Source organism: Rhizobium sp. GW821-FHT14E12 (assembly GCF_058803745.1).
The window spans coordinates 1-48,325 of record NZ_JBXAPH010000019.1; the positions used below are offsets into that span (position 1 = coordinate 1).

A 48,325-nucleotide genomic window follows, 5' to 3' on the forward strand; every position below is an offset into this window, starting at 1 on the left:
TTTAGAGAATCCTTTTTCCTCAACAATTCAATCCAATAGAAACCATATGCGATTCCCCTGCCCTCAAGGGGAGGGTGTTTGAAACCACGTAGCGGTCTCGCTATTTCAAGAGGTTAGAGATCTCCTTATGCCGAAGACGCCCTCCAAACTCGATCGCTTCAAAATCGCCAACAGCCGCCGCCTGCGCGCTGGTTCAACCGATGCCGAGGCGAAGCTTTGGAAGCATCTGTGGCGCGTCCCCATCGAAGGCACGCATTTTCGACGGCAGGTTCCGATTGGGCGCTATTTCGCCGATTTCGCCTGCCACCAGATAGGTTTGATTATCGAACTTGACGGCGGCCAGCACGCGGAAGATGCGGCAAGGCGCTATGATGCCGAGCGCACGGCATTTCTCGAAAGCCAAGGCTATTACGTCGTCCGGTTTTGGAATGCCGAGGTAACAGACGAGATTGAGGCTGTTCTGGATACGATATTTGCCATTGTGCAGCAGCGGCAAATTTTGCTAGCAGAGGCCGACCATTTTCACCACACTCCGGCACACCGTGCCGACCCTCTCTCTCAAGGGGAGGGTGAGGAACCTTGACATGCCCGATCTCCTTCTCGAACTCCGCTCCGAGGAAATTCCCGCCCGTATGCAGCGCAAGGCTGCCGGCGATCTGAAGAAGCTCGTCACCGACGCGCTGGTCGAGGCTGGTCTGTCCTATGAGGGCGCGCGCGAATATTGGACGCCGCGACGCCTGACGCTGGATATTCGTGGCGTGACGGCGCGCTCCGCCGATGTGCGGGAAGAGCGCAAGGGACCGCGCACCGACGCCAACGAAAAGGCGATCGAAGGCTTCTTGCGCGGTGCGGGTCTGTCTTCCATCGCCGAGGCTCAGGTTCAGAGCGACCCGAAGAAGGGCGATTTCTATGTTGCGATCATCTCCAAGCCCGGCCGTGGCGCCGAGGAGATCGTTGCCGACGTCATGCCTGGGATCATCCGCGATTTTCCCTGGCCGAAGTCGATGCGCTGGGGCAAGGCGTCGGCCAAGCCGGGCTCGCTGCGCTGGGTGCGCCCGCTGCAGTCGATCGTCTGCACCTTCGGCACCGAGCATGAAGAGACCGTCGTCATCCCCTTCGAGATCGACGGCATCGTCGCCTCAAACGTGACTTACGGCCATCGCTTCCATGCGCCCGACCCGATCACCGTCAAGCGTTTCGACGACTATGTCGCAAACCTGGAAAAGGCCAAGGTCGTTCTTGATGCCGAGCGCCGCAAGGACATCATCCTGCACGACGCCCGCGACATCGCTTTCGCCAATGGCCTGGAATTGGTCGAGGACGAGGGCCTGCTGGAAGAGGTTTCCGGCCTGGTCGAGTGGCCGCAGGTCCTGATGGGCTCTTTTGAGGAGGACTATCTGTCGATCCCCTCGGAAATCATCCGCCTGACCATCAAGACCAACCAGAAGTGTTTTGTCACCCGTTCGCAGGCCGGCGAAACGCTCTCCAACCGTTTTATCCTCGTCTCCAATATCCAGGCGACGGATGGCGGCAAGGAGATCATTCACGGTAATGGCAAGGTTGTGCGCGCCCGTCTTTCCGACGCGCTGCATTTCTGGAAGCGCGATCAGGGCGATCTGCCGGACCTCGAAACGCTGGAAGCGTCTGCCGTGAAATTCGGCCTCGACCTGAAGAAGCCGCTGGATCAGCGCATGGCCAAGCTCGACGCGCTGAACGTCACCTTCCATGCCAAGCTTGGCAGCCAGGGCGAGCGCGTTTCCCGCATCCGTACGTTGGCGGCTGAACTCGCTAAGATCACTGGCGCCGATCCCGCCAAGGTCGATCGCGCCGCAGTCCTCGCCAAGGCCGACCTGCGTACTGAAGCCGTTGGCGAATTCCCCGAGCTTCAGGGCCTCATGGGCCGCAAATATGCGGTGCTGCAGGGTGAAGACGCCTCCGTCGCTGCCGCAATCGAGGATCATTACAAGCCGCAAGGCCCGTCCGACCGTGTGCCGGACGATAAGGTGGCAATCACCGTGGCGCTGGCCGACAAGCTGGACACGTTGATCGGCTTCTGGACGATCGACGAGAAGCCCACCGGTTCGAAGGATCCCTATGCGCTGCGCCGCGCGGCTTTAGGTGTGGTCCGGATTCTGCTGGAACGTAAGGTGCGCCTGCCGCTGCTGGCTATAATGAAGGATGCGGATCTCCTTGCCTTCTTCCACGACCGCCTGAAAGTCTATCTGCGCGATCAGGGCGCCCGCTACGACCTCATCGACTCCGTGCTGACGCCGGACGCCGACGATCTCCTGATGGTTGCCCGCCGCGTCGAGGCGCTGACGGCTTTCATCACCTCGGAAGACGGCAAGAACCTGCTCGCCGGCACCAAGCGCGCCACGCAGCTTCTCGCCGCCGAGGAAAAGAAGGGCACCGTCGTCGCCGATGGCGTCTCCGAAAACCTGTTGAAGCTCGATGCGGAAAAGGATCTGTTCGCCGCCGTCACCAAGGCCTCGGCCGAAGCCGCCAAGGCAATCGCCGGCGAAGACTTCCGCTCCGCCATGGCCGCACTTTCCACGCTGCGCGCGCCGGTCGACCGCTTCTTCGGAGACGTCCTCGTCAACGACGAAGACGCCGCCATTCGCGCCAACCGTCTGGCGCTGCTGCGCCTGATCCGCGAGGCAACGGGAACGGTCGCGGACTTCTCGAAGATCGCGGGGTAGGAAAGGGAGGCGCGATGACCGGAAAAATCCTCGTCAGCGCCTGCCTCATGGGCCATGCCGTCCGCTATGACGGTCGCGCCAAACCGCTTCTCCATCCAGCCATCGACCGATGGCGCGAAGAGGGGCGACTCGTAACCATCTGTCCTGAGATGTCGGCCGGCATGGTCGTGCCCCGGCCTCCGGCCGAGATCGCCGATGGCGCTGTGGGCGAGGATGTGCTCGCTGGTACTGCGCGTGTAATGGAAATCTGCGGCGGCGATGTCACCGATGGATTTCGCCAGGCTGCCGAGAGCGCCCTGGCGCTCGCCAAGGAAACCGGCTGTCGCTATGCCCTGCTCATCGACGGCAGTCCGTCCTGTGGCTCCGGCTTCATCTACGACGGCACATTTTCAGGTGCTAAGCATCCGGGTGATGGCGTTACCGCAGCCTTGCTGAAACGGGCCGGCATCGAGGTCTATTCCGATCGCGAGATCGACCGGCTGGCCGCGCGGATCGCCGCCGCGGAGTGACCCTCTTCTATATTTGGACAAAGAAAAACCGCCGGATTGCGCCCGACGGTTTGCTATGTCTGTTGCGGCTTAGCCTAGGCGGCGCGGCGGGCCTGTGCGACCGGGTGGCTCTCATTGACGTGGAAGCCGCGGATCAGGCCGAGCAGGTCCTCGGTATCGGCGGCCAGCGTTTCGGCCGATGCCGTGGTCTCCTCCGCCATGGCGGCGTTCTGCTGCGTGGCGGCGTCGAGCTGGTTCATCGACGACGAGATCGAGCGCAGCGTCGTGTCCTGTTCGGAGGCGCTGTGGGCGATCTTCGAGACGATCTCGTTCGCTGCCTTGATCTGGTCGGAGATGCGCTTCAGCGCTTCGCCGGCCTCGCCGACAAGACGGACACCCTGATCGACCTGACCGGAGGAGCGGGCGATCTGGTCCTTGATCTCCTTGGCGGCTGCGGCGGACCGTTGGGCGAGCTCGCGTACTTCCTGGGCGACGACGGCAAAGCCCTTGCCGGATTCGCCGGCGCGAGCCGCTTCGACCCCGGCGTTCAGCGCCAGGAGGTTGGTCTGGAAGGCGATCTCATCGATGACGCCGATGATCTTGCTGATCTCGGTGGACGATTTTTCGATACCGCTCATTGCCTCGATCGCCTGGGCAACGACGGCATCGCTGCGTGACGCCTCGGTGCTGACGGCATGAACGCGCTTGCTGGCCTCATGCGCGCCTTCCGCCGTCTGGCGGACAGCGACGGTCAGCTCGTCGAGAGCCGCTGATGTTTCCTCGAGGCTGGCGGCCTGGCGCTCGGTGCGCTGCGACAGTTCGTTGGAGGCGCGGCGGATCTCTTCCTTGCTGACGCCGATGTCGTTGCCCTTGGCATTGACTCGGCCCATGGCGGCTTCAAGATGGGAGAGTGCCTCGTTGAAGTTGTTGCGCAGGCCGGCATAGCTGATGCCGATATCGCCGCAGCGCACGGTCAGATCGCCCCGCGCAAGTTGCTCCAGCGCCTTGCCGATAGTCGAGACGACGCGGGCCTGTTCCTCGGCCTCGTCTTGCTGCTGACGCAGGTTCTGTTGGCGCTCGGCGTTGATTTCCTCATCCTGCGCGACCTGGCGTTCGGTCAATGCATGACGCTCGCGGATCTTCTCCTGCAGCGCCAGCGTGGCCTTGGCCATCAAGCCGATCTCGTTGCGCATGCCGGCATGCGGTATCGTGATGTGCACGTCCTCGTCGGCAACCGCCTTGAGCGCGGCGTGAACCTCGGTGAGCGGCTTAGTGATGCCGCGGATCACGACGAAAGCAGCGCCGAGCACCACAAGGAAGAGTGCGAGGGTCGACCACACGGTCGTCCAGATCTTCGCCTCGACCTGCGCGCCGAGGTCGTCCATGTAGACGCCGGTAACGACAACGACCTTCCAGGGCTCGAAGGCGCGGGCATAGGCGGTCTTGGGGAACATGGCGTTGGCCGGCTGGCCGGGCTTGTTGGCGTAGAAGTCGGAGAGGCCGCCGCCCTGCTGGCCGAGTTTGACCAGTTCCTCGCGATAATAGTGGCCCTTCGGGTCGGGCTGTCCCTTCAGGCTCAGGCCGATTTTCGACTTGTCGTAGTGGAAGACCATGTTGACGTCGTAGTCATAGCCGAAGAGATAGCCGTCTGGCGTATATTTCATGCTGTTGACGACGGCATAGGCCTGGGCCTTGGCTTGTTCTTCGGTCAGCTTGCCGGCCTGCTCCTGAGCATAATAGAAATTCAGAACGGAAATGCCGGATTCGACCTGCGTGCGCAGCATTTCGTAACGCTCGCTATAGATCGCGTCGGCCGATGAACGGATTTGCAGATAGGTTGCCACGGCGAAAACGGCCATAAGCACGCCCAGAAGGGCGAAGAGCTGATGTGCGATCTTGAGATTCTTCATAGTGCCTCGCAACAGGGTAGGGTGAATACCGGCGCGGTTTCCTACCGCCTGTGCGATCGCCTGAGAAAATCTCAATACGCTTGCTGCTGCTCGAAAAGACATGCTGCTGTCCGGTTCAAGTAACCTCGCGTTTTATGTCTAATAAAGATTTAATCAAAACGGCGTGATCGGCAATTAAGCGGCTTTGAGTGTGGGATATGTTGCGCCGCAATAAATAATATTGAACCAATTTCAATATTATCTTGAGCTGCAAGCGAAGCTTCCACGCCTTGTCCATGAAAAACGAATGCGCCCCTGCTTCTCTTCAGGGGCGCATTGGTCCGCCTTGCGGCGGACCCCGTCGACCGAAACTTTGGCCGGGCGGGGCAGGGAACTGGATTGGGCAGCTATTTTACTGGCGAAGCTGGAAGCCGGAGAGGTCGAGCGGTGCGGGCTCCTGCGTCCGGGCGGGCTTGGGCAGAGCCGCGGTCATCGCGGTCATGTCGATGCCGTCGGGCGCTGTGTTTGCGGCCGCCAGAGCCTCGGGCGTCGGCTTGGAGATGAAGACCACCGGCGAACCGCCCATCCAGGCTTCGGTACGCACCACCTTCTTCTGGCCATCAATGTCGCGAATGACGATGGATTGCGTGCCCGGCGTTAGTTCCGGCACCACATAGTCCTTCTTGGCGATTTGTGGCTTGATGGCCGGGCAATCGGTGCAGACCTTATCGAGGATGCTGCCGCCGCCTGTCTGCGTCTTGCTGTCGATGGGTTGTATCGACGACGCCATGGCCGAACCGGCGGCCAGCACGCATGCCAAGGTCAGGAAGAAGGGACGCATAACAAACCACTCCGTCTTATCGTGACCGAGAGATTAGCGTCTCTTTGTTTCCATCCCGTCAGGAGATTAGGTAAAAGTTTAGTGGAGACGGGAATTCGGGACAGGCATTGCGTTTACGTTTTCAGGCTTTTTCCCGCGCGATGGCCTGCCAGCCGATGTCGCTGCGGCTGAAACCGTTTTCCCACTCCACCTTGCCGGCCAGGGCATAGGCGCGCTTCTGTGCCTCGCTGACGGTCTTGCCGGTCGCGGTGACGTTCAGCACCCGGCCGCCGGTCGCAACCAGGGCGCCGTCCTTCAGCGCCGTGCCGGCATGAAACACCTTGGCCCCGTCGCTGTCGGCGGGCAGCGCCGCGATCGGCGTGTTCTTGGCGTAGGAACCCGGATAACCCTTCGAGGCCATGACCACGGACAGCGCCACGTCGTCGCTCCATTCGGCACTGACCTGATCCAGCGTGCCGTTGGCGCAGGCGAGAAGCAGCGGCAGCAGGTCGCTCTTCAGCCGCATCATCAGCACCTGGCATTCCGGATCGCCGAAGCGGACATTGTATTCGATCAGTTCCGGCCCCTTGGCAGTGATCATCAGCCCGGCGAAGAAGACGCCGGAGAAAGGATAGCCGCTTTCCGCCATGCCGCGCATCGTCGGCTCGATGATTTCCTTCATGGTCCGCTCGACCATTTCCGCCGTCATCACAGGAGCAGGGGAATAAGCGCCCATGCCGCCGGTGTTCGGGCCGGTATCGCCGTCGCCGACGCGCTTGTGGTCCTGGGCGGTGGCGAGCGCAAGCGCGTGCTTGCCGTCGCTCAGGCAGAAGAAGCTCGCCTCTTCGCCATCGAGATAGGCCTCGATCACCACTTCCGCGCCGGCCTCGCCAAAAGCGCCCTCGAAGCAGTCATCGACGGCGGCAAGCGCTTCATCCACCGTCATGGCGACAGTGACGCCCTTGCCGGCGGCAAGCCCGTCGGCCTTGACGACGATCGGGGCGCCTTGCTCGCGGATATAGGCCTTTGCCTTCGGTGCATTGTTGAAGCGCTGGTAGGCGCCGGTCGGGATATCGTAGCGGGCGCAGATATCCTTGGTGAAACCCTTGGAGCCCTCGAGCTGGGCAGCGGCCGTGGAGGGTCCGAACACGGCGATGCCCTCGGCCCGCAGCCGATCGGCTATACCCGCGACCAGCGGCGCCTCCGGGCCGACGACGACAAAGTCGATGGCCTTTTCCTTGCAGAAGGAGACGACTGCGCCATGGTCCTCGATATCAAGGGCGGCGAGCGCCGCATATTCGGCAATGCCCGGATTGCCGGGCGCGGCATAGAGTTCCGTCATCAGCGGCGATTGCGCCAGTTTCCAGGCCAGCGCATGCTCGCGTCCGCCCGATCCGATCAACAGAACTTTCATGGCTTGCCCTCTTCATTAGGTTCTTCTGCGCGGTTAAGGGGGGAGAGCGCAAAGGTCAAGCGGCAAATCCTGTGGAGGCGCGGGCAGCAACATTGCCCTGCCTTTTTATGTCGCTAAAGCGGGATGCTGGTTTCGAGTCGCGATCCCCTCAGTTGCCTTGATTGGCGTGATCTCATCGGAAACCGCTTCGTACTTTCCGGGATCACGCCTATGGTCCCCCACCGAGTTCAGTTCAGAGAGACATATGGCCGCCGACATCCGTTCCCTTGCCGCAACCATCGCCAACGAGATCAATTCGCGCCCCGATCAGGCCAAGGCCGCGATCGAGCTTCTCGATGAAGGCGCGACGGTGCCGTTCATCGCCCGCTACCGCAAGGAAGTGACCGGTGGTCTCGATGATGGGCAGTTGCGCACGCTGGCGGAACGCCTTGTTTATCTGCGTGAGCTGGAAGCCCGCCGCGCCGCGATCGTCGAGTCGATCAACGGCCAGGGCAAGATGACCGACGAGCTGATGCGCAAGATCGCCGTGGTTGCCACCAAGGCCGAGCTGGAAGATCTTTACCTGCCCTATAAGCAGAAGCGCCGCACCCGCGCCGAAATCGCCAGGGAGCGTGGCCTCGGCCCGCTTGCCGATACCATTCTCGCCGACCGCTCCAAGGAGCCGGCCACCCTGGCAGAGGGTTTCCTCACCGCCGACGTGCCCGACGTGAAGACGGCGCTCGAAGGCGCGCGCGACATCATCGCCGAAGGTATTGCCGAAAATGCCGACCTGCTCGGCAAGCTGCGCACCTACATGAAAACCAATGCCGCCCTGAAAGCCAAGGTCGTCGACGGCAAGCAGGAAGCAGGCGCTAAATTCTCCGATTATTTCGACCATCAGGAACGCTGGGCAACCGCCCCCGGCCACCGCGCGCTCGCCATGCTGCGCGGCTGGAACGAGGAGGTGCTGACGCTGACCATCGAGATCGACGTCGATGCCGTCTCGCCCAACAAGCCTGTGGAGCGGATGATCGTCACGGCCTATGAGATCGGCTCAAGCCGCCCCGGCGACCGCTGGCTGACGGAGGTCGCGAGCTGGACCTGGCGGGTGAAGCTCTCCATGTCGCTGTCGCTCGATCTGATGCGTGAGCTGCGCGAGCGTGCCGAAGAGGAAGCGATCCACGTTTTCGCCCGCAATCTGAAGGATCTGCTGCTGGCCGCACCCGCCGGCTCGCGCGCGACCATGGGCCTCGATCCGGGCATTCGCACCGGCGTCAAGGTCGCTGTGGTCGATGGCACCGGCAAGGTGCTGGAAACCACGACGGTTTATCCGTTCCCGCCGAGGAACGACGTGCGCGGCACGCAGGCGACCTTGGCGGCGCTGGTCCGCAAGCACAATGTCGAGCTGATCTCCATCGGCAACGGCACCGGCAGCCGCGAGACGGAGAAGCTGGTGGCGGATATGCTCGCTGACCTGCCGGCGCCGAAGCCGACCAAGGTCATCGTTTCGGAAGCGGGCGCCTCCGTCTACTCGGCCTCCGAAACCGCGGCGCTGGAATTCCCCGGCCTTGACGTATCGCTGCGCGGCGCCGTTTCCATCGCTCGCCGTTTGCAGGATCCGCTGGCCGAACTGGTCAAGATCGAGCCGAAATCGATCGGCGTCGGCCAATACCAGCACGATGTCGACCAGCTGAAGCTGTCGCGCTCGCTGGATGCCGTCGTGGAAGACGCGGTGAACGCCGTCGGCGTCGATCTGAATACCGCGTCTGCGCCGCTGCTCGCCCGCGTCTCCGGCCTCGGGCCGTCGATTGCCGACGCGATTGTCAAGCACCGGGATGGTGAGGGACGCTTCGAGACGCGGCGTGATCTCCTCAAGGTCGCCCGTCTCGGCCAGCGCACCTTCGAGCAATGCGCCGGCTTCCTGCGCATCCCCAACGGTAAGGAGCCGCTTGACGCCTCCTCGGTGCATCCGGAAGCCTATGGCGTCGCCAAGAAGATCGTTGCCGCCTGCGGCCGCGATCTGCGCAGCGTGATGGGTGACGCGACTGCGTTGAAGGCGGTCGACCCGCGCCAGTTCATCGATGAGAAATTCGGCCTGCCGACGGTGCGCGACATCATCGCCGAGCTGGAGAAGCCTGGCCGAGACCCGCGCCCGAGCTTCAAGACCGCCACCTTCGCCGAGGGGATCAACGAGATCGGCGACCTCAAGCCCGGCATGCTGCTGGAGGGGACGGTGACCAACGTCGCCGCTTTCGGTGCTTTCGTCGATATCGGCGTCCATCAGGACGGCCTTGTGCATGTCTCGCAGCTTGCCGATCGCTTCGTGAAAGACCCGCACGAGATCGTCAAGGCGGGCGATGTCGTGAAAGTGAAGGTTGTGGACGTCGACGCCAAGCGGAAGCGAATCAGTCTGACGATGCGCAAGGATGGCGGCGCCGAGGCGGCCCCGGCTGCGCGTGAGTCGCGAGAGCAAAATGGCGCGCGCAACGTTGGCGGTAAGAACAATAGCCGTCCGAATACCCCTCAGCAGGGTAGTTTCGGTGCCGCCCTGGCGGACGCATTCAAACGAAAATAAGTACTTAGCACGAATTATTGCAAGAATATCACACTCCGGCGGCGTTGTTGCCGGAGTGCCACAGAGTGCGAAAAGCTGCGCTTGCCACAATGTTCTGAGGCGCTAAAGTTAGCGCTATTGTCATGTCATAACATTCGAGGCGTCCATGGCGTCGGCACTGTTCTCTCTTGTCAAAAAACTCGTCCGTAAAGGCTCCCTGAAACTTACGCTTGCTTCCGGCGAGACGCACATGATCGGCGATGGATCCGGCGAAACAGTCGCCGTCCGCATCGCCGACCAGCAGGCGGAGGACGCGGTTGCACGCGATCCGACGCTGAAGCTCGGCGAAATGTATATGGAAGGGCGCTTCATTCTCGAACAGGGGGATATCTATGATTTCCTTGCGCTGGTGAAGCAGAACACCACCAACGAAATCTTTGATATCCGCATGGCGACGCTGCTCATCGGCCGCATCGTCTGGCAGCAGCTCAAAAGCCGTTCGCCGATCAACCGCAACAAATACAATGTTGCGCATCACTACGATCTCTCGGCCAAGCTGTTCGATCTCTTCCTTGATGAGGATTGGCAATATTCCTGCGCCTATTTCGTGCCGCCGGGCATCAGTCTGGACGAGGCACAAGTGGCCAAGAAGCGCCATATCGCCGCCAAGCTGCTGGTGGAACCCGGCCAGCGTGTTCTGGAAATCGGCTCCGGCTGGGGCGGCATGGGCATGTATCTCGCCGAAGCCAATCCAGGCCTCGATTTCACCGGCATTACGCTGAGCGAAGAGCAGCTCAAGATCTCGCGCGAACGCGCCGCCAAGCGCGGCCTGTCCGATCGCGTCCGCTTCGAGCTGCAGGACTACCGCTATCTGAAGGACAGGAAGTTCGACCGCATCGTCTCGGTCGGCATGTTCGAGCATGTCGGCATTGGCGATTACCGCAAATACTTCAACAAGGTTTCGGAGCTGCTCGACGATAACGGCGTCATGCTGTTGCATTCCATCGCCCGTCCAAAGCCGAGCTTTGCGACCAACGCCTTCATCGAGAAGTATATCTTCCCGGGCGGCTATATTCCCTCGGTCGGAGAGACCTTGCCGCCGCTGGAAAAGGCCGGGCTTCTGGTCAAGGATGTCGAAATCCTGCCGATGCACTATGCCCATACGCTAAGGCACTGGCGCAACCGTTTCGTGGCGCGCAAGGCCGAGGCCGTGGCGCTCTACGATGAGAACTTCTTCCGTATGTGGGAGTTTTATCTGGCCGGCTCCGAAATGGGCTTCCGCTGGGATGAGCTCTTCATCATGCAGATCCAGATCACCAAGAACCAGTTCGCCGTTCCAGACAACCGCAACTATATCGGCGAGCGGGAGGCGAAGCTCAGGGAGTTCGAGGCGACCCGCGCGCCGCTTGAGAAGATCGTGTTCTGAAGGTTTGTCATCGTTTGGAAGACTGCCGGCCCTGTAAAATCATGGGGCCGGCGTTTTGTCTCTGCGTGGCCAAACATCGGGGTGCTATTTGACCACCTTGATCGCAATATCGGTCGTCAGTCCTGGCTGGCGAAAGGTCGCCCGGTCGGAGCCGACGAACCCTGGATCTGATCGGTAAAAAACGACGGCACCTTCTACCGATTTTTGGGCGCACGCTGGACTGGAACCCTCGGTTATTGCTTTTGGGCGACCTGAGTGCACTTCAAAACTGATGTTACCGTGATCTGGGTATCGGATAGTTTCGGGATAAGTGTAGCGTGTATGCTTGCAATCTTTTGTTGCGGAGAACATGATTACGAGTGATGTTTTTTTGCCCGAGACGGCCGTTATCGCACGTTGCTCTTGCCTGCCTCCGCCAAACGGTGCGCTGACGCAGCCTGGAAGCGTGGCAACTATAACGGCCAGCAAGATACCGCCGCGGATCAGATAGCTGCTTCGCATTTCACCCCTTTCAAAATCGCACCGAACCATGGCCCCATGATTCGGTGTTTGATTTTTGGCCTCGCCGCCGCCTCGCTATTGCGGAAATGGTGGGGCGATGGTCCGGTTATTTACCGACATGAACCACGAATGTTCCGTCTTGCACCGTGCCGTCCGTATTCAGCCCTGTGAGACGTACCGTGAATTGATCGGTCCCGACGAAGCCGGGATTCGGGGTGTAGAAGATGATATTGCCTTGAACGGTTCTGCCGTTGCACATGTAGGCTGTGCTGTCCTTGGGAAACTTCGAGGCAACCGGTCCATGCTCGATATCGATCTTGCCATGGGCAGGCTGCTTGACAATGCCGGTGTAGGGAAAGCTTGCAAAGGTACAATCCTGCTTTACCAGCGAAGCGCTCGTAATTCGTGTTTTCTTGCCGGGTGCAACCCGGCCTGAAAACTGGATTTGCTTGGCGCCGCCAATTGGCGCGGAGACGCAACCTGAAAGCGCCATGCCGACGCTGAGAAATGCGCTGAGATAAATCAAGGATCTGGGTTTCATTCCACTCTCTCGTTTAATTTTTATATTGGAAATTCATCGTCTATGGCTGAGCCCTGGGGGGACACTTTTGATTGAGTAGCGCATGCCGGAATTAAATCGCTGCGACAGATCGGCGCAAGCCGGTCGCCAACGCGGGTCCCATTGAAAATTTTGCCGTCAGCCTTCGATCCGATCACGTTTGGTTAAGGGAGCGGTAATGCGATCCGGATAATTTGAGACAACTCTCGGGGTGCGTGTATTGCCCCGCTGTATTGCGTATTAAGGAGTTGTGTGTGTGTTTGTAAAATCGCGTCTATTTTTCACCCTCGGCGTCTTCGCCGCTTCTGCGAGCGCTGCGTCGGCTACCGACAGTCAGCAGGCCTGGTCGAATGGCTGGTATCTAAGCGTCGGCGCGGCCGGTTTCTCGGCGCCGAAATTCGAAGGCAGCAGCCACAACAAGCTGCAATGGGTGCCTCTGGTCTCGATCGGCAAGGGGCCTGGCCCGCGCTTCTCGTCGCGAAATGATAATCCTTCGTTCGCGCTGATTGACAATGGTATGTTCCGCGCCGGTATCGTCGGCAAATTCGTGCCGAGCCGCGATGCCGGCGACGATCGCGAACTGAAAGGCCTGAAGAAGGTTCGGTGGGGTGTGGAAGCCGGTGGTTTCGCTGAGGTCTATCCGACCGACTGGCTGCGTGCTCGCGTCGAAGTCCGGCAGGGTTTTGGTGCGCATAGTGGCATTGTTGCCGACGCTGCCATCGACGCCTTCACGGACATCGCTCCCGACCTGCGCCTTTCCGGCGGTCCGCGCATGACGCTCGCCTCCATGGATTATTTCAACACTTACTACGGCGTCAACGCCCGAGAGTCGGCCGCCTCCGGCCTCGGCATCTACAAGCCGGGTGGTGGGGTGAAGTCGGTCGGCGCCGGAGGTGCATTGACCTGGAAGGCAACGCAGAACTGGAGCACGAGCACCTTCGTCGAATATAGTCGCCTGACCGGTGCTGCCGCCGACAGCAGCCTGGTGCGTGAACGCGGTAGCCGCAACCAGCTACTGGTCGGCATCTCCGCCACCTACAAATTCGGCTTCTCGATGAACTGAGAAAAGCGCGGGGCCACGGCTCCGCCGCTTGACCGCGGGCGGCGGATATCACTACTACTCGCCTATGCAAAAGACAGGCGACATCAACGGGCGCGTCGCTGACGCGCCGTCCGGCAACTGGGTTTACCGCATCCTGCCCCCGGCGCTTTGGCCCTATGCGCAGCTCGCGCGCTGGGACAGGCCGATCGGCTGGCAGCTCTTGATGTGGCCGTGCTTCTGGTCGGCGGCACTTGCCGCCAATGCCGCCGCCGCAATGGGTCAGTCGCCCGGCTTTCTCGTGGTCTACCACCTCGTCCTCTATTTCATCGGCGCGGTCGCCATGCGCGGCGCCGGCTGCACCTATAACGATCTGGTCGATCACAAGATCGATATGGAAGTGGCCCGCACACGCTCGCGCCCGCTGCCTTCCGGCCGCGTGACGCGCCTCCAGGCCAAGGTCTTTATCGCGCTACAGGCTGTGGTCGGGCTGCTGGTGCTTTTGCAGTTCAACTGGTTCGCCGTCATTCTCGGTGTCCTGTCACTCGGCATCGTCGCGCTCTATCCGTTTGCCAAGCGCTTTACCGACTGGCCGCAGTTTTTCTTAGGCCTTGCCTTTTCCTGGGGCGCACTGATGGGCTGGGCCGGACTGTTCGGCAGCCTGTCGCTCGCTCCCATCCTGCTCTATGCCGCCGCCATCCTGTGGACGATCGGTTACGACACGATCTATGCCCATCAGGACAAGGAGGATGACGAGCTGATCGGCGTCCGCTCCACCGCCCGGCTCTTCGGCGACAAGACCCGCCTCTGGTTGATCGGCCTTTATGGCGTGACACTTGTGTTGATGCTGTTGTCTTTCGCACTGGCGGGGGTGGGGTGGCTTTCCTATCTCGGCCTTCTCGTTGCCGGAGGGATGTTCGCCTACCAGATCGCCGTGCTCGACATCAACAATGGCGAGCAGTGCCTGGCGCTGTTCAAATTCAACGGCAAAGTCGGCATCATCATCTTCGCCGGCCTTTTCCTGTCCTATCTGCTTTCCGTTCTCTGATGAAGACGGGCCGGATCACCGTCCCGTAACCAGCGATGGGTGGTCACCATGGCGTGCGATGTCCGGCCGGCTCGAGACAGTGATGCGGAAGCCATCAGTACGGTGATCCTGTCCGCGCTGCACGAAACTAACGCGAAGGACTATTCGGAGGATGTTATCGCCCGTGTCGCGCAGAGCTTCAGCCCGGCCGCGGTGCGAAAGCTTCTGGAGAGTCGGATGGTTCTCGTCGCGACGAAAGGCGAGGACGTCGTCGGCACCGCCAGCCTCGACGGCGCTGTGGTCCGCACGGTGTTCGTTTCCCCGGCAGCGCAGGGGCTGGGGGTCGGAACCCGGCTGATGGCCGAGATAGAGCGGATAGCACACATCAAGGGTGTCACGCTCCTGACCGTACCGTCATCTGTCACGGCGCAGGAGTTCTATGCCAAGCTAGGATTCAAGGCCGTCGGTGATAGCTACCACGGCGATGAGCGGACGATCATCATGGAGCGTTCGTTGAAGCCATAACGAAATCGGCCGCAGGGCTGAATGCCCCACGGCCGATGTCTGACGAATACTAGGATATCAATCCCAGTCGGTTTCAACGCCGCGCGATGATCTCGCGGCCTTGGATCTTCATCTTGAGGCCCAGCGAGCCGGTCGAGCGGCGCACGAGGAAGCGCGGCCGGCGCTCGGCGAAATAGGAATGGCGGCGGCGCGGCTGGGTATCGCGGGCGGCGACCCCGCCCAGATGCTCTTCCAGCGGCCGGGCGACGCCATCGGCTTCGATCATCAGCATCGGAATGCGGAAGGCTTCCGACCAGGAGCGCCAGTCGGCGGCGATGTCGCTGAGGTCATGGGCAACGAGGAGGGGGATGCAGAGATCCGGATCCGAGTGATGCAATTCCAGCGTCACGGTGACTTCGCCGTCGCCATGGTCGATGGCACGGGCGGCAACACCCATGAAAGCGCGTTTCGGCAAGGCGACGGACAGCGGCAGGCCGCTGGACGGGAGGATCTTACGCAGCACCGCGCCGCGCTCGTCGATCGTGATGGTGACGTCACCCTCGGCACCCCGCATGGCGTAGCTGACCTGTTGCGGGAAGCGCGCCGGATCAAGCCGCAGTGTGTTTCCAGCCCAATCGGGCTTCAGGACGGTATTTGTCATCTAATCTCTACCCTTGCTTTACCTGAGAGCCGGTTTTCCGGTCTTCTTACGGAGAACGTCATGTCCTCTCGTTGGGTTCAGATTAGGCGGTGTCCCTTCCAGACAACTTAAAAATTGCGGTTAAGAAAACTTTGCGTCCTCAAATGGTTAGCAAAACCGAATCGATCAGGGTTTCCATAAAGTGAATGCACGGCGCAAGCGGAGCGTACCGATCCGGCACACGCAATAGATGAAGTATTGTAAGTCTCGGGTAAGGTTTACCTGCGATACTGTGGAGAGATTCACTGGCTTATATTAGAGAATTATTGGGGTCGCGCTGATGATATCCACCTATCTTGGTTATTCGGTCGCGACCAGGAATATGGCGACGACGCTCAATCAGGTAGCGTCCCAGTCGCAGAACAAGCGTCAGATCGACTACTACAATGCCAATATTGGCAAGGTAACCAATGTCGATGACTTCATGGGCGACTATCAGCTTTATAGCTATGCGATGGAAGCTTACGGCCTGTCGGACATGACCTATGCCAAGGCCTTTATGAAACAGGTGCTGACCAGCGACCTCAGCGATTCCACCAGTTTTGCCAACAAGCTGACCGATCCGCGCTACAAGGAATTCGCCGCTGCGTTCAATTTTGGCACGGGCAGCTCCTCGACCGCGCAATCCAGCACCCAGGAAGACGATTTGATCGGCCTTTACAATCAGTCCTTTACGACTGAGGCAACGAATGCGCAGACCGAAACGACCTATTTCAGCCAGAATATCAGCAGCGTTAAGACCGTCGACGACCTCCTGGGCAACAGCCGCCTCAAAAATTACGTGCTGCAGGCCTATGGTCTCGATCCAACCTATACGTCGAGTTCATTCCTGAAGCAGATGCTGACGAGCGATCTCAGCGATCCCGACAGCTTCGTCAATCAGAACGGCAGCGCCACCGACAAGGCGCTCGTCGCGGAGTTCAATTTCAACGCCGATGGAACGGTGAAGACGTCGACGGCAGACGCCGATACGACCTACTACGAAAACCATATCAGCACGATCACGTCCGTCAGCCAGCTCACGGCCGATCCCAAGCTGTTCAACTACGTCAAAACCGCCTTCGACATTCCGGCCTATATCACCGCGACCCAATTCAACGCTGCCGCCAAGGATACAGGTGTTGCGGCGGCGAAGGGCTTGACCGATGTCATGGCGCAATTCAATTTCCAGAGTGATGGCACCGTCGCGAGTGGCTCGCAAGCACAGACATCGGATCAGATCAGCACCACAACGGCCGCCTACGCGACAAATTATAAGGGCGGCCCGCAGACGCTCGGCCAGATGGCCGATGTCATGAGCGCTTACAATTCCGCGGTTCCTTCGTACACGACCGATGTCGGCGCCGCCGACAACGACCTTTATTACAAGGAGCATATCGGCTCTATCACCACCGTCGACGAGCTGACGTCGGACACCCGCCTGTTCGACTATATCAAGACGGCCTATGGGATCGACGCGGATACGCCCGCCGTCGTGCTTAAGAATGCTTTCTCGAGTTCTTCCACCGCGGCCATCTTCGGCCTCACCGATGTCGTCTCGCAGTTCAATTTCCAGTCGGACGGCACACTGGCCTCGGGCGATCAGGCGCAATCCCAGACGGCGATCGATGCCGCCTCAACGGCCTATATGAAGAACTACCAGACGTCGCAGACGTCCTTGACCACCAAAGCCGTCAGCAACTACCAGACGCGCATCGCCGCGGTGAAGACCATCGACGATTTCTTCGCCACCAATGCCACGGCCGATAGCGATACCAGCAACGACAGTCTTCCCGAGCTCTACCAGATGGCGATGCGCGCTTATGGCATCAGCCCGGACGAGATGACGAAGACGCAGATGAAGAAGATCCTCGAGAGCGATCCCTACGATCCGAAGAGCTATGTCAATTCGCTCAAGGACACGCGCTTCACCAATCTCGCCAAGGCCTTCAACTTCGACAGCGACGGCAAGCTGAAGCCGCCGGTCCAGGCTCTGTCGCAGACGCAGATCAACAGCTATGTCTCCGAATATTCCAGCCGCAGCAGGATCGGGCTGACGGGCGCTCAGCTGACCAAGGCCACCAGCGATGCCAAGGATGCCGCCACCTATTTCGCGACCAATATCGTCAAGGTCACCAGCGTCACCGACCTTCTTGCCGACAGCAAGCTAACCGATTTCATCCTGACGGCCAACGGTATCGATCCGAAGACGGTCGACACCGCGACGCTGAAAAAAGCTTTCGCCTCTGATCCGAGCGATTCGAAGAGCTTCATCAACACGGATGATGGCGCGCAGTTCAAGAACATCGTCAATGCTTTCAATTTCGACACGGACGGGAATCTGACCAACACGAAATTGGGGACCGCGCAAAATCAGGGCACGATTGCCGAGACGAACGACCTCTTTCTGCATCAGACCCTCGAGGATCAGGAGGGAGAAACCAATACGGGCGTGCAACTGGCGCTTTACTTCCAGCGCAAGGCACCGAGTATCAATTCCATCTACGATATCATGGGCGATACCGCGCTCTATCAGGTCATCACCACGACCTACAGCCTGCCGAGCTCGATGTCCTCGATGGATGTCGACACCCAGGCCAAGCTGCTTGCCAAATTCGTCGACGTCAGCGATCTGCAGGATCCGACCAAGGTCAACAAGCTCCTGCAGCGATTCTCGGCGATGTACGACCTGGCCAACAACACCACCTCGTCGACATCGCCCGCACTCTCGATCCTCCAGGCATCCAGCTCTTCAAGCGTCGGCATCAGCGGCGATACACTGTTGTCGATCGCGCAGCTTTCTTCGTCCAAGTAATCAATTTCCCTAGGGATCACGACCCACACCGGCCGCTTTTCCGCGCCGCGCGGCGGTCGTCTGTGCGCCTGTTGCCGCCGTGCCGCTATGGGTCGCTCCCTTGCGCCGGGGATGCGGAATAAGTGCATTCTACGACGATCAGAAGGAACTTATTAACCGTCTTTGCCCTATTCGATTGGAGAAGCCATCGGCAATATCAATGACTGGGTTGCAGGTCTCATGCGTCTTTCCCGAACGAACATTTCGAATGCTGCAAATGGCTCCCAGCCTGACGGCGAGCTTGACCCGGAACAGGTCGCGGAAGAAGCCCGCCGTGCCGAGCAGATCGCTGCTCGCCGCGCATTCCTGGAAGAAAAAATCCGCACCGTCCGCGAAGCCAAGCGTCAGGCCGAAGAGCGTCGCCGCGCCGAAGAGCGGCGGATTGCCGAAGAGGCACGTCTGCGAATCGCCGCCGCGCCGAAGCCGGTCGTGGAGGCTCTGCAGGCGAACACCGTGGCGGCCAGCGGCCCGATCATGCCCGTCACGCCGCAGGGCATCTCGGCTGAGGAGCTTGCCTCGCCCGGCTGGCAGAATGCCTTTCTGATGGGGCCGAACGTCCGTTTCACCCGCACGCGGGAGAACGAGATCGTCAGCCGGCGCGCGCCGTCGGAGGCCGTGCCTGTCCTCGTGCCGCCGGCCGCGCAGCATGCCGCGATGCGGGTCATGGAGCCGCCGGTGGTCGAATCACCGGCTCCGGTTATCGCTCGCCCGGCGGAGCCGTCGGTCGAATTCGATCTGCCGCCATGGGAGGGCGTGCCGTTTGCGGCCGAAACCTACCAGCCCGCCGTAATTCAGAACTCTCCGGCGACTGCGCCGGACGCATTGGAGATGACTGTCATCGCTACCGCATTTTATAAGGCTCCCGCGACCGCGCTGGATGCTTCGCCGTTATTGCCGAACATTGCAGAATTCGTTGCCGCGCCTATCGTTGAGTCGCGGCTCGCCCATCTCTCCGATTTTGCCTTCTGGGACGCCATGCCCTTCGAAGGAGAATTCGTGTCCGCCATCAAGGGTACGCTGGCCCAGCCGGTGCTCGTTCCCGAGATCCAGGCCGAGGTCGAATCGATCGTCGCGAAATTCCGCGTCGTCGAGTGCCGTCGCCCGTCGCCGGTCGTTGCCACGCCGCAGGAGGCCCTGGTCGTGCCGGTTGTCGCAGCCGTTGCTCCTGTCGAATCCCAGCCGACCCCGGTCAATACGTTCGTCATGGATGAGCTTGCTGCGTTGGAGGCCATGGCGCTGACGCCTGTCGTGCCGGCAGCGATCGAAGTGGTCGCTCCCGTTGCCGTGAAGCCGGAAATGATCGAGCCGGCTGGCTTTGTGCCTCCCGCTTTCGTCACGGCTGTCTTTGCCAATGAGGCCGAGGTTGTTGCGGCGCCGAAGGCCGCCCCAGCCAAGCCGGCTCCGGTCATGGTCGTCGCTCCGATGCCGGTCAAGGCATCCGTGCCGCCGGTGGTGGCCCCCGTTGTCGAAGCAGCGCCCATCATTCCCGCCGTCGAGGCCGCCAAGCAGCGCCTGATCGATCCGCCGCCGTCGCAGATCACGCCGCGCAGGCCGAACGCCATGACCCCGCCGGAATGGCGGCCGATCGCGCGTAGCGGCGAGGGCGAATATGAATTGCCGCCGCGCGAGCTGCTGCAGGAGCCCGTCGCCCGACCCGGCGTGATCATGACGCAGGAAACGCTGGAACAGAATGCCGGTCTGCTGGAAAGCGTGCTCGAGGACTTCGGCGTCAAGGGCGAGATCATTCATGTCCGCCCAGGCCCGGTGGTCACGCTTTACGAATTCGAACCGGCCCCTGGCGTCAAATCCTCGCGCGTCATCAATCTCGCCGACGATATCGCCCGCTCGATGTCGGCACTGTCGGCCCGCGTCGCCGTCGTCCCCGGCCGCAACGTCATCGGCATCGAACTGCCGAACGTCATTCGCGAGACCGTCTATTTCCGCGAGATGATCGAATCCGCGGATTTCGAGAAGAGCGGCTACAAGCTGGCGCTCGGCCTCGGCAAGACGATCGGCGGTGAGCCCGTCATCGCCGAACTCGCCAAGATGCCGCATCTGCTGGTTGCCGGTACCACCGGATCGGGCAAATCCGTCGCCATCAACACGATGATCCTGTCGCTGCTCTACCGGATGACGCCGGAACAGTGCCGCCTGATCATGGTCGATCCGAAGATGCTCGAACTTTCCGTCTATGACGGCATCCCGCATCTGCTGACCCCCGTCGTCACCGATCCCAAGAAGGCCGTCATGGCGCTGAAATGGGCGGTGCGCGAGATGGAGGACCGTTATCGCAAGATGTCCCGCCTCGGCGTCCGCAACATCGACGGCTACAATAGCCGCGTCGCTCTGGCCCGCGAAAAGGGCGAGACGATCCACGTCCTGGTCCAGACCGGCTTCGACAAGGGCACTGGTGCTCCGATCGAGGAGAGCCAGGAAATGGACTTGACGCCGATGCCTTACATCGTCGTCATCGTCGACGAGATGGCCGACCTGATGATGGTCGCCGGCAAGGAAATCGAAGGAGCGATCCAGCGTCTGGCGCAGATGGCCCGCGCCGCTGGCATCCACTTGATCATGGCGACGCAGCGTCCGTCCGTCGACGTTATCACCGGCACGATCAAGGCAAACTTCCCGACGCGCATCTCCTTCCAGGTGACGTCGAAGATCGACAGCCGCACTATCCTCGGCGAGCAGGGCGCCGAACAGCTCCTCGGCCAGGGCGACATGCTGCACATGGCCGGTGGCGGCCGCATCTCCCGCGTCCACGGTCCCTTCGTCTCGGATGAAGAGGTCGAAAAGGTCGTGGCGCATCTGAAGACGCAGGGCCGTCCGGAATATCTCGACACCGTCACCGCCGACGAGGACGAGGAAGAAGACGAAGAGGACACCGCAGTTTTCGACAAGGGCGCGATTGCCTCCGAAGACGGCGACGATCTCTACGAACAGGCGATCAAGGTCGTCATGCGCGACAAGAAGTGCTCCACCTCCTACATCCAGCGCCGCCTCGGCATCGGCTACAACCGCGCCGCCTCGCTCGTCGAACGCATGGAAAAGGACGGCCTCGTCGGCCCGGCAAACCATGTCGGCAAGCGCGAGATCATTTCGGGCAACCGGAATGGTGGCGGGCAGGCAGCGCAGCCGAGCAATGAGGATTTTGATTGAGCGTGTTGCTATGAATTGAGCGATGGCTGTCGTTCGTCGGAACAGCCGTTGGTCTCCACCCGCCCTCGTCCTTCGAGGCCCATCTCGGCTCACGCCTCGAAGGGCACCTCAGGATGAGGGCTGATCTTCCTGCCCAGTCGGAATAGCGTCGTTCTTCTTACCGCTTCCGCAGTCCATATGCCTGATCCTGCAGCCCGTCCGCCCTCATCCTGAGGTGCAAAGCCCATCGGGCGTAGCCTCGAAGGACGAGGGTCGGCCCCGAGCTTGCTTCTTACACCCGCAAAACCTTCCCCGGATTCATAACCCCCGCCGGGTCAAACGCCGTCTTTATCCGCCGCATCAGGTCCATCTCGATATCCGAGCGGATCGACGCCAGTTCGTCGCGCTTCAATTGGCCGATGCCGTGCTCGGCGGAAATCGAGCCGCCATGCTTCAGCACCAAGCCGTGCACGATCTTGTTCATGTCGTGCCAGCGGCCGATGAAGTCTTCCTTGTCGGCGCCGACGGGCTGGGAGATGTTGTAGTGGATATTGCCGTCGCCCATATGGCCGAAGGCGCAGATGCGGGCACCGGGCAGGGCCGCCATCACAGCCGTCTCTGCCTCGGCCATGAATGGTGGGATCCGCGCGACCGGCACGGAAACATCGTGCTTGATCGAGCCGCCCTCGGGCTTCTGCGCATCCGACATGCTCTCGCGCATGTGCCACAGCGCCTTCTGCTGCGCCTCGGAGCTGCCGATGGTCGCGTCCTGGATCAGGCCTGCCTCATAACCCTCTTCCAGCAGTGTCGTCATCATCCGCTCGGCGGTCTCGGCCGAATCCGAGGTGGAGACGTCGATCAGCACGTACCAGGGATGCACCGTTTCCAGCGGATCGCGAACGCCGGGAATGTTGCGCACGGTGAATTCAACGCCGATGCGCGGCATCAGTTCGAAGCCGGTCAGCGCTGTGCCGCAGAGGCCGGATGCGTTCTTGAACAGGGTCAGCGCATCGTCGACCGACTGGATGCCGGCAAAGGCCACTTGATGACCAAGCGGCTGCGGGAAAAGCTTCAGAACCGCGCCGGTGATGACGCCGAGCGTGCCTTCGGCGCCGATGAAGAGATCGCGCAGGTCGTAGCCGGTATTGTCCTTCTTCAGGCGGCGCAGCCCGTTCCAGATTTCGCCGGTCGGCAGCACCACTTCGAGGCCGAGGCAGAGCTGGCGCATATTGCCATAGGCGAGAACGGCAGTGCCGCCGGCATTGGTGGAAAGGTTGCCGGCAATGCGGCACGAGCCTTCCGAGCCGAGCGTCAGCGGAAACATGCGGCTATGCTCCGCCGCCGCCTTATGCACGTCGGCGAGGATGCAGCCGCCATCGACGACCATCGTATTGCCGACCGGATCGACATCGCGGATGCGGTTCATGCGCTCCAGCGACAGGAGGATGTCGGAGCCGCCCTCGCGTGGCGTCTGGCCGCCGACAAGGCCGGTATTGCCGGTCTGCGGCACGATCGCCGTGCTCGTCTCGCTGGCAAGCTTCAGGATCGCTGAGACTTCTTCCACAGAGCCGGGCTTGAGCAGCATCGGCGATGCGCCATGATAGAGCCCGCGGTTTTCGACCAGATGCGGGGCGAGATCCACTGCCTCCCGCAACGCATGCTTTTCGCCGACGATGGCGGCGAAGCGATCGAGAAGGGCGGAGGAGGGGGCGGCGCTGCTCATGGCGTGTCCTTTACCGAATGGCGTGTGGTCGGATTTACTCTCTCGGCGCGGCCGCGCGTTGCAGCCTGTCGTTGATGGCCTCGCCGAGGCCCTCGTCCGGAATGTTGGAAAAAGCGATGGTCGCAGCGCCGCTGGCATCGGCGCGCTTCATGAAGTCGAAAAGATTGGCGGCGGCCTCGGCAAGATCGCCGGACGGGCTGAGGTCGAGCACGACCGCTGCCGTCTCGATGCCGGCAATATCGGGCCTGCCGAAGCGGATCAGCGCTTCGCCTGAGGAAACGGCGGTGGCGTCGAGTCGCACCGCGGCACCCGGCGCATAATGCGAGGCCAGCATCCCCGGCGCTTCGATGGCCGCCGACGCGCCATTCTTGCGTTTCAACAATTGACCCGCGATCCGCTCGATCTCGTCGGCCGCCAGCCCACCGGGCCTGAGCAGGCGCATCTCGCCGTCCTCGACCTTGACGATGGTCGACTCGACACCGACGACCGAAGCTCCGGCATCGAGGATCAGCGAGATCCGCTCGCCGAGATCGTCATGGACATGATCGGCGCTGGTGGCGCTGATCTTGCCGGAGGTATTGGCGCTGGGAGCGGCAAGCGGCCGTCCGAAAGCGCGGATTAGCTCGCCGGCAAAGCCTTGGGGTATCCGGATGCCGACCGTATCGAGCCCGGCAGTCGCCAGCGGATGAATGTCGCTCTCCGGACGCAGCGGCAATACCAGCGTCAGCGGACCGGGCCAGAAGGCTTCCGCCAGCTTACGCGAGATGGGATCGAAGATCGCATAGCGCTCGGCCATGGCGAGGTCGCTCATATGGCAAATCAGCGGATTGAAGCGCGGCCGGCCCTTGGTCTCGTAGATGCGGGTGATGGCGGCGGGGTTGGTGGCGTCGGCGGCAAGCCCGTAAACCGTCTCGGTCGGCAGCCCGATTGGCAGACCTTCGGCGAGAGTTGCCGTTGCCGCCGCTATTGCCGCCTCTGGATGCTGGAGAATATCTATATGTCGCGCCATGGCCTGACCGATTGCCGTTCAGGCCGTTCTTATGCTTTTCAAGTTTGGGGATCAATGATCAAAGCTGGCGAATGATGTCGCGGAGCTGTTCGTTGCGCGCGCCGAGCAGCAGCACATTGCGGACGGCGATCTGGGGATCATGGGTGTGGAAGAGCACGCCGTTGCCGCGCACGTCGCGATTGATCGTCAGCTTCTTCTTTGAAACGTCCTCATCCGGCCTTATGGCGACGGCGAAATACATCCGCGAATATTTCAGGCTGATGTCTTCGAAGAAATTGTCATTCTGGCCGAGGCGGGCGAAGAAATTGGCGATGTAGAAGGCCCAGCTCACCTCTTCGTACTGCGCGAATTGCGTCCGCGCCGCCGTGACGTGGCAATAGCCGAGATGCGGCGTATCCCTGAGCGTGTGATGGAAGATCAGTTTGGGAAAGCGGATCGACTGGTGAAAGCTGTTGAGCCGGCCATGGGTCGTTTCGCCCGCACTCCTGAGCTTGTTCGCCGTGCGTTCGGCCACTTCCTCGAAGGTGAGGTAACGTCGCTCCTCGGCGAGCCAATGCGTCTTGTCGCGGTTGATGCGGCCGGTGCGCAGGAATTCCGTATATCCGGGTGCCGGCAGCGTCGGCTCCGGGTCGGCGGGTTTCTTGGCATCGAAATATCTGAGCTTTGCCATGCCGGCTCGCCATGGAGGTCTGAATACCACATGATAGATTGCCTAGCTTGAGCCGGGCTGAAGCGCGTGCCTTTGTCGGCGGATTGTTGAAGAGGGAAAGAACCATGCCTGGCATTACCGACCTCAAGCAGCTGCTTGCCGGCATGAAGCCTGATCTCGTCGAGGGTGAGCTCGTCTATTGCAGCGTGCCCGCCTCGTCGCTGGCGGATTACATCCATATGAATCCGGTTGGACTGTTTCAGGAAAGGGAGGGTGTGACGCTGATCTTGCCGGTCGAGGCGGCTCGACAAGCGGGGCTCCCGGCCGAGTCGGTGATGCGGATGATCACCCTCGAAATCCACTCCTCGCTGGAGGCCGTGGGTCTCACGGCTGCCTTTGCGACGGCGCTCGGAAACGAGGGGATCAGCGCCAATGTCGTTGCCGGTTATTACCATGATCATATCTTCGTGCCGGCGGCCGATGCCGCGCGTGCAATGGCGGCGCTACAGGCGCTTTCGGCTGGGCAACGCCCAGTTTGAGGTGTGCTCGCAAACGGCTTTGTCGCAATTAAGACAAAGCGTCACCGTTGCTGTGCTGTCCGAGTAGAAAACGATGCTGCTCGTGGACGCATAAGGATTTGAATTGTCTTCCGATATTTTGATTCCGCCGTCTCCGTGAAACTCTTCTTTGGTCTGTCGTCAATTTCGAAGCGGATGTCGCATTGCAGCAGAGCGGCGAGAAGGGCGCGGATTATGATGGTATCAATCTCAAGGTGCCGCCCGCTAGGGGGGCGGAGAATTGGGAAGCCGGTCGAAATCCGGCGCTGCCCCCGCAACGGTGGTGGAGTAAGGCATGGCGAATGAAGCCACTGGGCAGAGATAGCCTGGGAAGGTGCCATGGGGTCCTCTAAGGGGACCGCTCCAGAGCCCGGAAACCAGCCTTGGGGAGACTGATTTACTGACCGCGGCGGGCGGTCGGGACATTGCGTTGCGGTCGTTCGCGGCCGATCGTGCATGTCCTCTGCCTGCTGATCGCTACCGCGCAAGGATAGGCAAATGGACATCAGCAGCAACGTTTTGCGGCAATTGAAGAACCGCCGTGAGGGCTTCAGCCTGGAGCAGCCCTTTTATACCGATCAGGATTATTTCAAGCTCGATATGGAAATGATCTATTATCGCGACTGGCTGTTCATCGGCCATGATTGCGAAGTACCGCGCGCCGGCAATTATTTCACCGTCCAGATCGGCGACTATCCCGTCGTCATCGTTCGTGGTCGCGATCAGGTCATCCGCGCCTTCCACAATAGCTGTCGCCATCGCGGCTCGCGCGTCTGCACGTCCGAGCGCGGTTCTTCGGCAAAGCTGGTCTGCCCCTATCATCAGTGGACCTACGAACTGAACGGGAGCCTGCTCTTTGCCCGCCATATGCCGGAGGATTTCGACAAGAGCGAGTTCTCGCTGAAGCCGGTCCATTGCGAAAGCGTTGGCGGCTATATCTTCATCTGCCTTGCGGATCAGGCGCCGGACTTCGCGCCGTTCCGCGCCATGGTCGAGCCCTATCTCGTCCGCCACCGCCTCGGCGAGACCAAGGTCGCCTTCGAAAGCACGATCATCGAGAAGGGCAACTGGAAGCTCGTCTGGGAAAACAATCGCGAATGCTATCATTGCGCGGCCAACCATCCCGAACTCTGCCGCACCTATCCGGAAGCGCCGAGCGCGACCGGCGTGCAGGGCGCCAAGGACGATCCGGTGATTTCGGCGCACTGGGCGAAGTGCGAGGCGGCAGACCTTCCAAGCGAATTCCGCATGTCGCCGTCCGGCCAGTTCCGCGCCGCACGCATGCCGCTCATCCAGGATGCCGAGAGCTACACCATGTCGGGCGCGCGCGCCGTGCAGCGGCCGCTCTCCAACGACGTGCTGGAAAGCCATATAGGCACCTTGCTGCTCTTCCACTATCCGACGACATGGAACCATGTGCTTGCCGACCATGCGATCACCTTCCGTGTGCTGCCGCTCGGCCCCGAACAAACGCAGGTCACGACCAAGTGGCTCGTCAACAAGGACGCGGTCGAAGGGGTCGACTATAACATCGACGAACTCACCCACGTCTGGACCGAGACCAACGATCAGGACCGCCGGATCGTCGAGGAAAATGCCTTCGGCATCCGCTCGCCCGCCTACCAGCCCGGACCCTATTCGCCGGAAGATGAAGGCGGCGTGATGCAGTTCGTCGAATGGTACGCGAATTTCATGATCAACCGGCTGCAGGGCGATCAAGCCAAGCTGTCGGCGGTTGCCTGAGTTATGAACATGACCGTCTCCCTCCGCCATCAGCACCTGGACCAGATGAAGCCCTGGAGCGACAGGCAGCATCTGCTCGAATGCCTTTCGGCAACGCCGGAAGCACCCGATGTGATGACTTTCACCTTCCGCTCCGACAAGGATAACTGGTTCCGCTATCTGCCGGGCCAGTTCGTCACCCTGGAGCTGCCAGCGGCTGCGGAGCCGGTCATGCGTACCTATACGCTGTCCTCGACCCCGTCGCGCCCGCTCTCGATCGCCATTACCGTCAAGGCGCAGAAGGACAGCATCGGCACGCGCTGGATGTTCGAGAACCTGAAGCCCGGCATGCGTGTCAAGGCTTTCGGTCCGCTTGGCGATTTCAGCCATGTCCGTCATCCCGGCGAGAAATATCTCTTCGTTTCCGCCGGCTCCGGCGTCACGCCGATGATGGCGATGACGCGCTACATGTCCGATACCGCGCCGCTGTCCGACATCACCTTCATCAATTGCTCGCGCAGCCCCGCCGACATCATCTTCCGCTCGGAGCTGGAATATCTCGCCCGCTTCATGCCGAACCTCGATCTCGGCTTCATTGTCGAAGGCTGCGGCCGCACCGATCTCTGGTCGGGGCTGAAGGGCCGTATCGACAAGGCGAAGATCGGGTTGCTGGCGCCCGATTTCATGGACCGCACGATCTTCTGCTGCGGCCCGGAAGTCTTCATGGACGCCGTCCGTTCCATGCTGGTAGCCCACGGCTTCGACATGACGCGCTACCATCAGGAAAGCTTCCAGCCAGCGCAGGCGGCAACGCCGCTGGCCGAAGTCAGCGATGACGCCTCCACGGAAGCGGCGACGTCGATCAGCTTCACCATGGCCGGCAAGGATGTTCCCTGTGCGCCCGGCCAGACGATCCTGCAAGCCGCGCGCGGCGCCGGCGTGCGTATCGGTGCGGCCTGCGAGTCGGGTCTCTGTGGCACCTGCCGGGTGATGAAGCTCTCGGGCGAGGTCGAGATGAGCCACAATGGCGGTATTCTCGACGACGAGATCGAGGAAGGCTACATCCTGGCTTGCTGTTCGCGTCCGAAGACGGATGTTCAGATCGAAGCCTAAAGCAATTCCAGGAAAAGTGCGCAGCGGTTTTCCGTCCGGAATTGTGTCAAAAAACTGGATAGAGCGGTGAAGCGATTCTATGAAGCGCTGAACCGCTCTAGAAATCCTGGTAGTTCAGCTCGTTGACCTCGACCGGTGTCTTTTGCTGGGTCGAGGCGGTGACGACCGGGTCGATCATCAATGATACGAGCGTCTGCAACGGCTCGACACAGCGCGGCGCCTCGGCGATCATCATGTCGGGCGCCGGCATCGGCTTGGCGGGCAGGAGATCGCCCTGCGGCCAGACCTTGGCCAGTTGCAGCTTGGTCATCGGCACGACATTGACGTCGATGTCCTTCAGGGTCCCCGGTACCCGGTAGGGGCAGCTCTTGTCCGAACAATTGTCGGAGGAGGCGAATTGCCAGAGGGCATAAGTGTCCCAGTTGCCGAGCGGGAAAGTGCCCTTCAGGTCGGATTTGTAGCGCGCATACCATAGCGGCAGCCGCGCCAGGATCGGATAATCCTGGCGGTGGTCGGCGATGTATTGAGCGGTGTTGTGGTTGGTATAGAGGATCGGATAGCGCCCGGTCCTCACCTTAATATGGCCGACGAAGACTTGCGCGTCGGAGAGCGACATATACCGCAGGACGTCCAGGCCCTCGATATCGAGCACCATCAGTTCGTCCGGTTTCGGATCGGCGTAATCGAGAAAATGATTGGCCTGATCGACCGGATTGCCCGGCCGCCCGAGATGATAGGCACCCCATAGCAGCCCATTCATTTTCGCCAGCATACGCCGTGTCTGATAGAGCTCGCGGCTGACCGCATATTTGCGCCACATGGTCTTGCAGTGCGCGAAGGTGTCGCCGGCATGGTCGCCGGTGCAGCTGAAGCTCTCGGGCAGGCCGTCGGAAGCCTTGGAGATGAAGGCGGAGATGCGCTTGTCCTGCAGGAGCTGCTCCCAGTCGATGGTGTTCAGCTCGTAGGCATCGATGATGAGAGCGTTCTGCGGATCGGTCCAGGGTTGGCTTTCACCGGCCGCAAGCCTGGAGGCCAGTCCCAGCAACGCCAGGACCATCAGGAGACTGCAAATCAGAGGGTGAGTCTGCCGGTATCCCTTCATGAATTGAGGGTAAGGATGAGTGGTTAATCCCGGGTTAAGAATGAGATCGCTATAAATTTACCGTGGAGTCTGTGCATAAGGCCTTAAATAGGTGCATATTTAAGGTTGGACTAAATGTCCGCGCGACTTGTGGATGCGCAGAGCAGTAAGGGGGGCTGTCCCCGATACTTAACATTGTTTGCTTGAGCACAAGACAAGCCAGGGAATGGAGAAGTAAATGCTTGGTTTCCGTGCGAGAATTGCGACTATCGCTCTTTCGGCCGCCGTGGCTCTGACGAGCTTCACGCCGTCCTTCGCAATGCAGATGCCTGCCGCACCCGTTGTTGCGGCGGACAAGGCCGCGCCTGCCGGCGTCGAGCGGGTTCAATGGCGCGAGTATGGTGGTGGTTACGGTGGCGGCTATTATCGTCGTGGCTACTATCGTGAGGGTTGGTATGGCGGTCATCGTGGCTACCGGGACTATCGTCGCGGTTATCGCTATCACGAGGGCTACTGGTTCCCGCTGGCCGCATTCGGTGCCGGCGCCCTGATCGGCGGGGCGATCGCCAGCCAGCCGCGCTATGCGGCTCCGCCGCGCGCTGCCGGCGTCAATCCGCGCCATGTTGACTGGTGCTACGCGCGCTATCGGTCTTATCGGTCTTACGACAACACGTTCCAGCCCAATAATGGCCCGCGCCGGCAGTGCTACTCGCCCTATTTCTGAGCGAGAGATCAGGATCTGTCGAAACAAGCCGCCCGGTGATCCACCGGGCGGTTTTTTCTTGGCCGATTGTCGGTGTCAGAGAATGTTGACCCGCTTCAGCAGCCACCAGGCGAGCAGCATGGAGGCGATGATCAGGACAACGGCATATTCCGTGCCGGCGCCACCGCCTGAAAACGGCAGGCTCGACGTGTTCATGCCGAAAAAGCCGGTCACCAGCGTCGGCGGCAACAGCAGCGCCGTCATGATCGACAGGATGTAGAGGTGGCGGTTAATCTCGGAGGAGAGCTTCGAGTCGATTTCTTCATGCAGCAGGCGCGCACGCTCCTGAAGCGCATAGACGTCATGGTCGACCGATTCCAGCCGCCCGGTCAGCCGACCCGCGACGTCCTCGAAGCCGAGCGGCATCTCCTCATCGTCGGAGGCTGCTGCCCGCCGCATCAGCGTCAGCACCGTGCGCAGATGCCGATGCAGCCGCACGATTGTCCGGCGCACCGGCGCCAGACGCCGCCGTTCGTCGCGGGGCGCATTGTCATAGACGAAATCCTCGATGAGGTTCAGCTCCTCGGTAATCTCGATGACCAGCGAGATCAGCGTGCGCTGGAACTCGACGACCAGCAGTTCGAAGAGGTCGATCGGATTTGTGAATTTCGCGGCATTCTTCTCCACAGCCATGCGTACCCGTTCGACGCTGCGCAGTGGCTGCAGCCGGGTGGTGATGAGGAAGCGGTCGGTGAACACGAAATGCAGCCAGCCGATGTCGCTCGTCTCCTGATCGAAGTCGCGCTGGAAATCGACCAGCGTGCCGAACAGCATCTGCTCGTCGACGGTGATCGTCGGATGGGTCTCATGCGTGGTCAGCGCCATGCGGGCGGGCTCGTTCAGCCCGGGGACCTCTTCGAGAAATGCGGCGACACGGGCGTCCACAAGGTTCAGGTGCAGCCAGACGAAACCTTCGCCGTCGAACAATCCCGTGCGCTGCATGTCCTCGGATAGCCGTTCGGCCTTACCCGCGCCGGGAGGGAAGCGGTAGGCCCAGACAAAACCCGGGATCCTGTTGGCTGTCGTGATCGTGTTCATGGCCGGAGGTTTCGCATTATCAAGAGAGTTGCCATAGTCATTGTTCATGACGATTGTTTATGCAAGTGCGGATGGCAGGGGGACAATCGCGCGGAATGGCGAAAATACCGCGGCTTTTGTCGGCCGGGACGGTCGGGTAGTTCGAAATTCTTCCCGTCGGCCGGAGCTGGAGACATCAGTTCGAGCCGGTCGCAATTTTGATCTAACATCCATTTCCTAAAATTGACGCTTACGTAAAAATCAATTAGCTATAGACAACAAGCGGCCGATGATCTGGGTGAGGTAGACTGTCGGCATCATCACTGCGGAGGAAAACACCATGTACAAGGCGCCTGTCGAAGAAATCGCATTCACGCTGAAGCATGTCACCGGCATGGGGCAGGCGATGAAGGAGGGGCGTCTCGGCGACCTGAGCGGCGATGTCCTTGATGCCATCCTGACCGAAGCCGGCCGTTTCGCCGGCGATGAGATGGAGCCACTGGCCGAGATCGGCGACCGGCAGGGCGCCAGGCTTGTCGATGGCAAGGTGGTGTTGCCCGATGGCTGGGAAAAACTCTATCGCGACTGGATCGCTGGCGGCTGGAACGGGCTGACCGCGCCGGAAGAATATGGCGGGCAGGGCCTGCCGCACATGCTGAATGTCGCGACGCTGGAAATGTGGAATTCCGCCTCCATGGCCTTCGGTCTCGCGCCGACGCTGACGATGGGCGCCGTCGAGGCGCTGGTTGCCCATGGCAGCGCAGACCTCAAGAGCAAATATCTTGCCAAGCTGGTGACCGGCGAATGGGCCGGCACCATGAACCTGACAGAGCCACATGCCGGTTCCGATGTCGGCGCGCTGCGCACCCGGGCCGATCGCCACAACGATGGCACCTATCGCCTCTTCGGCCAGAAGATCTTCATCACCTGGGGCGACCACGAGGCAGCCGAGAACATCATCCATTTCGTACTCGCCCGCATTCCGGATGCGCCGGCCGGCACGCGTGGCATTTCGCTGTTCCTCGTGCCGAAATTCCTCGTCAACGACGATGGCTCGCTCGGTGCGCGGAACGACTATTTCGCCCATTCGCTGGAACACAAGCTCGGCATCCACGGCTCGCCGACCTGCACGATGATCTATGGCGACGGCAAATACGGGGATGAGAGAGGCGCGGTTGCGTGGCTCGTTGGCGAGGAGAACAAGGGCCTCGCCTGCATGTTCACCATGATGAACAATGCGCGCCTTGCCGTTGGCATTCAGGGCGTGGCGATTGCCGAGGCCGCGACGCAGAAGGCCATCGCCTACGCAAAAGAGCGCACGCAGGGCAGGGCGCCCGGCACGACGGCTTTCGGCATGAGCCCAATCATCGAACATCCCGACATCGCCCGCATGCTGTTGACGATGAAGGCGCTGACGCAGGGTTCGCGCGCCATCTGCTATGCCTGCGCCGAGGCGATCGACATGTCGCACCGCGATGCGGACAAGGCGCGCTATTGGCAGGAGCGTGCAGCGCTGCTGACGCCGATCGCCAAATCCTTTTCCACCGATGCCGGTGTCGACGTCGCCTCGCTCGGCATCCAGGTGCATGGCGGCATGGGCTTCATCGAGGAGACCGGTGCCGCCCGCCTGCTGCGCGACGCCCGCATCGCGCCAATCTATGAAGGCACCAACGGCATCCAGGCGATCGACCTCGTCACGCGCAAGCTAACCGTTGCAAACGGCGACCATGTGCGGGGCTTCATCACCGAATTGCGCGCGACCGCCGATGCCGTCGCCAAATCCAATCTCGACGGTTTCGGCGAGACGGCCGACCGGCTCAATGCCGCCATCACCGATCTGGAGACGGCGAGTGAATGGCTGTTGGCACAGCAGGCGGCCGGTCATGTGGCCGAGGCTTTGGCGGGGGCTACGCCCTATCAGCGGCTCTTCGGCCTGGTGCTAACCGGCTGCTATCTCGCCAAGGGCGGCCTGGTGGATATCGCGGATGGCGACAGTGAAAAGCGCATCGCGCTCTGCCGCTTCGCCGCCGAAAACATGCTTGCCGAAACTGCAGCACTCACCGATCGCGTCGTGACCGGCGCGTCCAGCCTTGAAGCCGCACGCATCGCTCTTGCCTGAGGACAAACATTTGACCGACCATATCCTGATCCAGCGCCCCGAGACTGCACCGCATGTGCAGGTCATCCGCTTCAATCGGCCGGAAAAGAAAAACGCGATTACCCGCGTCATGTATCAGACGATGACGGACGCGTTGCGGGCGGCGAATGAGGATCCGGATATCCGCGTTATCGCCTTTCTCGGCACAGAAGGCTGCTTCTCCGCCGGCAACGACATGGGCGATTTCCTGGCCTTCGCCATGGGCGGCAGCATGGGCCGTGAAGTACTGGATTTCCTGGGCGCGCTCGCCGCTGCAAAAAAGCCCATCGTCTCCGGTGTCGACGGCCTGGCGATCGGCATCGGCACGACCATCCATATGCATTGCGACCTGACGATTGCCTCCGACCGCAGCCTATTCAAGACGCCCTTCGTCGATCTTGCCCTCGTGCCGGAAGCCGCCTCCAGCCTGCTCGCTCCGCGCCTGATGGGTCACCAGCGCGCCTTTGCCCTGCTTGCGCTCGGCGAAGGTTTTTCGGCCGCGGATGCAAAGGATGCAGGTCTGATCTGGAAAGTGACGACGCCGCAGGCGCTGGAGGCCGAAACCCTGTCGCTCGCCACCAAGCTCGCTGCCAAACCGCCCGAGGCGCTGCGGATCGCCCGCGACCTGATCCGAGGTTCGACAGCCGACGTTCTCGCCCGCATCGACGAGGAAGCGACGCTCTTTGCGGCACAGCTGAAGAGCGCGGAAGCCAGGGCGGCGTTTGAGGCGTTTATGAAAAGGTGAGGCGAAGCCTCACTTCTCCAGCGCCACCACCACCTCGACATGCGAGGTCCAGAGAAACTGGTCGATCGGGGTTACCTTCGTGATCCGATAGCCGGCCTCCGTCAGGATGGCGAGGTCGCGCGCCAGTGTCAGCGGATTGCAGGAGACGGCGACGATCTTTTTGACGACCGAGCGAGCCAATTCCTTGGTCTGGAATTCCGCGCCGGCGCGTGGCGGGTCGAAGATGACGGCGTCGTAGTTCTTCAGCTCCTGTGCCATCAGCGGCCGGCGGAAGAGGTCGCGGCGTTCGATCGAGACCGGCTTCAGCCCTTGCGTGTTGCGGGCGGCGTGGTCGAGGGCTGCCAAGGCCTTTTCCTCGCTTTCGACGGCGTGGACGCGGCCGATGCGGGCCAGGCGCAGCGAGAAGGTGCCGCTGCCGGCGAAGAGGTCGGCAATGCGTTTCGCCTTGCCGATATGGGTGGCGACCAGCTCGACCATCGCCTCTTCGGCGGCCTTGGTGGCCTGGGTGAAGGCGCCCGATGGCGGTGAAATCTGCACGCCGCTGAAATCGATCACCGGCTTCGTCGGCTCGACCAGGACTTCGCCATTCAGCGAGACGCGGCCGACGCCGCGAAGGGCAAGCACGGTCTCGATGGCGCTGCGCCGGTGCTTGTCGGAGAGGCCCTTGATGCCGTCAACGGCAAGGTCGAGGCCGGTGCGCGTTTCGAGCACCGAAATGCGGAATGCCTCGGCATTGATGGCAAGCGCCGCGCCGACCGCCCTGATCGCCGGTAGCTGCGCCATGATGCCGGGCGACGCGATGGGACATTCCTCGATGGCGACGATGTGGTGGCTTTCGGCCTGATTGAAGCCGATCAGCATGTCCTTCTCGGTCTTGCGCGCCGCAAAGACGACACGCCGGCGCTCGCCGGGATGGGCTGCGATGAGCTCATCGACCTCGGGCGTCAGCCCCTTGGAGCGCAGCGCGTCGATCACCAGCTGGCGCTTGAAGGCGCGGTAGGGCGCGTCGGCATAATGCTGCAAGGTGCAGCCGCCGCAGGTGCCGTTGACCCCATCCGGGCCGAAGTGCCGACAGTGCGGCTCCTGACGGTCGGGCGAGGCGGATGCAATCGACATGAGCGTGCCCTCGCTCTTCACTCGGGCAATGGCGACGGTCTCGCCGGGGAGCGCGAAGGGTACGTAGATCGGTCCGTCCGCGCCTTGCGCAATGCCGTCGCCCTGGGCGCCGAGCTTCTGGATGGTGACGGTTTCGGTGCTCATGGCTTGATCCCTGCAAGAAGAAATTCGTTATTGCCATCGCCGCCAGCGATCGGCGAGGGGATAAGGCCGAGGCTGCGCCAGCCCATATCCTCGACAAGCCAGCGCTCCAGCTCCGCCGCAACGGCCGGAGCAGAGGAGGGATCCTTCAGGAGGCCAGCCTTGCCGACAGCATCGCGCCCGGCCTCGAACTGCGGCTTCACCAGCAGAGCCGCGCGCGCGCCGGGCTCGGCCAGCTCAAGCGCCGGTGCCACCGCGAGCTTCAACGAGATGAAGGAAACGTCGGAAACGAGGAAGGTGAAGGGCTTGCCGACATCTTCAGCCGTCAGGTTACGGGCGTTCAGCCCCTCCATACAGGTCACGCGCGGATCTGCCGATATGCGCGGATGCATCTGCCCATGGCCAACGTCGATCGAGGTGACGTGCTCGGCACCCCGCAGCAGCAGCACCTCGGTAAAGCCGCCGGTTGATGCGCCGACGTCTAGACAGTGATGTCCCTTGGGGTCGAGCTCGAAATGATCGAGCGCTGCCACCAGTTTCAGCGCCGCGCGCGAGACGTAATCCTGCGCTGGATCGTCGATGGCGATTTCGACATCTTCGGTAAACAGCGAGCCCGGCTTGGTCACCACCGTGCCGCCGACCTTCACGGTGCCGCGTTGAATGGCGTCGCGCGCCCGCGATCGGCTGGCGAAAAGCGAGAGGGCGACAAGAAGTTGGTCTAGACGTTGTGGTTCGGACATGGGCAGTCCATGCAGGGCAATGGGCGAGGTTGCAAGCGTTTTATGCTGATGGCGGCAAATGTAGACGTAGACGCTATACTGATCCTCGATATGGCGCCGTGAAATAGGGTTTCCGTTTCGTCTCTCGCATCCTGCAAAATTAAATGAATTTAAAGCCGCAACGTCTAACTATGCTTGTGATTGCGATTGTCCGTTTCGGAAATGATCGCCTGCCATGACGGCTTTGCGCTTTTTGCGCCCAATCATGCCTCTTCCCTGAATTTTCGAGCATCCGGCCGCGTGCTTCTCCGTGGGGTCGTCGATGTTCGCGAGGACCGGCGCTCAAGGAGGCGCTCGCCCATGTTTGCGAAGAACCTTTCTTTGAATGGCAAGCTCGCCATCACCTTTGCCGCCCTTATCGCCATTTTCGCGGGCGTTTCCGCCTTGGTCTATGCCAAGGAAGAGGTGTCCGCCGGCGCTTCCGTCGAAAAGGCCCGTTCGCAGCAACTCGTCAGTTTGGTCGATGATTCCCTGCAAGCCCTGCTGGAGCAGGCGGTCAATCTGCGCGGCTTCCTGCTGCTGCGCAGCGACAGCACCTATGGCGGCATCTTCGAAAATCGCGATCGTATGGTGAAGAGCATCGATGCGGCCAAGGCGGCAGCAGCGGATGCGCCGGACCTGTTGCAGTCCATCGACAATATGCAGAAAGCCGCCGACCTCTATTTCCATCAGCTTGCCGAGCCACAGTCGAAGGCCCGCAAGGAAACCGAGATGCCGCTCGACCAGATCGTCAAGATCGGCCAGAACGAGACCAAGGGCCAGCTTGACGGCTTCCGCGAGGCCGCGGGCAAGATCAAGCAGGCGGCGCGCGCCAAGGCCAGTGAGCTGACGGCCACACAGGACGATGCCAATGCCGATTTGCGCCTGACGCTGATCGTTGGCAGCATCGTTGCGTCGCTGGCCGCCTTCGTTCTGGCCTGGCTGCTGGCCCGCACCATCGTGCACCCGATCGTCGGCATGACCGCCGCCATGGACCGGCTTGCCGGTGGCGAACACGATATCGACGTTCCGGCCGTGGGTCGTGGCGACGAAGTCGGCCGCATGGCCGGTGCCGTCCTTGTCTTCAAGGAAGCGGCAATCGAGAAGCTGCGTCTTGCCGGCGAGACGGAACGCATGCGCGGCGATGCCGAGCGCCAGCGCCAGATGACCGACGAACAGAAGGCGCACGAGGACAGTGAGATCCGCTTTGCCTTGGATGCCTTGGCTAGTGGACTTGCCGGACTTGCCGCCGGCGATATCGCCGCACGTCTCGATCGCGCCTTTGCGCCGCAGTTCGACAGCGTCCGCGCCGATTTCAACAATGCCGTCGAGAAGCTGGAAGCGGCCCTGCAGTCGGTCGGCAGCAACGCATCGGCGATCAATGCCGGCGCCGGCGAAATCCGCTCAGCCGCTGACGACCTTGCCCGCCGTACCGAACAGCAGGCCGCCGCTGTCGAAGAGACCGCCGCCGCCCTCGAAGAGGTGACGACGACGGTTCGCGATTCGGCCAAGCGCGCCGAAGATGTCGGCCATCTGGTCGAGCGCGCCCGCCTTGGCGCCGAAAAATCCGGAGACGTGGTGCGCAAGGCGGTTTCCGCCATGCAGCAGATCGAAAAGTCCTCGGGCGAGATCAGCAACATCATCAGCGTCATCGACGACATCGCCTTCCAGACCAACCTGCTGGCACTGAATGCCGGCGTCGAAGCTGCCCGCGCCGGGGATGCGGGCAAGGGTTTTGCCGTCGTCGCCCAGGAAGTGCGCGAGCTGGCGCAGCGTTCCGCCAACGCCGCCAAGGAGATCAAGGCGCTGATCACGACCTCGAGCGATCAGGTCAATACCGGCGTCTCCCTGGTTGGTGAGACCGGCAAGGCGCTGGAACTGATCGTTTCCGAAGTGCAGGAAATCAACCGCCACGTCGGCGCGATCGTCACGGCCACCCGCGAACAGTCGATCGGCCTGCAGGAGATCAACACCGCCGTCAACAACATGGACCAGGGCACGCAGCAAAATGCCGCCATGGTCGAGGAGCAGACGGCTGCCAGTCATTCGCTTGCCCGCGAGGCGGCGGCGCTGAATGACTTGTTGCATCAGTTCCGCTTGAGTGGCCGGCCAGCCGAAGTCAAGCGTCCGGTGGCCGCATCGACGCAGTCCAGGCCAACGGCTTCGCCAGCCCGCGCGCTCGGCCGCACCGTCGCCAAGGCTTTCGCAGGCAAGGCGACAGCAACAGCGGCCGCTCAGGATGAGTGGGAAGAGTTTTGACAACTAACACCTTCTCTCCGCCGGAGAGAAGGTGGGCGCGAACGATTGAGTGAAACGAAATCGTGAGAGACCGGATGAGGGGGACGCGGAGCGTGAGCGACGGGTGCCTTGAGCGGCAAGCGAAAGGCGGCTCCGAGTGTGCCGAGCCGCCCCTCATCCGCCCTATAGGGCACCTTCTCCCCGAGGGGAGAAGGAAAAAATTACCCAGCCGCCCCAACAATGCGGCTACGTCCCAGTGCCTTGAACACAGTCTGGACGATGCCGGCGCGGTCGAGGCCGGCCATAGCGTTCATGACCTCGGGCTTGGCCTGTTCCACCCAGATATCGGGCATGACCAACGTGCGGATCTTCAGGCCGTTGTCGAGCAGGCCCTCGCTGGCGAGGAACTGCATGACCTGACTACCGAAGCCGCCGACTGAGCCTTCCTCGATGGTGATCAGCACCTCATGGTGGCTGGCGAGCTGGCGGATGAGATCGTGGTCGAGCGGCTTGGCGAAACGGGCATCGGCAACCGTCGTCGGCAGGCCGGCAGCGTCGAGGTCCTCGGCGGCGGCCAGGCTGTCGGCGAGGCGCGTGCCGAAGGACAGCAGCGCCACTTTCGAGCCCTGCTTGACGATGCGGCCCTTGCCAATCTCGAGAATCTGGCCACGTTCCGGCATCTCGATGCCGACACCTTCGCCGCGCGGATAGCGGAAGGAGATCGGGCCGAGATCATAGGCCGCGGCCGTACGTACCATATGTTTCAGCTCCGACTCGTCGGCGGCCGCCATGACGACGAAGCCGGGCAGGGTGGCGAGAAAGGTCGTATCGAAAGAACCGGCATGGGTCGGCCCATCGGCGCCGACGAAACCGGCGCGGTCGATCGGGAAGCGGACCGGCAGGCCCTGGATCGCCACATCATGCACCACCTGGTCGTAGGCGCGCTGCAGGAAAGTCGAATAGAGCGCGGCAAAGGGCTTGAAGCCTTCGGCGGCAAGGCCGGCGGCAAAGGTCACCGCATGCTGCTCGGCAATGCCGACGTCGAAACAGCGCTTGGGGAAGATTTCCTGCAGCTTGTCGAGGCCGGTGCCGCTCGGCATGGCGGCGGTGATACCGACAATCTTGTCGTCGAACGTCGCTTCTTGAACCAGGGCGTCGGCAAAGACGCTGGTGTAGCTCGGCGCATTCGGCTTCACCTTGGCTTGCGCGCCGGTGATGACATCGAACTTGTTAACGCCGTGATACTTGTCCGCCGCCGCCTCGGCGGGGGCATAGCCCTTGCCCTTCTGCGTGACGACGTGGATCAGCACCGGACCCTGCGCATTGTCGCGGACATTGCGCAGGACGGGCAGCAGATGGTCGAAGGAATGACCGTCGATCGGGCCGATATGGTAGAAGCCCATCTCCTCGAACATCGTCCCGCCGGTGACATAGCCCCGCGCATGCTCGACGGCGCGGGTGATTGCCCGGTCGACATTCTTGCCGAGATAGGCGGTCAGCTTCTTGCCGAGATCGCGGAAGCCCATATAGGTGCGGCCAGAGGCAAGGCGTGCCAGATAGGCGCTCATCGCGCCCGTCGGCGGCGCGATCGACATGTCGTTGTCGTTGAGGATGACGATCAGTCGCGCGTCGAGCGCGCCGGCATTGTTGAGCGCTTCATAGGCCATGCCGGCCGACATTGCGCCATCGCCGATGACGGCAATGACGCGGCGGTCGGTCTTGTCGAGATCGGCGGCGACTGCCATGCCGAGACCGGCGGAAATCGACGTGGACGAATGGGCGGCACCGAAGGGATCGTATTCGCTCTCCGCCCGGCGGGTGAAGCCGGAAAGGCCACCCTCCTGGCGCAGCGTGCGGATGCGGTCGCGGCGGCCGGTCAGAATCTTGTGCGGATAACACTGATGACCGACGTCGAAGATCAGGCGGTCGTTCGGCGTGTCGAAGACATTGTGGATGGCGATGGTCAGTTCGACGACGCCGAGGCCGGCGCCGAGATGTCCGCCCGTGCGCGATACCGCATCAATCATCTCGTCGCGGACTTCGCGGGCGAGTTGCGGCAAATCCCGGTCCTCCAGCTTTCGCAGGTCGGAGGGATAATGGACCTGATCCAGCAGGGGCGTCTCTGGCATGTGTGTCAAGGCTGGAGCCTCTTTCTTGCTATTCTTGGGCGGCGGCCCGCCTTTGCGTCAAAACAAATTGCGACAAAAGCCGACGAATTCAAGGAGTGGCCGAACAAGAAACATTTGGCACTGTTATGAACCCGTTAGCTCTCAGGCAAGGGAATGAACTCTTCCTCGTCTCCCGGTACGATATCGAAACGGCCGGTGCGCCATTCTTCCTTTGCCTTTTCGATGCGCTCCTTGGAAGACGATACGAAATTCCACCAGATATAGCGCTTCGAATTGAGCGCCGCACCACCAAAAAGCATCAAATGACAGTCTTTTTCGGCCGCTTCCAGCGTTATGGCGTCGCCGGGACGGAATATCAGGAGTTGATCCGGCTCGAAACGATCGCCGGCGACGATGAGCGGGCCTGAGAGAATATAGACCGCGCGCTCCTCATGTGCCGCCCCGAAAGGAAACTTCGCGCCGGGCTGGAGCTGAAGATCGACATAAAGTGTGTCCGAAAACACCTTCACGGGCGAGGTGACGCCCTCGAAACTGCCTATCACCACCCGCCCGGTCGCGCCGCCGTCGTTGATCAGCGGCAGGTCGGTCTTTTCGGTGTGGGCGAAGGCGGGATCGATCTCTTCCTTGTCGTCGGGAAGCGCCAGCCAGGTCTGCAGGCCGGACATCGCCAGCGGGTGGCCGCGCAGATTGTCCGGCGTGCGCTCCGAATGGACGATGCCGCGCCCGGCCGTCATCAGGTTGATATCGCCGGGACGAATGACCTTCTCCGTGCCGAGGCTGTCCATATGGCGGATTTCGCCGTCGAAAAGATAGGTGACGGTGGAGAGCCCGATATGCGGGTGCGGCCGGACATCCAGCGCCTCGCCGGGCCGCAGCACCGCCGGCCCCATGCGGTCGAAAAAGATGAACGGCCCCACCAGCCGCCGCCGGCTGCTCGGAAGCGCGCGGCGCACGGAAAAACCGCCGATATCGCTGGTGCGCGGAATGATGAGGTGCTCGATCGCATCGCAGGCAAAGGCATCGCCGGGCTGCGGATCTTTTCCGGGAAAGAAGGACATGACGAGCGCTCCGTTGGCCACCTGCTAACTTAGCGGGGATGAGAGGCGAGAGAAAGCGGAAGTTGCGGTCGGCCTAAGACGCGTGGCGCGTTCATTGTAAATTAAATATCACACGCGAACGCCTGCGAATCTCGGCTTTCCGGGATTGGCTTCGTGCCGAAGGTCATGCAATCACGCGGATAGTTATGGCGCGCGCAAGAAGGCAAAAAGCAAGTATGAGTGGCAGGCTAAGGAAACAAGTAAAGATGGGCATGCTTATGGCGCTGGCGAGTGCGCTGAGCGCCTGCGGTACCTATTCGTCAACCCAGCTTGGCGCGGGAGCCAAGGAGGTTGCAAAAGCAGCTCCGGGCATGGCGAAGGATGCAGGGGCAGCTATCGTTGTCCGCGTTTCGCTGTCCGGCAGCTATTGCGCCAATGGCCAAGTCGTTTTGAACAAAATTGTCGATGGAAAAATCGATAAGAACCAGTCCGTGACGATCGGTCAGGTCGGAAGTGGCAATCTCGGAGATGGCCTGAAGGACATTGGGAAAATGTATGTCCGTTTTCTCACCTTGAATGTTCCGGCAATCGTCAAGGAAGTCGATAAGGGAGATATTCGCACATCCTACCGGCCAATCGCCCCTGGCAGCTATGTGGCCACCTATGCGAGCTGCTCGATCGGCCGGACGCAGGCGACGATGGGCGGCAACGAGGGCGGTTCGCTTTTCAAAGCGCCCCCACCACCGGTTCTTCGTCCGCTCCTGGGCGCGAACCATATCGTGATCGGAAACGGTCAGATCGTCGATGCAGGCATTCTCGATATCAAGGTGCTGTCGCAGCAATATCGATTCACCGGGCCTGGCATTGCCATGTTGATCGGCTCCGAGGCGCCTCCCGTATTCAAGGAAACGATCAGGAAAAATCTGCCGGAGCTTTATCCGAAGATCACCTATTCAAAATTCACGCCCTATCCCGGACTTCTGGCTCCGGTTCCGATCAAGTAACAAACCAAAAGACCGAGGAAACATGACGAGTAATCGCATCATTCATTTCGTTCGCCCAGCTCCGGCAATGGCTCTCGCTTTGGCGATGGGTTTGGCCGGATGCACCACTGCGCAGCAATCTCAACCCGTCGCGTCGGCGCCGACCGGCAAGACCGATATTGCCATCAAGGCGTTCAAGGAACTCTGCCTGCAGACGGCACCATCCTTTGCCGCCGGCATTAGTGGCGCGAAGCGCTATGGCATCAAGCAACTCCTCGATCTGGGCGGTGATCAGAGCGGCATGACGGACGACAAATCCATGTCGGTTCAGATCAAGCCAAACCGCGAATGCGCGATCACCAGCCCAAACCGGGCCGATCCGACGCTCCATCGGCAATTTGTAAGCGTTATCGCCGAATTTGCCGACAAGGTTCCGGCCGATAGCAAAGCAAATCAGCCCTTCACCGCGATGGTCAAAGGCAAACGCTTCATCTTCCAGCACGATCGCAACGGCGGCGAGGCCTATGTTATGTTAAGCCTGGAAAAATAACGGCAATGCAGGTCGCTGGGTCGGGCCTTACTGCCCGTCCAGCGGCTCCGTGCCTTGCGGCTTGCCGGCGCGGTCGAGCCTGATCTTTTCGATCCGGTTCTCCGCCGCCGAGAGCAGCGTCTCGCAATGCTTCTTCAGCGCTTCGCCGCGCTCATAAATGGCGATAGATTCGTCCAGCGCCACGTCGCCGCGTTCCAGCCGCGCCACGATGCTTTCAAGCTCCGCCACGGCCTTCTCAAAGGAATAGCCGGACACATCCAATTTGGCGCTTTCGCTCATCGTCAACCCTTCATCATGCGCAGAATATGCAGCCCGGCCGACTCGGCCAGACCTTCCAGATCATAGCCGCCTTCGAGCAGGCTGACGACCCGGTTCTTGGCGCTGCGATCGGCGGCCTCCAGAATCCGCCCCGTCGCCCAGTCGAAATCCTCGCCGGTGAGGTTCAGCTGCGCCAGCGGATCGCGGTGATGGGCGTCGAAACCGGCGGAAATGATGATGAGGTCGGGGTGGAAATCGTCAAGCGCCGGCAGCACGCGTGACTTGAAGGCCTCGCGAAAATGATCGCTGCCGGTGTTGGGCGACAGTGGCGCGTTGACGATGGTGTTATGCGCGCCACGGTCATCCTTCTTGCCGGTGCCCGGATAGAGCGGCATCTGGTGGGTGGAACAGAAGAGTACGGACGGATCGTCCCAGAAGATGTCCTGTGTGCCGTTACCGTGGTGCACGTCCCAATCGACGATGGCGACACGCTCAGCCCCGTAGGCCTTCTGGGCATGGCGGGCGGCGATTGCCGCATTGTTGAAGAAGCAGAAGCCCATGGCCTTGTTCTTCTCGGCATGGTGGCCGGGCGGGCGGGCCGCGACGAAGACATTGTCGGCGGCGCCCGAGAATACGTCGTCGACGGCCGCCGTCGCCGCGCCGACGCCATGCAGGATCGCCTGCAACGTCCTAGGGCTGGCATAGGTGTCGGCTTCGATCTGGTTGATCTCACCCTCGTCGCCCTTGTCGGGAATCGAGCGCAGAACGAAATCCAGATGCTCCTCGGGATGTGCGAGCAGCACCATGTCCTCATGCGCAAGCGGCGCCTTGCGCCGGTCCAGCCGGTCGAAGTTCGGATGCTCGAGCGCGATGTTCAGCGACCGCAGCCGGTCCGGCCTCTCCGGATGACCCGGCGGGACGATGTGCTCGAGAAAGATCGGATGTTCGTAAAGACGTGTGCTCATGAGACCAATCTATAGGGGAGATATGACGGCTGCTACAGGACATGGGCGGTATCACCGCAATGTCAACAATTACCGGTAACGAGGGGAGGGCGCGCGCCGTTTACTTCCGGGGGCGCAGTGTTAAACTTTCAAACAGGCGCGAGCAGCGCCGGCCAAGGTCTTTTCGTGATGACAAGTGCAGAGCGATCCGATGTCGTCGAGATGCGGGTACCACCCCGCGATGTCGACAGGCATGGGCGGATGTTCATCGCCTCCTACATTTCCCAGGCGGAAACGGCGTTGTCGAATTTCTGGCGCACCCGGCCACTGGTTGAAGACGAGCCGGCCTATATCGCCACCAAGGCGTCCTGCACGCTGCACCGGGCGCTACGCTATGACGATCCGGCTCGCTTTTCGGTCCGTGTCAGCAAGATCGGTGGCAAATCCGTCGGCTTCAAGATCACGGTCGAAACCGGTCATGAGCTGGCCGCCGAGGTGGAAATCCTTTGGCTTGCCGTGCGCGGCGAGGAACAAGAGCCAGTGCCGCTGCCCGAAGACATCCGCGACTGGCTCTATAAGTATCTTGACTAAAGATCAGGTCCGCTGCGGCAGCAGCGGATAACCGGCCATGACGGCGCGGCCGACGAGAGCCGCGACCACTGCCTTGGCGAGATCGCCGGGCACGAAGGCCATCGACCCGAAGAATGCCTTGCCGAACTCGATATTGGCCACGAGGGCCAGCCAGCCGATGCCGAAGGCATAGAGAACGACAACGCCACCGATCACCGAGGCGATGAAGAAGCCGATGCCCTGGGCAATGCCCGTCTGCTCGGCCTTGACCAGCCGCTCGGAGAGATAGCCGGTGATATAGGCGGCAAAGGTCCAACCGATGAAGAAGCCGGCCGTCGGCCCCGCGAAGACGGAAAGTCCGCCGCGTCCGCCCGACAGCACCGGCAGGCCGATCGAGACCAGCACCACGACGATCAGCACGGCGATCGCGCCGCGTTTTGCGCCGAGCACCACGCCCGCCAGCATGACGCCAAGCGACTGTGCGGTGATCGGCACGGCAATGATGCCGATCGGGATCGGCGGCAGCAGGCCGAGCGCCACGATGATGGCGGCAAACAGCGCGGAGAGAACGAGGTCGCGGGTCGTCATGACGGCTCCATTCAAAAACAATCTCTGTTCAATGCCGCCGAATGCCACGGGCGTCAATCGCAGCCGCGATATTATCGGCATCGCGCAAGGTCAGGATGATCAGCGGCACGAGCGTGGTCGCGATGCGGATCCTGATCCCGCGCGCCTCATGCGCCTCGCGGATGGCGCGGTAGCGGTCGAGAATCTCGGGCACGAAGCGGACGACAAGGCCGACCGCAAGGCCGATATCGGCGGCCTTCAACAGGCCGAGCCTTTCCAGTGGCGCGGCAAGCGCCGTGATCTCGTCCATGAATGCCGTGATCGACGTCGTCGCCGTCACCGTCGCCGCGAAAAGCACCAGCGCAACCAGCCGAAGTGTGGTGACGATGGCGACATGGAGCGGATTGAAGATCAGGCCGAACAGCGCCACGACGGCGATGGAGAGGAGAACCGGCCGCAGCCGTTTCAACGCTTCACCCGCCGGCAGGCCGGTGCGGAAGTAGAGGACGGCGCCGACGACGATGGCAAGACCGAGCAGCACAATGGAGTCGATCACGAACAGGACGATACCGAGCACTGCCAGCACGGCGAGCTTCAGGCGCGGCGATATCCGGTGCATCCACGTATCGACATCGACGTGCAGCGTCTGCATCAGGCGGCAAGCTCCCTGTATCGGGCGATGGCCTCGGTCGGCGGCGCGTCGGCGACAAGCCGGCCCTGATCGAACAGCAGCACCCGATCGAAATCCTCGACTAGCGGCAGGTCATGGCTGATGACGATGACGCTTTCCGGCAGGCCGGCGATGGTTTTCTGCACCAGCGCCCGGTTTTTTAGGTCAAGCTGGTTGGTCGGCTCGTCAAGGATGAGGATATCAGGCCCGGTGACGAGCACGGAGCAAAGGGCGGCCATCTGCAACTCGCCGCCCGAAAGCTCGTGCGCCCGTCGATCCGCCAGATGCCGCACGCCAAAGCGGTCGAGAATGCCGTCGACAGCTGTCTCGATTTCGGCTTTCCCAAGTCCGCGAGCCTTGAGGCCGAAGGCGATGTCGTCGCGGATGATGGGCAGGATGATCTGGTTTTGCGGTGACTGGAAGATGTACCCGACTTTGCCGAGTACGGCCTTGGCGTCACCGAGCGTGTCGAGGCCATCGACGATGACGCGGCCGGTGGTCGGCTTGGCGAGCCCATTGATCAGCCGCGCGAATGTCGTCTTGCCGGAACCGTTGAGCCCGATCACGCCGATCCGCCGTTCCCTCAACGTCAGGCTTAGCGGCAGAAGTGCGGACCGTGTGCCGAAATCGACGCCGGCATTGTCGAAGCGGATATCCAAGCGGCTGGTCCCATCCCGTGGTGCTGTTGCGGTCCTATAGCCCATCATGACGAATTATCAAATCAAGGCCTGTTGGAAAGCATGGGAATTTATGCCTATGATCTCATCATGACGAATCTGCTATCGAATCGTGATGCCCGCCGCGTCTTCCTCGCCAAGCAGGGGCTTTCAAATCCGCCGAACCGCGCCTTGACCAAGGCGGGGTTGCTGCAACTGATCCACGATATCGGCTTCGTACAGGTCGACAGCATCGGGACGGTCGAGCGGGCGCACCACCAGATCCTGTTTTCGCGCAACCAGACCTATCGGCGCGAACATCTGACCGAGCTGCTCGAAAAGGACGGCGCGCTGTTTGAACATTGGACGCACGACGCCTCCATCCTGCCAAGCGCCTTCTTCGTCTACTGGAAACACCGGTTCCGCCGCGAGGAACTGGCGCTGGTCGATCGCTGGCGCAAGTGGCGCGGTGAGGGGTTCGAGTCCGCCTTCGAGGAGACCTATGAGCGGGTGCTGAAGCACGGCGCCATTATGGCCCGCGAAGTCAAGGCGGAGGGCCATGTCTCCGGCGGCTGGTGGAACTGGCATCCGAACAAGACCGCGCTCGAATATTTCTGGCGCACCGGCAAATTTGCCATCGCCGGCCGCACGAACTTCCAGAAGGTTTACGATCTGGTCGAGCGCGTCCTGCCGGAACACGTCCATACACCGGAGGTCGAGCATGAGGAGTTCGTTGACTGGGCCTGCCGTGGCGCCTTGCAGCGCCTGGGCTTTGCCACCTCGGGTGAAATCGCCGCCTTCTGGAACCTGGTGACGCCGCAGGAGGCAAAAGCCTGGGTGGACGCGCATCGCGACGAACTCTCGGAAATGCTGATCGAGCCTGCGGGTGAGGGCAAGCCGCGTCCGTCCTTCGCCTTCGCCGACTTCCTTTCGACGCTCGACAGTTACCCCGAAGCGCCGGCTCGCATCCGCGTGCTCAGCCCTTTCGATCCGACCCTGCGCGACCGCAACCGTACCGAACGCCTCTTCGGCTTTTTCTACCGCATCGAGATCTTCGTACCGGAGCCAAAGCGCGAATATGGCTACTACGTCTTCCCGCTATTGGAAGGAGACCGTCTGATCGGACGGATCGACATGAAGGCCGACCGCAAGGCGGGCACTCTGGATGTCAAGCGGCTGTGGCTGGAGCCGGGCGTCAAGGCGTCCGGAGGAAGGCTGGAGAAGTTGGAGGCGGAGCTGGAGCGTGTTGCGCGCTTTGCCGGGGTCGAGAAGGTGGTGTTTCTGGAGGGGTGGCGCGGTTAATACCTTCTCTCCAGCGGAGAGAAGGTGGACGCGAGCGATTGAGTGAAACGAAATCGCGAGGGGCCGGATGAGGGGGCCGCAGAGCGCGAGCGGCGCGGGCCTTGAGCGGCTTAGCGAAAGGCAAATCTTCCGATGCCAGACGCCCCCCTCACATCCGACCCTTCGGGCCACCTTCTCCCCGAGGGGAGAAGGAACTTACGGCGCTAGCATGCCCTCATATGCAATTGCTCTCCCCCCTTGTGGCAGGGCTATCGCATATGAGCGAGGAGTTCGGTTAGGAATTGGTCATCCCATCCGGCCTTTTTGATTTTGCGTCG

40 protein-coding genes and 1 riboswitch are annotated in these 48,325 nt (G+C 61.4%); of the genes, 21 read left to right on the forward strand and 19 right to left on the reverse strand.

Annotated features, from left to right (window positions below; all coding sequences use genetic code 11):
• The first annotated feature begins 127 nt into the window (after nucleotides 1-127).
• From AC1RO0_RS30640 to AC1RO0_RS30650, 3 genes are read left to right on the forward strand one after another with little or no spacing between them, the layout of a single operon-like run.
• Nucleotides 128-583, forward strand: coding sequence for an endonuclease domain-containing protein (locus tag AC1RO0_RS30640; protein ID WP_498596292.1), 456 nt, complete (start codon nucleotides 128-130; stop codon nucleotides 581-583).
• Between the two features lies 1 nt (nucleotide 584).
• Entirely contained in the window at nucleotides 585-2,699 is a 2,115-nt protein-coding gene (gene glyS, locus AC1RO0_RS30645) for a glycine--tRNA ligase subunit beta (RefSeq protein ID WP_498596293.1), read from the forward strand.
• A gap of 14 nt (nucleotides 2,700-2,713) precedes the next feature.
• Nucleotides 2,714-3,208, forward strand: a complete 495-nt coding sequence (locus AC1RO0_RS30650; protein ID WP_498596294.1) for a 2-thiouracil desulfurase family protein — start codon at nucleotides 2,714-2,716, stop codon at nucleotides 3,206-3,208.
• Nucleotides 3,209-3,282: 74 nt separating this feature from the next.
• On the opposite strand, the gene AC1RO0_RS30655 is transcribed toward AC1RO0_RS30650, so the two are convergent.
• The 3 genes from AC1RO0_RS30655 to purD all read right to left on the reverse strand — a co-directional run bounded on the left by AC1RO0_RS30655 (nucleotide 3,283) and on the right by purD (nucleotide 7,310).
• Complete coding sequence (locus tag AC1RO0_RS30655) at nucleotides 3,283-5,097, reverse strand: methyl-accepting chemotaxis protein (RefSeq protein ID WP_498596295.1); 1,815 nt, start codon at nucleotides 5,095-5,097, stop codon at nucleotides 3,283-3,285.
• 391 nt (nucleotides 5,098-5,488) lie between these two features.
• The gene (locus tag AC1RO0_RS30660) at nucleotides 5,489-5,917 is read right to left on the reverse strand and encodes a plant virulence effector HPE1-like domain-containing protein (RefSeq protein WP_498596296.1); all 429 of its coding nucleotides are present in this window, start codon (nucleotides 5,915-5,917) and stop codon (nucleotides 5,489-5,491) included.
• Nucleotides 5,918-6,038: 121 nt separating this feature from the next.
• Nucleotides 6,039-7,310 (reverse strand): phosphoribosylamine--glycine ligase, encoded by a 1,272-nt coding sequence (purD, locus tag AC1RO0_RS30665; RefSeq protein ID WP_498596297.1) that lies wholly within the window; start codon nucleotides 7,308-7,310, stop codon nucleotides 6,039-6,041.
• 244 nt (nucleotides 7,311-7,554) lie between these two features.
• Here purD and AC1RO0_RS30670 point away from each other — a divergent pair, with 244 nt between their 5' ends.
• Nucleotides 7,555-9,864: a Tex family protein gene (locus AC1RO0_RS30670; RefSeq protein WP_498596298.1), complete on the forward strand. Its 2,310-nt coding sequence runs from the start codon at nucleotides 7,555-7,557 to the stop codon at nucleotides 9,862-9,864.
• Nucleotides 9,865-10,009: 145 nt separating this feature from the next.
• Nucleotides 10,010-11,269: a cyclopropane fatty acid synthase gene (locus AC1RO0_RS30675; protein ID WP_498596299.1), complete on the forward strand. Its 1,260-nt coding sequence runs from the start codon at nucleotides 10,010-10,012 to the stop codon at nucleotides 11,267-11,269.
• A 607-nt stretch (nucleotides 11,270-11,876) separates the two neighbouring features.
• Here AC1RO0_RS30675 and AC1RO0_RS30680 read toward each other — a convergent pair.
• Nucleotides 11,877-12,311, reverse strand: coding sequence for an Ig-like domain-containing protein (locus tag AC1RO0_RS30680; protein WP_498596300.1), 435 nt, complete (start codon nucleotides 12,309-12,311; stop codon nucleotides 11,877-11,879).
• A 274-nt stretch (nucleotides 12,312-12,585) separates the two neighbouring features.
• Between AC1RO0_RS30680 and AC1RO0_RS30685 the strand changes: the two genes are divergently transcribed.
• The 3 genes from AC1RO0_RS30685 (at nucleotide 12,586) to AC1RO0_RS30695 (ending at nucleotide 14,920) form a co-directional block, all read left to right on the forward strand.
• Nucleotides 12,586-13,392, forward strand: coding sequence for a MipA/OmpV family protein (locus AC1RO0_RS30685; protein WP_498596301.1), 807 nt, complete (start codon nucleotides 12,586-12,588; stop codon nucleotides 13,390-13,392).
• A gap of 64 nt (nucleotides 13,393-13,456) precedes the next feature.
• On the forward strand, nucleotides 13,457-14,416 hold the full coding sequence (gene ubiA / locus AC1RO0_RS30690) for a 4-hydroxybenzoate octaprenyltransferase (RefSeq protein ID WP_498596302.1): 960 nt from the start codon (nucleotides 13,457-13,459) through the stop codon (nucleotides 14,414-14,416).
• A 48-nt stretch (nucleotides 14,417-14,464) separates the two neighbouring features.
• Nucleotides 14,465-14,920: a GNAT family N-acetyltransferase gene (locus tag AC1RO0_RS30695; protein ID WP_498596303.1), complete on the forward strand. Its 456-nt coding sequence runs from the start codon at nucleotides 14,465-14,467 to the stop codon at nucleotides 14,918-14,920.
• 73 nt (nucleotides 14,921-14,993) lie between these two features.
• Here AC1RO0_RS30695 and AC1RO0_RS30700 read toward each other — a convergent pair whose 3' ends face one another.
• Nucleotides 14,994-15,560, reverse strand: coding sequence for a DUF6101 family protein (locus AC1RO0_RS30700; protein ID WP_047463547.1), 567 nt, complete (start codon nucleotides 15,558-15,560; stop codon nucleotides 14,994-14,996).
• Nucleotides 15,561-15,879: 319 nt separating this feature from the next.
• On the opposite strand from AC1RO0_RS30700, the gene AC1RO0_RS30705 reads away from it, so the two are divergent.
• Nucleotides 15,880-18,393: a DUF1217 domain-containing protein gene (locus AC1RO0_RS30705; protein WP_498596304.1), complete on the forward strand. Its 2,514-nt coding sequence runs from the start codon at nucleotides 15,880-15,882 to the stop codon at nucleotides 18,391-18,393.
• Between the two features lie 219 nt (nucleotides 18,394-18,612).
• Nucleotides 18,613-21,594 carry a DNA translocase FtsK gene (locus AC1RO0_RS30710; RefSeq protein ID WP_498596305.1) on the forward strand — a complete coding sequence of 994 codons (2,982 nt, stop codon included), beginning with the start codon at nucleotides 18,613-18,615 and terminating at the stop codon, nucleotides 21,592-21,594.
• 271 nt (nucleotides 21,595-21,865) lie between these two features.
• Here the strand turns inward: AC1RO0_RS30710 and AC1RO0_RS30715 are convergent, their stop codons facing one another.
• From AC1RO0_RS30715 to AC1RO0_RS30725, 3 genes are read right to left on the reverse strand one after another with little or no spacing between them, the layout of a single operon-like run.
• A complete protein-coding gene (locus tag AC1RO0_RS30715; protein ID WP_498596306.1) occupies nucleotides 21,866-23,296 on the reverse strand; it encodes an FAD-binding oxidoreductase in 1,431 nt (476 codons plus the stop codon).
• A gap of 34 nt (nucleotides 23,297-23,330) precedes the next feature.
• Entirely contained in the window at nucleotides 23,331-24,305 is a 975-nt protein-coding gene (locus AC1RO0_RS30720) for an L-threonylcarbamoyladenylate synthase (RefSeq protein ID WP_498596307.1), read from the reverse strand.
• Nucleotides 24,306-24,363: 58 nt separating this feature from the next.
• Nucleotides 24,364-24,975 (reverse strand): DUF6656 family protein, encoded by a 612-nt coding sequence (locus AC1RO0_RS30725; protein WP_498596308.1) that lies wholly within the window; start codon nucleotides 24,973-24,975, stop codon nucleotides 24,364-24,366.
• A gap of 104 nt (nucleotides 24,976-25,079) precedes the next feature.
• Here AC1RO0_RS30725 and AC1RO0_RS30730 point away from each other — a divergent pair, with 104 nt between their 5' ends.
• From AC1RO0_RS30730 to AC1RO0_RS30740, 3 genes are all read left to right on the forward strand, one after another.
• On the forward strand, nucleotides 25,080-25,493 hold the full coding sequence (locus tag AC1RO0_RS30730) for an ACT domain-containing protein (RefSeq protein ID WP_498596309.1): 414 nt from the start codon (nucleotides 25,080-25,082) through the stop codon (nucleotides 25,491-25,493).
• 214 nt (nucleotides 25,494-25,707) lie between these two features.
• Nucleotides 25,708-25,911, forward strand: a riboswitch (cobalamin riboswitch).
• Nucleotides 25,912-26,009: 98 nt separating this feature from the next.
• Nucleotides 26,010-27,254, forward strand: coding sequence for an aromatic ring-hydroxylating oxygenase subunit alpha (locus AC1RO0_RS30735; RefSeq protein ID WP_498596310.1), 1,245 nt, complete (start codon nucleotides 26,010-26,012; stop codon nucleotides 27,252-27,254).
• Between the two features lie 3 nt (nucleotides 27,255-27,257).
• Nucleotides 27,258-28,346, forward strand: coding sequence for an FAD-binding oxidoreductase (locus AC1RO0_RS30740; protein WP_498596311.1), 1,089 nt, complete (start codon nucleotides 27,258-27,260; stop codon nucleotides 28,344-28,346).
• Nucleotides 28,347-28,443: 97 nt separating this feature from the next.
• Here AC1RO0_RS30740 and AC1RO0_RS30745 read toward each other — a convergent pair whose 3' ends face one another.
• Entirely contained in the window at nucleotides 28,444-29,448 is a 1,005-nt protein-coding gene (locus tag AC1RO0_RS30745; RefSeq protein WP_498596312.1) for a glycoside hydrolase family 25 protein, read from the reverse strand.
• Nucleotides 29,449-29,665: 217 nt separating this feature from the next.
• Between AC1RO0_RS30745 and AC1RO0_RS30750 the strand changes: the two genes are divergently transcribed.
• A complete protein-coding gene (locus AC1RO0_RS30750; RefSeq protein WP_498596313.1) occupies nucleotides 29,666-30,151 on the forward strand; it encodes a BA14K family protein in 486 nt (161 codons plus the stop codon).
• Between the two features lie 75 nt (nucleotides 30,152-30,226).
• Here AC1RO0_RS30750 and AC1RO0_RS30755 read toward each other — a convergent pair whose 3' ends face one another.
• Entirely contained in the window at nucleotides 30,227-31,228 is a 1,002-nt protein-coding gene (locus AC1RO0_RS30755) for a transporter (RefSeq protein ID WP_498596314.1), read from the reverse strand.
• A 319-nt stretch (nucleotides 31,229-31,547) separates the two neighbouring features.
• Between AC1RO0_RS30755 and AC1RO0_RS30760 the strand changes: the two genes are divergently transcribed.
• Both AC1RO0_RS30760 and AC1RO0_RS30765 read left to right on the forward strand, forming a co-directional pair.
• Nucleotides 31,548-33,326: an acyl-CoA dehydrogenase family protein gene (locus AC1RO0_RS30760; RefSeq protein ID WP_498596315.1), complete on the forward strand. Its 1,779-nt coding sequence runs from the start codon at nucleotides 31,548-31,550 to the stop codon at nucleotides 33,324-33,326.
• A 10-nt stretch (nucleotides 33,327-33,336) separates the two neighbouring features.
• Complete coding sequence (locus tag AC1RO0_RS30765) at nucleotides 33,337-34,089, forward strand: crotonase/enoyl-CoA hydratase family protein (RefSeq protein WP_498596316.1); 753 nt, start codon at nucleotides 33,337-33,339, stop codon at nucleotides 34,087-34,089.
• Nucleotides 34,090-34,098: 9 nt separating this feature from the next.
• On the opposite strand, the gene AC1RO0_RS30770 is transcribed toward AC1RO0_RS30765, so the two are convergent.
• Together AC1RO0_RS30770 and AC1RO0_RS30775 are read right to left on the reverse strand one after the other, a co-directional pair.
• Entirely contained in the window at nucleotides 34,099-35,349 is a 1,251-nt protein-coding gene (locus tag AC1RO0_RS30770) for a class I SAM-dependent RNA methyltransferase (RefSeq protein WP_498596317.1), read from the reverse strand.
• Nucleotides 35,346-36,086 carry a TlyA family RNA methyltransferase gene (locus AC1RO0_RS30775; RefSeq protein WP_498596318.1) on the reverse strand — a complete coding sequence of 247 codons (741 nt, stop codon included), beginning with the start codon at nucleotides 36,084-36,086 and terminating at the stop codon, nucleotides 35,346-35,348. Before AC1RO0_RS30775 ends, AC1RO0_RS30770 begins: the two co-directional genes overlap by 4 nt.
• A 339-nt stretch (nucleotides 36,087-36,425) precedes the next feature.
• Here AC1RO0_RS30775 and AC1RO0_RS30780 point away from each other — a divergent pair, with 339 nt between their 5' ends.
• Nucleotides 36,426-38,363, forward strand: coding sequence for a methyl-accepting chemotaxis protein (locus AC1RO0_RS30780; protein WP_498596319.1), 1,938 nt, complete (start codon nucleotides 36,426-36,428; stop codon nucleotides 38,361-38,363).
• Between the two features lie 200 nt (nucleotides 38,364-38,563).
• Here the strand turns inward: AC1RO0_RS30780 and dxs are convergent, their stop codons facing one another.
• Both dxs and AC1RO0_RS30790 read right to left on the reverse strand, forming a co-directional pair.
• Nucleotides 38,564-40,480: a 1-deoxy-D-xylulose-5-phosphate synthase gene (gene dxs, locus AC1RO0_RS30785; protein ID WP_498596320.1), complete on the reverse strand. Its 1,917-nt coding sequence runs from the start codon at nucleotides 40,478-40,480 to the stop codon at nucleotides 38,564-38,566.
• Nucleotides 40,481-40,605: 125 nt separating this feature from the next.
• Complete coding sequence (locus AC1RO0_RS30790; protein WP_498596321.1) at nucleotides 40,606-41,529, reverse strand: pirin family protein; 924 nt, start codon at nucleotides 41,527-41,529, stop codon at nucleotides 40,606-40,608.
• 245 nt (nucleotides 41,530-41,774) lie between these two features.
• Between AC1RO0_RS30790 and AC1RO0_RS30795 the strand changes: the two genes are divergently transcribed.
• Both AC1RO0_RS30795 and AC1RO0_RS30800 read left to right on the forward strand, forming a co-directional pair.
• Entirely contained in the window at nucleotides 41,775-42,512 is a 738-nt protein-coding gene (locus AC1RO0_RS30795) for a hypothetical protein (RefSeq protein ID WP_498596322.1), read from the forward strand.
• A 67-nt stretch (nucleotides 42,513-42,579) separates the two neighbouring features.
• Nucleotides 42,580-43,041 (forward strand): hypothetical protein, encoded by a 462-nt coding sequence (locus tag AC1RO0_RS30800; RefSeq protein ID WP_498596323.1) that lies wholly within the window; start codon nucleotides 42,580-42,582, stop codon nucleotides 43,039-43,041.
• A gap of 27 nt (nucleotides 43,042-43,068) precedes the next feature.
• Here AC1RO0_RS30800 and AC1RO0_RS30805 read toward each other — a convergent pair whose 3' ends face one another.
• Both AC1RO0_RS30805 and AC1RO0_RS30810 read right to left on the reverse strand, forming a co-directional pair.
• Nucleotides 43,069-43,320: an exodeoxyribonuclease VII small subunit gene (locus AC1RO0_RS30805; protein WP_184356514.1), complete on the reverse strand. Its 252-nt coding sequence runs from the start codon at nucleotides 43,318-43,320 to the stop codon at nucleotides 43,069-43,071.
• Nucleotides 43,321-43,322: 2 nt separating this feature from the next.
• On the reverse strand, nucleotides 43,323-44,264 hold the full coding sequence (locus tag AC1RO0_RS30810; protein ID WP_498596324.1) for a histone deacetylase family protein: 942 nt from the start codon (nucleotides 44,262-44,264) through the stop codon (nucleotides 43,323-43,325).
• A 168-nt stretch (nucleotides 44,265-44,432) separates the two neighbouring features.
• On the opposite strand from AC1RO0_RS30810, the gene AC1RO0_RS30815 reads away from it, so the two are divergent.
• Nucleotides 44,433-44,834 (forward strand): acyl-CoA thioesterase, encoded by a 402-nt coding sequence (locus tag AC1RO0_RS30815; RefSeq protein WP_498596325.1) that lies wholly within the window; start codon nucleotides 44,433-44,435, stop codon nucleotides 44,832-44,834.
• Nucleotides 44,835-44,837: 3 nt separating this feature from the next.
• On the opposite strand, the gene AC1RO0_RS30820 is transcribed toward AC1RO0_RS30815, so the two are convergent.
• The 3 genes from AC1RO0_RS30820 to AC1RO0_RS30830 are packed head-to-tail and all read right to left on the reverse strand — an operon-like array spanning nucleotide 44,838 to nucleotide 46,709.
• The gene (locus AC1RO0_RS30820) at nucleotides 44,838-45,401 is read right to left on the reverse strand and encodes a biotin transporter BioY (protein WP_498596326.1); all 564 of its coding nucleotides are present in this window, start codon (nucleotides 45,399-45,401) and stop codon (nucleotides 44,838-44,840) included.
• A gap of 28 nt (nucleotides 45,402-45,429) precedes the next feature.
• Nucleotides 45,430-46,032 (reverse strand): energy-coupling factor transporter transmembrane component T family protein, encoded by a 603-nt coding sequence (locus AC1RO0_RS30825; RefSeq protein WP_498596327.1) that lies wholly within the window; start codon nucleotides 46,030-46,032, stop codon nucleotides 45,430-45,432.
• Complete coding sequence (locus AC1RO0_RS30830; protein WP_498596329.1) at nucleotides 46,032-46,709, reverse strand: energy-coupling factor ABC transporter ATP-binding protein; 678 nt, start codon at nucleotides 46,707-46,709, stop codon at nucleotides 46,032-46,034. The genes AC1RO0_RS30825 and AC1RO0_RS30830 overlap by 1 nt, the downstream gene beginning before the upstream one ends.
• Before the next feature lie 108 nt (nucleotides 46,710-46,817).
• On the opposite strand from AC1RO0_RS30830, the gene AC1RO0_RS30835 reads away from it, so the two are divergent.
• A complete protein-coding gene (locus tag AC1RO0_RS30835; protein WP_498596328.1) occupies nucleotides 46,818-48,008 on the forward strand; it encodes a winged helix-turn-helix domain-containing protein in 1,191 nt (396 codons plus the stop codon).
• The last annotated feature ends 317 nt before the right edge of the window (nucleotides 48,009-48,325 follow it).

Bases quoted from the DNA above. Each gene is read 5' to 3' on its own strand.
- AC1RO0_RS30640 (WP_498596292.1), top strand. From the start codon at position 128: ATGCCGAAGACGCCCTCCAAACTCGATCGCTTCAAAATCGCCAACAGC.
- glyS (WP_498596293.1), top strand. From the start codon at position 585: ATGCCCGATCTCCTTCTCGAACTCCGCTCCGAGGAAATTCCCGCCCGT.
- AC1RO0_RS30650 (WP_498596294.1), top strand. From the start codon at position 2,714: ATGACCGGAAAAATCCTCGTCAGCGCCTGCCTCATGGGCCATGCCGTC.
- AC1RO0_RS30655 (WP_498596295.1), bottom strand. From the start codon at position 5,097: ATGAAGAATCTCAAGATCGCACATCAGCTCTTCGCCCTTCTGGGCGTG.
- AC1RO0_RS30660 (WP_498596296.1), bottom strand. From the start codon at position 5,917: ATGCGTCCCTTCTTCCTGACCTTGGCATGCGTGCTGGCCGCCGGTTCG.
- purD (WP_498596297.1), bottom strand. From the start codon at position 7,310: ATGAAAGTTCTGTTGATCGGATCGGGCGGACGCGAGCATGCGCTGGCC.
- AC1RO0_RS30670 (WP_498596298.1), top strand. From the start codon at position 7,555: ATGGCCGCCGACATCCGTTCCCTTGCCGCAACCATCGCCAACGAGATC.
- AC1RO0_RS30675 (WP_498596299.1), top strand. From the start codon at position 10,010: ATGGCGTCGGCACTGTTCTCTCTTGTCAAAAAACTCGTCCGTAAAGGC.
- AC1RO0_RS30680 (WP_498596300.1), bottom strand. From the start codon at position 12,311: ATGAAACCCAGATCCTTGATTTATCTCAGCGCATTTCTCAGCGTCGGC.
- ubiA (WP_498596302.1), top strand. From the start codon at position 13,457: ATGCAAAAGACAGGCGACATCAACGGGCGCGTCGCTGACGCGCCGTCC.
- AC1RO0_RS30695 (WP_498596303.1), top strand. From the start codon at position 14,465: ATGGCGTGCGATGTCCGGCCGGCTCGAGACAGTGATGCGGAAGCCATC.
- AC1RO0_RS30700 (WP_047463547.1), bottom strand. From the start codon at position 15,560: ATGACAAATACCGTCCTGAAGCCCGATTGGGCTGGAAACACACTGCGG.
- AC1RO0_RS30705 (WP_498596304.1), top strand. From the start codon at position 15,880: ATGATATCCACCTATCTTGGTTATTCGGTCGCGACCAGGAATATGGCG.
- AC1RO0_RS30710 (WP_498596305.1), top strand. From the start codon at position 18,613: ATGCGTCTTTCCCGAACGAACATTTCGAATGCTGCAAATGGCTCCCAG.
- AC1RO0_RS30715 (WP_498596306.1), bottom strand. From the start codon at position 23,296: ATGAGCAGCGCCGCCCCCTCCTCCGCCCTTCTCGATCGCTTCGCCGCC.
- AC1RO0_RS30720 (WP_498596307.1), bottom strand. From the start codon at position 24,305: ATGGCGCGACATATAGATATTCTCCAGCATCCAGAGGCGGCAATAGCG.
- AC1RO0_RS30725 (WP_498596308.1), bottom strand. From the start codon at position 24,975: ATGGCAAAGCTCAGATATTTCGATGCCAAGAAACCCGCCGACCCGGAG.
- AC1RO0_RS30730 (WP_498596309.1), top strand. From the start codon at position 25,080: ATGCCTGGCATTACCGACCTCAAGCAGCTGCTTGCCGGCATGAAGCCT.
- AC1RO0_RS30735 (WP_498596310.1), top strand. From the start codon at position 26,010: ATGGACATCAGCAGCAACGTTTTGCGGCAATTGAAGAACCGCCGTGAG.
- AC1RO0_RS30740 (WP_498596311.1), top strand. From the start codon at position 27,258: ATGAACATGACCGTCTCCCTCCGCCATCAGCACCTGGACCAGATGAAG.
- AC1RO0_RS30745 (WP_498596312.1), bottom strand. From the start codon at position 29,448: ATGAAGGGATACCGGCAGACTCACCCTCTGATTTGCAGTCTCCTGATG.
- AC1RO0_RS30750 (WP_498596313.1), top strand. From the start codon at position 29,666: ATGCTTGGTTTCCGTGCGAGAATTGCGACTATCGCTCTTTCGGCCGCC.
- AC1RO0_RS30755 (WP_498596314.1), bottom strand. From the start codon at position 31,228: ATGAACACGATCACGACAGCCAACAGGATCCCGGGTTTTGTCTGGGCC.
- AC1RO0_RS30760 (WP_498596315.1), top strand. From the start codon at position 31,548: ATGTACAAGGCGCCTGTCGAAGAAATCGCATTCACGCTGAAGCATGTC.
- AC1RO0_RS30770 (WP_498596317.1), bottom strand. From the start codon at position 35,349: ATGAGCACCGAAACCGTCACCATCCAGAAGCTCGGCGCCCAGGGCGAC.
- AC1RO0_RS30775 (WP_498596318.1), bottom strand. From the start codon at position 36,086: ATGTCCGAACCACAACGTCTAGACCAACTTCTTGTCGCCCTCTCGCTT.
- AC1RO0_RS30780 (WP_498596319.1), top strand. From the start codon at position 36,426: ATGTTTGCGAAGAACCTTTCTTTGAATGGCAAGCTCGCCATCACCTTT.
- AC1RO0_RS30790 (WP_498596321.1), bottom strand. From the start codon at position 41,529: ATGTCCTTCTTTCCCGGAAAAGATCCGCAGCCCGGCGATGCCTTTGCC.
- AC1RO0_RS30795 (WP_498596322.1), top strand. From the start codon at position 41,775: ATGGGCATGCTTATGGCGCTGGCGAGTGCGCTGAGCGCCTGCGGTACC.
- AC1RO0_RS30800 (WP_498596323.1), top strand. From the start codon at position 42,580: ATGGCTCTCGCTTTGGCGATGGGTTTGGCCGGATGCACCACTGCGCAG.
- AC1RO0_RS30805 (WP_184356514.1), bottom strand. From the start codon at position 43,320: ATGAGCGAAAGCGCCAAATTGGATGTGTCCGGCTATTCCTTTGAGAAG.
- AC1RO0_RS30810 (WP_498596324.1), bottom strand. From the start codon at position 44,264: ATGAGCACACGTCTTTACGAACATCCGATCTTTCTCGAGCACATCGTC.
- AC1RO0_RS30815 (WP_498596325.1), top strand. From the start codon at position 44,433: ATGACAAGTGCAGAGCGATCCGATGTCGTCGAGATGCGGGTACCACCC.
- AC1RO0_RS30820 (WP_498596326.1), bottom strand. From the start codon at position 45,401: ATGACGACCCGCGACCTCGTTCTCTCCGCGCTGTTTGCCGCCATCATC.
- AC1RO0_RS30825 (WP_498596327.1), bottom strand. From the start codon at position 46,032: ATGCAGACGCTGCACGTCGATGTCGATACGTGGATGCACCGGATATCG.
- AC1RO0_RS30835 (WP_498596328.1), top strand. From the start codon at position 46,818: ATGACGAATCTGCTATCGAATCGTGATGCCCGCCGCGTCTTCCTCGCC.